55 protein-coding genes (2 of these 55 running past the window's edge) are annotated in these 57457 nt (G+C 68.0%); 20 read left to right on the top strand and 35 right to left on the bottom strand.

All coding sequences use genetic code 11. The features are described from left to right. The 7 genes in view from AB0E63_RS01400 to AB0E63_RS01370 are tightly spaced (at most 37 nt apart) and all read right to left on the bottom strand, a layout consistent with a single transcriptional unit that may run on beyond the window. A protein-coding gene (locus AB0E63_RS01400) for an amidohydrolase family protein (protein ID WP_360359543.1) crosses the window boundary here: on the bottom strand, positions 1-849 show its 5' portion. Its footprint begins 261 nt before the window's first position; 849 of the gene's 1110 nt are visible here — the first part of the coding sequence; the start codon lies at positions 847-849; its stop codon lies beyond the left edge, outside the window. Positions 850-857: 8 nt separating this feature from the next. Next, positions 858-1952, bottom strand: coding sequence for an amidohydrolase family protein (locus AB0E63_RS01395; protein ID WP_360359540.1), 1095 nt, complete (start codon positions 1950-1952; stop codon positions 858-860). 15 nt (positions 1953-1967) lie between these two features. Then, positions 1968-2921, bottom strand: a complete 954-nt coding sequence (locus AB0E63_RS01390; protein WP_360359537.1) for a PDR/VanB family oxidoreductase — start codon at positions 2919-2921, stop codon at positions 1968-1970. A 10-nt stretch (positions 2922-2931) separates the two neighbouring features. Then, positions 2932-3378, bottom strand: coding sequence for a Rieske (2Fe-2S) protein (locus tag AB0E63_RS01385; protein ID WP_360359534.1), 447 nt, complete (start codon positions 3376-3378; stop codon positions 2932-2934). A gap of 37 nt (positions 3379-3415) precedes the next feature. After that, entirely contained in the window at positions 3416-4327 is a 912-nt protein-coding gene (locus tag AB0E63_RS01380) for a carbohydrate ABC transporter permease (RefSeq protein ID WP_360359532.1), read from the bottom strand. Further along, positions 4324-5265, bottom strand: coding sequence for a sugar ABC transporter permease (locus AB0E63_RS01375; RefSeq protein ID WP_360359529.1), 942 nt, complete (start codon positions 5263-5265; stop codon positions 4324-4326). Before AB0E63_RS01375 ends, AB0E63_RS01380 begins: the two co-directional genes overlap by 4 nt. Continuing rightward, positions 5262-6665 carry an extracellular solute-binding protein gene (locus AB0E63_RS01370; RefSeq protein ID WP_360359526.1) on the bottom strand — a complete coding sequence of 468 codons (1404 nt, stop codon included), beginning with the start codon at positions 6663-6665 and terminating at the stop codon, positions 5262-5264. Before AB0E63_RS01370 ends, AB0E63_RS01375 begins: the two co-directional genes overlap by 4 nt. 265 nt (positions 6666-6930) lie before the next feature. Here AB0E63_RS01370 and AB0E63_RS01365 point away from each other — a divergent pair, with 265 nt between their 5' ends. Continuing rightward, positions 6931-7713 carry an IclR family transcriptional regulator gene (locus AB0E63_RS01365; RefSeq protein ID WP_360359524.1) on the top strand — a complete coding sequence of 261 codons (783 nt, stop codon included), beginning with the start codon at positions 6931-6933 and terminating at the stop codon, positions 7711-7713. A 172-nt stretch (positions 7714-7885) separates the two neighbouring features. Here the strand turns inward: AB0E63_RS01365 and AB0E63_RS01360 are convergent, their stop codons facing one another. Next, positions 7886-8758 carry a helix-turn-helix transcriptional regulator gene (locus AB0E63_RS01360; RefSeq protein ID WP_360359521.1) on the bottom strand — a complete coding sequence of 291 codons (873 nt, stop codon included), beginning with the start codon at positions 8756-8758 and terminating at the stop codon, positions 7886-7888. Positions 8759-8893: 135 nt separating this feature from the next. Between AB0E63_RS01360 and AB0E63_RS01355 the strand changes: the two genes are divergently transcribed. From AB0E63_RS01355 to AB0E63_RS01315, 9 genes are all read left to right on the top strand, one after another. After that, positions 8894-9751, top strand: a complete 858-nt coding sequence (locus tag AB0E63_RS01355) for an aldo/keto reductase (protein ID WP_360359518.1) — start codon at positions 8894-8896, stop codon at positions 9749-9751. A 57-nt stretch (positions 9752-9808) separates the two neighbouring features. Then, positions 9809-10639: an oxidoreductase gene (locus AB0E63_RS01350; RefSeq protein ID WP_360359515.1), complete on the top strand. Its 831-nt coding sequence runs from the start codon at positions 9809-9811 to the stop codon at positions 10637-10639. 13 nt (positions 10640-10652) lie between these two features. After that, the gene (locus AB0E63_RS01345) at positions 10653-10973 is read left to right on the top strand and encodes a carboxymuconolactone decarboxylase family protein (RefSeq protein WP_360359512.1); all 321 of its coding nucleotides are present in this window, start codon (positions 10653-10655) and stop codon (positions 10971-10973) included. A gap of 203 nt (positions 10974-11176) precedes the next feature. Continuing rightward, complete coding sequence (locus tag AB0E63_RS01340) at positions 11177-12169, top strand: D-cysteine desulfhydrase family protein (protein WP_360359509.1); 993 nt, start codon at positions 11177-11179, stop codon at positions 12167-12169. Positions 12170-12373: 204 nt separating this feature from the next. Continuing rightward, positions 12374-13228, top strand: coding sequence for an alkaline phosphatase family protein (locus tag AB0E63_RS01335; protein ID WP_360359506.1), 855 nt, complete (start codon positions 12374-12376; stop codon positions 13226-13228). A gap of 64 nt (positions 13229-13292) precedes the next feature. Then, complete coding sequence (locus tag AB0E63_RS01330) at positions 13293-14549, top strand: MFS transporter (RefSeq protein WP_360359504.1); 1257 nt, start codon at positions 13293-13295, stop codon at positions 14547-14549. Then, positions 14546-15529, top strand: a complete 984-nt coding sequence (locus AB0E63_RS01325; protein ID WP_360359501.1) for a hypothetical protein — start codon at positions 14546-14548, stop codon at positions 15527-15529. Before AB0E63_RS01330 ends, AB0E63_RS01325 begins: the two co-directional genes overlap by 4 nt. A gap of 74 nt (positions 15530-15603) precedes the next feature. Beyond that, positions 15604-17127 carry a carboxylesterase family protein gene (locus AB0E63_RS01320; protein WP_360359499.1) on the top strand — a complete coding sequence of 508 codons (1524 nt, stop codon included), beginning with the start codon at positions 15604-15606 and terminating at the stop codon, positions 17125-17127. A 199-nt stretch (positions 17128-17326) separates the two neighbouring features. After that, positions 17327-18163 carry a DeoR/GlpR family DNA-binding transcription regulator gene (locus AB0E63_RS01315; protein ID WP_360359497.1) on the top strand — a complete coding sequence of 279 codons (837 nt, stop codon included), beginning with the start codon at positions 17327-17329 and terminating at the stop codon, positions 18161-18163. A 5-nt stretch (positions 18164-18168) separates the two neighbouring features. On the opposite strand, the gene AB0E63_RS01310 is transcribed toward AB0E63_RS01315, so the two are convergent. From AB0E63_RS01310 to AB0E63_RS01290, 5 genes are read right to left on the bottom strand one after another with little or no spacing between them, the layout of a single operon-like run. After that, the gene (locus tag AB0E63_RS01310; RefSeq protein ID WP_360359495.1) at positions 18169-19026 is read right to left on the bottom strand and encodes a carbohydrate ABC transporter permease; all 858 of its coding nucleotides are present in this window, start codon (positions 19024-19026) and stop codon (positions 18169-18171) included. Beyond that, positions 19019-19993 carry a sugar ABC transporter permease gene (locus AB0E63_RS01305; protein ID WP_360359492.1) on the bottom strand — a complete coding sequence of 325 codons (975 nt, stop codon included), beginning with the start codon at positions 19991-19993 and terminating at the stop codon, positions 19019-19021. The genes AB0E63_RS01310 and AB0E63_RS01305 overlap by 8 nt, the downstream gene beginning before the upstream one ends. Continuing rightward, entirely contained in the window at positions 19990-21279 is a 1290-nt protein-coding gene (locus AB0E63_RS01300) for a sugar ABC transporter substrate-binding protein (RefSeq protein WP_360359489.1), read from the bottom strand. Before AB0E63_RS01300 ends, AB0E63_RS01305 begins: the two co-directional genes overlap by 4 nt. Beyond that, positions 21276-22451, bottom strand: a complete 1176-nt coding sequence (locus AB0E63_RS01295) for an FAD-dependent oxidoreductase (RefSeq protein WP_360359486.1) — start codon at positions 22449-22451, stop codon at positions 21276-21278. Before AB0E63_RS01295 ends, AB0E63_RS01300 begins: the two co-directional genes overlap by 4 nt. After that, positions 22438-23523 carry an amidohydrolase family protein gene (locus AB0E63_RS01290; protein ID WP_360359484.1) on the bottom strand — a complete coding sequence of 362 codons (1086 nt, stop codon included), beginning with the start codon at positions 23521-23523 and terminating at the stop codon, positions 22438-22440. The genes AB0E63_RS01295 and AB0E63_RS01290 overlap by 14 nt, the downstream gene beginning before the upstream one ends. Positions 23524-23704: 181 nt before the next feature. On the opposite strand from AB0E63_RS01290, the gene AB0E63_RS01285 reads away from it, so the two are divergent. Next, positions 23705-24472, top strand: a complete 768-nt coding sequence (locus AB0E63_RS01285) for an SDR family oxidoreductase (protein ID WP_360359481.1) — start codon at positions 23705-23707, stop codon at positions 24470-24472. Positions 24473-24494: 22 nt separating this feature from the next. Further along, positions 24495-25508, top strand: coding sequence for a Gfo/Idh/MocA family oxidoreductase (locus tag AB0E63_RS01280; RefSeq protein WP_360359478.1), 1014 nt, complete (start codon positions 24495-24497; stop codon positions 25506-25508). Between the two features lie 2 nt (positions 25509-25510). Here AB0E63_RS01280 and AB0E63_RS01275 read toward each other — a convergent pair whose 3' ends face one another. After that, entirely contained in the window at positions 25511-26098 is a 588-nt protein-coding gene (locus AB0E63_RS01275) for an ABATE domain-containing protein (RefSeq protein ID WP_360359475.1), read from the bottom strand. A 98-nt stretch (positions 26099-26196) separates the two neighbouring features. Between AB0E63_RS01275 and AB0E63_RS01270 the strand changes: the two genes are divergently transcribed. Continuing rightward, entirely contained in the window at positions 26197-27126 is a 930-nt protein-coding gene (locus tag AB0E63_RS01270) for a pyridoxamine 5'-phosphate oxidase family protein (RefSeq protein WP_360359472.1), read from the top strand. Here AB0E63_RS01270 and AB0E63_RS01265 read toward each other — a convergent pair. Continuing rightward, positions 27123-27734 (bottom strand): hypothetical protein, encoded by a 612-nt coding sequence (locus tag AB0E63_RS01265; protein ID WP_360359470.1) that lies wholly within the window; start codon positions 27732-27734, stop codon positions 27123-27125. The two genes, AB0E63_RS01270 and AB0E63_RS01265, sit on opposite strands and share 4 nt — an antisense overlap. Before the next feature lie 3 nt (positions 27735-27737). Next, positions 27738-28772, bottom strand: coding sequence for a PASTA domain-containing protein (locus tag AB0E63_RS01260; RefSeq protein WP_360359467.1), 1035 nt, complete (start codon positions 28770-28772; stop codon positions 27738-27740). A 235-nt stretch (positions 28773-29007) separates the two neighbouring features. On the opposite strand from AB0E63_RS01260, the gene AB0E63_RS01255 reads away from it, so the two are divergent. Then, positions 29008-30489, top strand: a complete 1482-nt coding sequence (locus tag AB0E63_RS01255) for an alpha/beta fold hydrolase (protein WP_360359464.1) — start codon at positions 29008-29010, stop codon at positions 30487-30489. Between the two features lie 13 nt (positions 30490-30502). On the opposite strand, the gene AB0E63_RS01250 is transcribed toward AB0E63_RS01255, so the two are convergent. Further along, complete coding sequence (locus AB0E63_RS01250) at positions 30503-30853, bottom strand: hypothetical protein (RefSeq protein WP_360359462.1); 351 nt, start codon at positions 30851-30853, stop codon at positions 30503-30505. After that, entirely contained in the window at positions 30850-32763 is a 1914-nt protein-coding gene (locus tag AB0E63_RS01245) for a C1 family peptidase (RefSeq protein ID WP_360359459.1), read from the bottom strand. Before AB0E63_RS01245 ends, AB0E63_RS01250 begins: the two co-directional genes overlap by 4 nt. A 92-nt stretch (positions 32764-32855) precedes the next feature. Here AB0E63_RS01245 and AB0E63_RS01240 point away from each other — a divergent pair, with 92 nt between their 5' ends. The 4 genes from AB0E63_RS01240 to AB0E63_RS01225 all read left to right on the top strand — a co-directional run bounded on the left by AB0E63_RS01240 (position 32856) and on the right by AB0E63_RS01225 (position 37639). Next, complete coding sequence (locus AB0E63_RS01240; protein WP_360359456.1) at positions 32856-33725, top strand: LLM class flavin-dependent oxidoreductase; 870 nt, start codon at positions 32856-32858, stop codon at positions 33723-33725. A 118-nt stretch (positions 33726-33843) separates the two neighbouring features. Further along, the gene (locus AB0E63_RS01235; protein ID WP_360359454.1) at positions 33844-34239 is read left to right on the top strand and encodes a hypothetical protein; all 396 of its coding nucleotides are present in this window, start codon (positions 33844-33846) and stop codon (positions 34237-34239) included. A 9-nt stretch (positions 34240-34248) separates the two neighbouring features. After that, positions 34249-36213, top strand: coding sequence for a LamG-like jellyroll fold domain-containing protein (locus AB0E63_RS01230; RefSeq protein ID WP_360359451.1), 1965 nt, complete (start codon positions 34249-34251; stop codon positions 36211-36213). Between the two features lie 13 nt (positions 36214-36226). Beyond that, positions 36227-37639, top strand: coding sequence for an amidase (locus AB0E63_RS01225; protein ID WP_360359448.1), 1413 nt, complete (start codon positions 36227-36229; stop codon positions 37637-37639). On the opposite strand, the gene AB0E63_RS01220 is transcribed toward AB0E63_RS01225, so the two are convergent. The 3 genes from AB0E63_RS01220 to AB0E63_RS01210 form a co-directional block, all read right to left on the bottom strand. Continuing rightward, the gene (locus AB0E63_RS01220; RefSeq protein ID WP_360359445.1) at positions 37636-38448 is read right to left on the bottom strand and encodes an aldo/keto reductase; all 813 of its coding nucleotides are present in this window, start codon (positions 38446-38448) and stop codon (positions 37636-37638) included. The two genes, AB0E63_RS01225 and AB0E63_RS01220, sit on opposite strands and share 4 nt — an antisense overlap. A 105-nt stretch (positions 38449-38553) precedes the next feature. Then, positions 38554-39513 carry a hypothetical protein gene (locus AB0E63_RS01215; RefSeq protein WP_360359442.1) on the bottom strand — a complete coding sequence of 320 codons (960 nt, stop codon included), beginning with the start codon at positions 39511-39513 and terminating at the stop codon, positions 38554-38556. A gap of 112 nt (positions 39514-39625) precedes the next feature. Further along, the gene (locus AB0E63_RS01210) at positions 39626-39988 is read right to left on the bottom strand and encodes a helix-turn-helix domain-containing protein (protein ID WP_360359439.1); all 363 of its coding nucleotides are present in this window, start codon (positions 39986-39988) and stop codon (positions 39626-39628) included. 79 nt (positions 39989-40067) lie between these two features. On the opposite strand from AB0E63_RS01210, the gene AB0E63_RS01205 reads away from it, so the two are divergent. Next, on the top strand, positions 40068-40772 hold the full coding sequence (locus tag AB0E63_RS01205) for an SDR family oxidoreductase (protein WP_360359436.1): 705 nt from the start codon (positions 40068-40070) through the stop codon (positions 40770-40772). A gap of 18 nt (positions 40773-40790) precedes the next feature. Here AB0E63_RS01205 and AB0E63_RS01200 read toward each other — a convergent pair whose 3' ends face one another. From AB0E63_RS01200 to AB0E63_RS01135, 14 genes are read right to left on the bottom strand one after another with little or no spacing between them, the layout of a single operon-like run. Continuing rightward, positions 40791-42248, bottom strand: a complete 1458-nt coding sequence (locus AB0E63_RS01200; RefSeq protein ID WP_360359434.1) for an NAD-dependent succinate-semialdehyde dehydrogenase — start codon at positions 42246-42248, stop codon at positions 40791-40793. Continuing rightward, positions 42245-43105, bottom strand: coding sequence for a 2-oxo acid dehydrogenase subunit E2 (locus tag AB0E63_RS01195; protein ID WP_360359431.1), 861 nt, complete (start codon positions 43103-43105; stop codon positions 42245-42247). Before AB0E63_RS01195 ends, AB0E63_RS01200 begins: the two co-directional genes overlap by 4 nt. Then, positions 43102-44079, bottom strand: coding sequence for an alpha-ketoacid dehydrogenase subunit beta (locus AB0E63_RS01190; protein ID WP_360359429.1), 978 nt, complete (start codon positions 44077-44079; stop codon positions 43102-43104). Before AB0E63_RS01190 ends, AB0E63_RS01195 begins: the two co-directional genes overlap by 4 nt. Then, positions 44067-45131 (bottom strand): thiamine pyrophosphate-dependent dehydrogenase E1 component subunit alpha, encoded by a 1065-nt coding sequence (locus AB0E63_RS01185; protein ID WP_360359427.1) that lies wholly within the window; start codon positions 45129-45131, stop codon positions 44067-44069. The genes AB0E63_RS01190 and AB0E63_RS01185 overlap by 13 nt, the downstream gene beginning before the upstream one ends. Beyond that, the gene (locus AB0E63_RS01180; protein ID WP_360359424.1) at positions 45128-46504 is read right to left on the bottom strand and encodes a Xaa-Pro peptidase family protein; all 1377 of its coding nucleotides are present in this window, start codon (positions 46502-46504) and stop codon (positions 45128-45130) included. The genes AB0E63_RS01185 and AB0E63_RS01180 overlap by 4 nt, the downstream gene beginning before the upstream one ends. 1 nt (position 46505) lies before the next feature. Further along, positions 46506-47399, bottom strand: a complete 894-nt coding sequence (locus tag AB0E63_RS01175; RefSeq protein WP_360359421.1) for an NAD(P)-dependent oxidoreductase — start codon at positions 47397-47399, stop codon at positions 46506-46508. Continuing rightward, a complete protein-coding gene (locus AB0E63_RS01170) occupies positions 47396-48454 on the bottom strand; it encodes an alcohol dehydrogenase catalytic domain-containing protein (protein WP_360359418.1) in 1059 nt (352 codons plus the stop codon). Before AB0E63_RS01170 ends, AB0E63_RS01175 begins: the two co-directional genes overlap by 4 nt. Further along, a complete protein-coding gene (locus AB0E63_RS01165) occupies positions 48451-49431 on the bottom strand; it encodes a zinc-binding dehydrogenase (RefSeq protein WP_360359416.1) in 981 nt (326 codons plus the stop codon). Before AB0E63_RS01165 ends, AB0E63_RS01170 begins: the two co-directional genes overlap by 4 nt. Next, positions 49428-50504, bottom strand: a complete 1077-nt coding sequence (locus AB0E63_RS01160) for an SDR family oxidoreductase (RefSeq protein WP_360359413.1) — start codon at positions 50502-50504, stop codon at positions 49428-49430. The genes AB0E63_RS01165 and AB0E63_RS01160 overlap by 4 nt, the downstream gene beginning before the upstream one ends. 23 nt (positions 50505-50527) lie before the next feature. Further along, positions 50528-50980 (bottom strand): VOC family protein, encoded by a 453-nt coding sequence (locus AB0E63_RS01155; RefSeq protein ID WP_360359411.1) that lies wholly within the window; start codon positions 50978-50980, stop codon positions 50528-50530. Positions 50981-50999: 19 nt separating this feature from the next. Continuing rightward, a complete protein-coding gene (locus tag AB0E63_RS01150) occupies positions 51000-52064 on the bottom strand; it encodes an alcohol dehydrogenase catalytic domain-containing protein (RefSeq protein WP_360359408.1) in 1065 nt (354 codons plus the stop codon). Between the two features lie 42 nt (positions 52065-52106). Next, entirely contained in the window at positions 52107-54644 is a 2538-nt protein-coding gene (locus tag AB0E63_RS01145) for an ATP-binding cassette domain-containing protein (RefSeq protein ID WP_360359406.1), read from the bottom strand. Positions 54645-54678: 34 nt separating this feature from the next. After that, complete coding sequence (locus tag AB0E63_RS01140; protein WP_360359403.1) at positions 54679-55785, bottom strand: substrate-binding domain-containing protein; 1107 nt, start codon at positions 55783-55785, stop codon at positions 54679-54681. Beyond that, on the bottom strand, positions 55782-56777 hold the full coding sequence (locus tag AB0E63_RS01135; RefSeq protein ID WP_360359401.1) for an ABC transporter permease: 996 nt from the start codon (positions 56775-56777) through the stop codon (positions 55782-55784). Before AB0E63_RS01135 ends, AB0E63_RS01140 begins: the two co-directional genes overlap by 4 nt. Before the next feature lie 154 nt (positions 56778-56931). Here AB0E63_RS01135 and eboE point away from each other — a divergent pair, with 154 nt between their 5' ends. Next, a protein-coding gene (gene eboE, locus AB0E63_RS01130; protein ID WP_360359398.1) for a metabolite traffic protein EboE crosses the window boundary here: on the top strand, positions 56932-57457 show its beginning. 698 nt of this gene lie beyond the right edge of the window; 526 of the gene's 1224 nt are visible here — the first part of the coding sequence; it begins with the start codon at positions 56932-56934; its stop codon lies off the right edge, out of view.

The following is a 57457-nucleotide window of genomic DNA, read 5'->3' as shown; positions in this document are numbered from 1 at the left end:
CCTACGACGTACCTCCGGAATCTCCGCGCGGAAGCGCTCCCAGTGCGTATCCATCCGCCAGGCCAGGGACGGCAGCCAGGCGAACCCGCCCTCGATCAGCGCGATGCGCAGGTTCGGAAGCCGCTCGAAGATTCCGCCGAAGATCAGGCTCGCCACATGCGCCTGGAACGCGGCGGACATCCCCGCGTGATCCTCCAGGTAGTACGACGGCCATCCCGCACTGCTGATCGGTACGCCGCGAACGCCACCACCGTAGTGAATGCCGACGGGCAGGTCGTGCCGGGCGGCAGCCTCGTACATCTTCCAGTACCGGCGGTCGCCGAGCGGTGCGGCACTGCGGGCCACCAGGAGCACCTGCACGAAACCCGGATGGCCCGCGAGCCGCTCGATCTCGGCGACCGCCTGCTCGCTGTGTTCCGCCGGCACGATCATGCCCGCGCGCAGCCGCGGTTCCGGCTCCAGCCACTCTTTGATCTGCCAGTCGTTGGTTGCCGCCGACAACGCCGCGGAGAACTCCGGATCGAGCTGGCTGCCGGAGCCACTGAGCGGACCGAGGATCCCGAACTCGACGTTCAGTCCGTCGAGATGTTGTTTCTGCATGAACCCCAGATCGGCACCCGCGGGCAGTCCGGACGGCGGAAAGGCGTCGTAGCGGGCCGGCGATCCCTTGGGATACACGTTCCCCGAGTGCTGGCGCGAGCCGAAGGTCTTCAGATGGCTGAGCCAGCGGTTCGAGAGGTAGGGCTCCAGGGCTCCGGGTGCCATCACGTTGTGGATGTCGCAGTCGATGATCATCTGCTTCGCAGCGGTACGGCGTGCGGTCCGCGGCTGCGTCTGTGTTTCGGTCATGTCTCTCCTCATCCCAGCCGGTACGTCGCCTGCGCGTTGCCGGACATGATCTTCGTCCGTAGATCGCCGGAGATCCCCTCGGGCAGCGCGTCGGCGGAGTTCGCGAAATGCGCATGCGGGTAGTCGGTGGAGAACATCAGCATGTCGTCACAGAGAAGCTGATCGATGACCTCGACCAGGAACTCCGGGGTGTCGGGCCGGTCGAGCGGCGCGATCGTCATCCGGACGTGATCGCGGATCACCTCCGACGGAGGACGTTCCACCCACGGAACCTCGCGTCGCAAGCCTTTCCAGTCCTTGTCGAACCGCCACATCAGCGGCGGTAGCCAGGCGAAGCCGCCCTCGATGGTCGCGACAGTCAACTCGGGGAACTCGACGAAGACACCTTCGGTGACGAAGCTCATCAGCTGTGTCTGGAACGCCAGCGGAACATTCACGTAGTCCTCGACGAAGTACGTCGGCCAGCCGACAGGCGTCACCGGATTGCCGCTCAGACCGCCGGCCTGGAGGCCGACGACCAGGCCGGCGCTTTGCGCGGCCTCGTAGATCGGCCAGAACCCGCGCCGGCCGAGCGGCTCACGGCTGCGCGACGGGACGGTCACCTGGACGAATTGACTGTGCTGCGCGGCCCATTCGACCTCTTTGGCCGCGAACGCCGGATTCTGCAGCGGCAGTACGGCCGATCCGCGCAGCCGAGGATCCTGCTCCAGCCACTCGCGCAACTGCCAGCGATTCAGCGCCCGGGCGAGCGTAGCCGCCAGGTCGTCGTTGTGGATGGAGTCGATGGCGTAGGTGCAGTTGAGGATCGCGTACTGCAGCTGCCACGGATCGAGTAACTGACTCCGGAGCAGCTCGAGCTTGGATCCGGGCGGTCCCTGCTCCGGACGCGAGCCCTCGAGGAAGAGGTTCGGCGCGTTGGACGGATAGAGGTTCGATGCCAGCCCGCCCATACCGGACTCGGTGATGTAGTCGCGCCACCGCGCCTCGAGATAAGGGAAGAGGCTCTTCAGGCCGTCCAGATTGATATGCACGTCGGTGTCGACCAGCTCGAGTCCGGCCCAGTGCCGGGGACGTGCGTAATTCTCAAGTTGTTGTACAGCCACTTGTGATCTCACCTTTCACAGGTCGAGGACCAATCGGGACGACAGCGCGCGCGAAACGCAGATCATCATCGTGTCGTTGGCAGCGCGCTCGTCCTCGTCGAGGACGGAGTCCCGGTGGTCCGGAACGCCTTCCAGTACGGTCGTCTGGCAGGTCCCACAGGTGCCTTCTTCGCAGTTGGACAAGACATAGATGCCCGCCTCGTCCACGACTTCGAGGATGGACTTGCCGGGCGGCACGACGAGTACTTCGTCACTGTCGACCAGTTCGATCTCGAAGGAGGTGTTGGGGGCGACCTCGGTGAGAGATCTCGGCGCGAACCGCTCGACCTGGAGTGTCCGGTGCGGCCAGTGCGCGCTCCTCGCCTCGACGGCCGCGATCAGAGGTTCCGGACCGCAGCAGTAGATCAACGTCCCCGGCTGTGGTTCGTCCAGGAGTTGATCGAGTTCGATCAGGCCGCGACGGTCCTGCGGCCACTCGAGAACGCGCCCTGGATCGAAGCTCCCGACCTCGTCCCGGTAGGCCATCGACGCCTCGCTGCGACCGCCGTACACCAGGCGCCAGTCGGCACCCGCCGCGTGCGCGGCGGCGATCATCGGGATGATCGGGGTGATTCCGATCCCACCGGCGATGAAGAGGTACCGCGGGGACTCGTGGAGCGGGAAGTGGTTGCGCGGCGCGGTGGCCGTGAGTACGTCGCCGGACTGGATGCGCTCGCACAACGCGATGGAGCCACCTCGGCTCTCGGGCTCACGCAGTACGGCGATGCGCCACTGGCTGCGATCCTCGGGATCGCCACACAGCGAGTACTGCCGAACGAGCCCGGGGCGAACCTGCACGTCGATGTGACTCCCCGGGGCCCACGACGGCAGCTCCGAGGCGTCGTCAGCGACGAGCAGGAGTTCCGTCACGCCGACCGAGACCTGCCTGGTCGACTTCACCCGCAACGGAATGGTCGTCTCGGCCACCATCCCGGGGGCGTCAGATATTGACAATGACATAGTCGCGATCGACCTCGACCTCGTACGTCTCCCCGGAGTACGGGCCGGGCTGGAACCCGGCCGCGGACAGTTCCGGGTTCTTGGCCAGCGCCGCACCGGACTCCACCCCGGTGGGATACGCCTTGACCTTGGTCTTCGCGGGGTCGAACCAGGATTGCCCGGTGGCGATCTCGAACTCCCAGCCGTGCCAGGGACAGCGGATGATCTCCCCACGCATGATGTAGTCGTAGTTCCCGGGCTTGTCCGAACGGACCAGTCCGGACGTCACGCCCTCACACATCGGTCCGCCGCCGTGCGGGCACTGGTTGCGGATCGCGTAGTAGTTGCCCTTGACGTTGAAGACGCCGATCGACCGGTTGGCAATCTCGACCACCTTCCGCCGGCCGGGTGGAATCTCGTCGACCGTCGCCACCACGTACTTCGTCACGTTGTCTCCCTTGCGCAGAAGGCATTGTCAGAAGGCATCATTTGATTCCGGTCATCGAGATTCCGCGGGTGAAGTACTTCTGCGCGAAGACGAAGACCAGGACGGTCGGGATGATGGCCAGCGTCGCTCCGGCCATCAGCGGGCCGTACTGGGTACTGTCCTGCGTCTGGAAGAACGCCAGCCCGACCGGGACGGTGAACTTGTTGACATCACTGAGGTAGACCAACGGGCCGAAGAAGTCGTTCCACACGTTGACGAAGGTCAGCACCGCCAGGGTGGCCAGGGCCGGCTTCGACAGCGGCAGGATGATGCTCACGAAGATCCGGAAATGGCTCGCACCGTCGACGAGGGCGGCTTCGTCGTACTCCTTGGGGATGGTCAGGAAGAACTGCCGGAGCAGGAAGGTGCCGAACGTGTTGGCGACGATCGGCGGGATGATCAACGGGAAGTGGGTGTCGATCAGACCGGCCTTGACGTACGCCGAGTACAGCGGCAGCACCATCAGCATGTCCGGGATCATCAGCGACGCGAGCAACAGCCCGAACGCGGCGTCCCGGCCGCGGAACTGCAGTCTCGCGAAGCCGTAGGCGCCCAGTGCACAGACCAGCAACCGGCCGATGATCACCAGCACCGTGATGTAGGCACTGTTCCCGAGGAACCGGATGAAGGGTAGTACGCCGTTGTTGATCAGGTAGGCGTAGTTCTCGCCGGTGAACGGGTGTGGGAACAGGCGCGGTGTCAGGCTGATCACGTCGCCCGGCTCCTTGAACGAGCTCGACAGCATCCACAGGAACGGGCCGATGGCAACCAACGCCACGACCACGCAGACGACGTACGTCGCCGTCGGTGCCACGATCCGGCGCGGCCGGCGTCGCCGTACGACGCCGGGATCGTCCTGCGGCTCCGGCGGTGCGAGTTTTTGAGGAGCACGAGTGTCTTCGAGGGTCATTGGTAGAACACCCACCTCTTCGAAAGCCGGTTCTGGATCCAGGTGACCGCGAGAAGCACAGCGAAGAGCACGATCGCCAGGGCCGAGGCGTAGCCCATCCGTCGCAGCGTGAACGCCTCGTACCAGAGGTGGTAGATGTAGACGTACGTGCCGTCGCCCGGTCCGCCGCCCGTCATCACCAGGATGAGCGCGAAGACCTGGAACGAGCCGATCGTCTGCAGGATCAGCAACAGGAAGATCGTCGGTGTGAGGAACGGGAGCGTCACGTGGACGAAGCGTGAGAGCCGGCCGGCCCCGTCGAGGGTGGCCGCCTCGATCAGCGTCTCCGGGACCCCTTGCAGGCCGGCCAGGACGATGATCATGTTGAAGCCCATGTTCGCCCAGATCGCTGTCGCGATCACCGCGGCCATGGCCGATCCGGGTTCACCCAGCCAGTGCGGTCCGGTGATGCCGAACGACGCCAGTACCGCGTTGATGACGCCGTACTGATCGCTGAACACCCACCGGCTGACGACGCCGACGGCGACCAGGGACGTCACGTACGGCAGGAAGATCAGCGCCCGGATGACGGCCATGCCCCGAAGCCGGTTGTTGACCAGCAGGGCCAGGGCGATCCCGATGATGATCCCGACCGGGACGTACCCGACCGTGTAGATGGCCGTGTTGATCAGGCTCTTGCCGAACAGCGGATCCTGCCCCGAGAACATCTCCTTGTAGTTGGCCACGCCCGTGAACTTCGGCGCGGCCAGGCCGTCCCAGTCCGTGAAGCTCGTCACCAGCGTCGGCAGGACCGGGATGACGTTGAAGAGCAGTGTCCCGAGGACGACCGGACCGATGAACATCCAGCCGCGGAGGTTGCGGCGCCTCGCTCCGCGGCGCCGTACCTGCCGGTGGGCCGCCCCGCTGTCCGGAGCCTGGATGGTCTGTGCGGCCGTCACTTCGCCGCGACCTTCAGGTCGGGATCGGTGAGCGCTCCTCCCTTCTCGAGCAACTCCTTGCCCTTGTTCCCGTTCCAGCCGCGTTTCTTGATCTCGGCGTTGACCGCGGCCCGTCCACGACTGATGTAGTCGGCCGTCGCGAGCTTGCCGCTCATCAGATTGTTGGCATTGGTGCCTTCGACGAAGGAGTCGGCGAGCGCCGTCCCGATCGGCCCCCGCGGGAACGGCACGTCGACCGGGTGGCCCGCGGCGGTGCCCAGCGCTTCGGCCCAGACGTTCGCGGTCTTCGGTCGCTCATGGTCGGTGAACGCGGCGCTCTTGGCGACCTCGGTCAGTGCCGGTACGGCGAACTGCGCCTTGGCCATGACCTCCGAGGCCGCCTTGCCGCACAGCGACTTCATCGCCAGGAAGGCGGCCTGCGGATCCTTCGCGGTCTTCGGGATGACCCAGGTACGGGCGTAGTTCTTGGTCATCGCGTAGAGCGGTGTCTTGGGCCAGGGCATCACGTCCCAGTCGACGCTCTTGCTGATCTGCGCGCTGATGTCCATGGCCTGCCACGTCATCGCGAGCTTTCCCGCGTTGAACAACGGCAGGTACTCCACGTCGACGGTGGGGGCGTACCCGTCGCGGATGTAGGAGACCTGCTTGTCGATCGCGTCCGCGGTCTCCGGCTTGCCGTAACCGCATTCGGTCTGGTTGTTGTAGAGCGCGGTGTCACCAGCACCGTACGCCGTGGCCTGGACCGTGTTGACGGCGTACTGCAGACCGTAGGTATCGGTCCGGCTGCCGTTCTTCTTCGTCAACTGCTTGACCGCCGCGTCGAACTCGTCCCAGCTCCACGGCTCGGCCCACGACGTGGGTGCCGTGAGTCCGGCATCGGCGAACAACTTCTTGTTGTAATACAGCGCGTTGGCGCTCATGCCGGGCGTGATGGAGAACTGGTACCCCTCGACAGCGACCTTGGTCGTGAACGTCGGGCTGTACCTGGTCAGGTCGAACCCGGTGCCGGCGTCCTGCATCATCTTGTCCAGCTGCAGGATCTTGCCGTTCGTCGCCAGGTCGTACACCCGGTCGTCGTCGATGCGCTGTAGATCGGCCGCCGTACCGGAGGCGAACTGCAGCATGACGCTCGCCCAGTCGTCTCCGGGGGCGGGCTTCCAGACGATCTTGATCTTGTGCTCGTCGAGGCTCTCCTGCTGAGCAGCCGCGATCATGTCCTTGAACATCTTCTGGGTCGTGGGATCGCCGACGGAACTGAAGGTCACCTCGGTCCAGTCCGACGGCGTCCCGGATGACGACGAGCCGCACGCGGCCAGCGAGGTGCCGGCGACGCCGGCGGCAGCCAGGCCAAGGCCCCCTTGGAGCAATCGGCGGCGGGTGAGCAACGAGCCGGAGGTCATGGTGATGGTCTCCCTTGACAGGCGGTGCGCCCGGCACAGGCCCCCCAGAAGTCTGCGCAACGACAGCTCTCTACACCGATGTACAACCACGGCGACCGATAGCTGCGGGCTGTTGATCTTGGGTGTGTCCCAAGTGTTCGCCTACCGAACCAGGGGTGTCAACACTATGCGGAAGATCGATTCCAGTATCCGGAAGCTCTAGCAGTCACCCCGGCCGCGGTCCAGGGCCAATTCGCCTTGGGAGGACCACTTATGCTTGGGGTCCGTGGTGGCAACGACAGAGAGCAGGACGGTGGAGAACAGAACGTCGGGGAGTGTCCAGTCAGTCGAACGGGCGTTCCACCTTCTCGAGCTACTCGCCGACAGCGGCGATTCGTCGCTGACCGACCTCTCGGCCGCGATCGAGGTGCCGGCCCCGACGACGCACCGGTTCCTGAAGACGCTGGTCTCACTCGGGTACGTACGCCAGCTGCCGAACCGCCATTACGGGCTCGGGCTCAGGCTGGCGATGCTGGCGGACCGGGTCGACGCGCAGTTCGGCCCGATCGTGAAGCCGCACCTGGACACGCTCGCCCGCGAGATCGGCGAATCGGCGAACCTGGCTGTGCTGGAAGGCGACATGGTCGTCTACACCGCCCAGTCCCCCTCCCCGCACGCGATGCGGATGTTCACCGAGGTCGGGCACCGCGCGCACACCCATTCGACGGGGGTCGGCAAGGCGATCCTCGCCGGACTGCCCGACGACCAGGTAGCCCGCATCATCAGCAGGACCGGCATGCCGGCCGCGACCAAGCACAGCATCACCGACCCGGCCAAGCTCCGCACCGAACTGAACCGCATCCGCCGCACGGGCTACGCGAGGGACAACGGCGAACAGGAGATCGGTGTCGTCTGCTACGCCGTCCGGATCCCCGATGTCCCGGTCTCGATGGCGATCTCGGTCTCCGGGCCGGCATTCCGGATGACGCAGGAACTCGGCAAGGCGGCGGTCCCGCTGCTGCTCAGCGAGGCACAAGCGATCTCAGACGAATTGCTCGGCGCCCTGTGATCCTCTGGGTGGGTGGTCCGGCGGCGGCGGGCAAGACCACGGTGAGCCGTCTACTCGCGCGAAAGCATGGATTTTTCTGGTACAGCGTCGATGCCTATGCATTCGCTCACGAGGAGCGCGCAGCCGCGGCCGGGCTTCACTTCATGGGCACCGGTCCAGGAGAGCATGCCCCTCAGAGCTCGCTTTGGTGTCTGGCCAGGTCGTCCGCGTGTTGGGTGGCCCAGCTGGCCAGGAACCGCAGTGCTTGGGTGGCGGGGCTGTCGGGTTGTGCGGTGTAGGTGATGATGACCAGGCCGTCGCCGGGCAGTTCCATGGCTTCGCCGGTGAGGTCGATGTCGCCGACAAGCGAGTTATGGAGCCGTTTGGCCGCGGTGCGGTGGTACTTGACGTTGTGATGTGCCCACCGCGTGCGGAACTCGTCGCTTCTGGTCGCGAGTTCGCCGACGAGGTCGCTGAGGCTCCGGTCGTGCGGGCTGCGCCCTGCCTCTGCGCGCAGCGCGGCGACGGAGTCGTCGGCGACGGTCTCCCAGTCGAGGAAAAATGCGGGCGCGCGCTGGTCGAGGAAGAGGAATCTGGCCAGGTTCAGCGGCAGGTGGTCGCGGGCGAGGATGCCGTCGTACAGAGCAAAGGCGAGGTCGTTGGCAGCGAGGATGTCGGTGCGGGCGTTGCGGACATAGGCCGGTGTGGTGAGTGAGTCCAGGATCAGCTGTACGCCGGGCCGGACCTTGGAGACCGCCGTACGACGTGAGCCGCGCACCGGGCCGGTCGAGGCGCGCGCGAGGTCGAGCAGGTGGGATCGCTCTGCGTCGTCGAGGCGTAGTGCTCGTGCGAGCGCTTCGAGGACCTGTTCGGAGACGCCGGACAGGTTGCCGCGTTCGAGGCGGGTGTAGTAGTCGGCGCTGACGCCCGCGAGCAGGGCGACCTCCTCACGACGGAGCCCGGTGACGCGGCGCTTGTCGCCGAACGTCGGGAGGCCGGCCTGCTCAGGCGTCACTTTCGCGCGCCGGCTGGTCAGGAACTCCCGTACGTCGTCCTTGATGCTCACAGCCTTCACGGTACGAGCCGGTGCGTTCGCGGTGGGAGGGTCTGCTGGTACCTGTTACACCGGAAACTCCCACCTGTGACACGAATGAGTGTTCGCTGGGCTCATGACCTCCCAGGCTTGAAAGGTGGACAACTCATGAAGACGGTCAGGTTGAACAACGGCGTCACGATGCCCATCATCGGTTTCGGCGTCTTCCAGATCCCGCTGGAGGAGACCCAGGCCGCCGTCGAAGCCGCGCTCGAGGCCGGCTACCGCCACCTCGACACCGCCGCGTCGTACGGCAACGAGGAAGCCGTCGGCGCCGCGATCGCCGCCAGCGGCCTGCCCCGCGACGACCTGTTCGTCACCACCAAGCTGTGGATCCAGCACGCCCCGACCGGCAGCGTCGAGGACGACACCAAACGCGCCTTCGACACCTCACTACGGCGCCTCGGCCTCGACCACCTCGACCTGTATCTGATCCACCAACCACTCGGCGACTACTACAGCGAGTGGCGCGCGATGCAGCAGCTCCACACCGAAGGCCGGATCCGGGCCATCGGCGTGTCGAACTTCCACTCCGACCGGCTCGTCGACCTCATCGACCACAACGAGATCCCGCCCGCGGTGAACCAGATCGAGACTCATCCCTTCCACCAGCGCGTCGCCGACCATGAACTGATGCGCGAACGCGGCGTTCAGATCGAATCCTGGGGGCCTTTCGCCGAAGGCCGCAACGACCTGTTCACCGACCCCGTCCTCAGCGCCATCGCCGAGGCACACGCCACATCGGTCGCTCAGGTCGTGCTCCGCTGGCTCATCCAGCGCGACGTCGTCGTCATCCCCAAATCCGTGCGCCCCGACCGGATGGCCCAGAACCTGGACATCTTCGACTTCGCCCTCACCGACGACCAGATGAAGCAGATCGCCTCCCTCGACACCGGCGCCAGCCTCTTCTTCGACCACCGCGACCCCGCCATGGTCTCCCGTCTCGGCGGCCGGCGAACCGACTGAACTGCCCATGTCACGGCCCTCGCACCCACGCCCGAGCTGCACCCTGGAAGGAACGTCATGACCACCTGGTTGATCACCGGTTGCTCCACCGGCCTCGGCCGCGCTCTCGCCGAGGCCGTCCTCGCTCACGGACACAAGGCGGTCGTCACCGGCCGCGATGTCTCGAAGGTGCAGGACATCGCCGACAAGTACCCCGGCACCGCGTTGGCCCTTCCGCTCGACGTCACCAACGACGACCACGTCACCGCGGCGGTCCGCGCGGCCGAGGACCGGTTCGGCGCTGTCGACGTCCTGGTCAACAACGCCGGCTACGGATACCGAGCGGCCATCGAGGAAGGCGAGGACTCCGCCGTTCACCAACTGTTCGACACCCACGTGTTCGGCAGTGTGCGGACCATCAAGGCCGTCCTGCCCGGCATGCGCGCCCGTCGCTCCGGAACGATCGTGAACCTCTCCTCCATCGGTGCACGCATCTGCCCCGAGGGCTCTGGCTACTACTCGGCCGTCAAGGCCGCGATCGAGGCGCTCACCTTGTCGCTGCGCAAGGAGGTTGCGCCGCTCGGCGTCACGGCCATGGTCGTCGAGCCGGGCGGGTTCCGCACCGACTTCGCGGGCCGGTCGCTGACGCAGTCCGCCGTACCGATCGCCGACTACGCCGACACCGCGGGCAAGCGCCGCAAGGAGCACGACACCGGGCACGGGAAGCAGCCGGGCGACCCGGCCAAGGCCGCCACCGCACTGATCCAGGCCGTCGAATCCGACTCCCCGCCGTACATGCTGCTGCTCGGCAACGACACCTCCGACGGATTCCGCGCCGCCCTCGACGCCCTCCGCGCCGAGGTCGACGCATGGGAAACCCTGAGCCGCAGCACCGACTTCGACGCCTGACCGAGGAACCACCATGCCCGAACCAACCCCAGCCCAACGAGCCATCGGCGACTTCGCCCCCAAACTCGTCCAGCTCACCGACGACGTCCTGTTCGGCGATGTCTGGAAGCGCACCGAACTACCCGCGCGTGACCGCAGCCTCATCACCGTCGCGAGCCTGATCACCTCGAGCAGCTTCGAACAACTCCCCAACCACCTACGCCTCGCGCGACAGAACGGCCTCACCGAAACCGAACTCAAAGAGGCGATCATCCACCTCGCGTTCTACGCCGGCTGGCCGAAGGCAATGTCCGCCATACAGGTCGCCAAGACCATCTTCGCCGAAGACCAGTAACCCCCGTCTTCGTTGCTTGGACGCGCAGGTACTCCGCTTGCCCACCAGGCACTTGCCCGTACAGCTTGGTGTAACCGAACAATGCCGCGCCCATCATCCGTGACGGCGTGACGTTGATGGATTGTTGCTGGACGGGGAACGGGATCGATGTTCGGGCGGGGCATCATGAAACCGGCCATTGCCGGCGCGGTGAGGGAGTATCAGTGACAGATGATGTGCGCTCGAGTCCGCGTGTGCCGCTGGGAACCTGGCCCACGCCGCTGGAGCCGGTTCCGCGGCTGGCGGAGGCGCTTGGTCTCCAGCCGGAGGATCTGTGGATCAAGCGTGATGACCTGATGGGCATCGGGGGTGGCGGCAACAAACTGCGCAAGCTCGAGTGGACCTGCGGTGCCGCGCAGTCCGAGGGCGCCACCACGTTGATCACCACCGGCGCCGCTCAGAGCAATCACGCCCGGCTGACCGCCGCCGCAGGGGCACGGCTCGGTCTCGACGTCGTGCTGGTGCTGGCAGGCACGCCTGGATCCTCGACCTCAGGCAACCTCGCGCTGGATGGTCTGTTCGGTGCGACGATCGTCTGGGCAGGGGCCGCCGGGGACCAAGAGCTGGCCATTGCCGCTGAAGAGGTCGCCGCCGACCTGCGACGCCGGGGCGCTGTTCCGGTCGTCATCCCGTTCGGTGGCTCGAGCGTGACCGGCGCCCGAGGCTATGTCGAGTGCGCGAAGGAGCTGCTGGAGCAGGCGCCGGATCTGGGGACCGTCGTCTGCGCAGTTGGTTCGGGCGGCACGATGGCAGGCCTGGTCGCGACCCTCGGGCCTTCTCGCGTGCTCGGTGTCGACTGCGGTGCCATCGCGGATCCGGCAACGACCATCGCGACCCTCGTCTCCGGTCTCTCCGACGAGCCCGTCAGCCCTGACTCCTTGCGGCTGGACAGAAACCAGGTCGGAGCGGGCTACAGCACGCTGACGGAACCGGTGAAGTCCGCGCTCGCCTTGACCGCCCGCACCGCCGGCATCATTCTCGACCCGATCTACACCGGGCGTGCGATGGCCGGACTGATCGCGGCGGCAGGCACGGGGACGCTGAGCCCGGGCCATCGGACCATCTTTCTTCACTCCGGCGGACTACCCGGCTTCTTCGGACACCCAGCGACGGTCGCCTGGGCCCAGCAGCAGTCAGAAGGCTCAGCCGAAGGCTGAAGATCGAACCTCCCGTGCAACCGGCTCGCCGTCCTCGGCGGGTGTCACGGTGTGTGGCGGGATGGGTTGTTTGGGTGATTTTGGTGTTCATCTTATGCACATCTGGGGGGCTTGCGGGGTTCGGGTCTGGGGGGTGGGCGGGGGCAGAGGATGTGCGGCGGCCCTGGCGGTGGTCGGGGTCGGCCCATCCTGTGAGGAGGATTCGTGATACGTAAGCGCATTGCGGCCGCGGTCGTGGTGGCGGCGGCTCTCATCGGTTCGGCGACGGCTATCAGTACCGCCACCTCGACGACCGCGCAGGCGGCGGCGAGCGTGCCGGTGTTCGATCACATCGTGCTGGTGATGTTCGAGAACCACGCGTACTCGCAGATCAACGGCAGTTCGAGTGCCCCCACCTTCAACACCTTGGCCGCCCAGGGTGCGAAGTTCACCCAGGCGTACGGCGTCACCCACCCGAGCGAACCCAACTACCTGGCGATCTTCTCCGGGGCGACCCAAGGCGTCACCGACGACAGCTGCCCGCACACCTACAGCGGCAACAACCTCGGCAAGCAGTTGATCACCGCGGGCAAGACCTTCAAGGGCTACTCCGAGAGCATGCCCTCCGACGGCTACACCGGCTGCTCGAGCGGCCAGTACAAGCGCAAGCACAACGGCTGGGTCAACTTCTCCAGCGTGCCCGCGGCCAGCAACCTCCAGTTCAGCGACTTCCCGAGCTCGGCGAACTACGCCAGCCTCCCGACCGTCTCGTTCGTCACCCCGAACATGTGCAACGACATGCACGACTGCTCGGTCGGCACGGGTGACACCTGGCTGAAGAACAACCTGAACGCGTACGCGCAGTGGGCCAAGACGCACAACAGCCTGCTGATCGTCACGTTCGACGAGGACAACGGCGGTTCGTCGAACCACATCTTCACCGCGTTCGTCGGCGCCCACACCCAGGTCGGCTCGTTCTCCAACCAGATCAACCACTACAACGTGCTGAGCACCATCGAGAGCGCGTACGGGCTCTCCCACCTCAACTCGGCTTCAGAGATCACCAACGTCTGGAACTGACCCCGTCCCGCTCGCGGGCGTACGCCGTACGTCCGCGAGCGGACTCACGCCCGGAGGTGGCCCCATGTACCTGTCTACGATCGACCAGCCGCACGCGGGCAAACCGCTCCGCGGGCGCGCGATGCTGCTGGTGAGCGGCAACGTCTTCGCCCTCGGCACGGTCAGCCTGATCACTGACATCTCGTCAGAGATGGTCACCGCGGTGCTGCCGGTATACCTCGTGCTCGGCCTGCACCTGAGCCCAGCCCTGTACGGCGTGATCGACGGCACGTACACCGGCGCGACCGCTCTGCTACGGCTGGTCGGTGGGTACATCGCCGACCGGGCCAGCCGCCGCAAGTTCATCGCCGGGCTCGGCTACGGGCTGTCGGCGGTGGCCAAACTGGGATTGCTTGCCGCAGGCAACGCTGTCGGCGCGCTCGGCGCGGTGATCGCGATCGACCGTACCGGCAAGGGTCTGCGTACGGCGCCCCGCGACGCACTGATCACCTTGTCCACTCCACCGCAGCTGTACGGCCGCGCGTTCGGCGTCCACCGGATGATGGACACCATAGGGGCCTTCACCGGGCCGCTGGTCGCCCTCGGCATCCTGGCTGCGACCGGGCAGGCGTACGACGCGGTCTTCGTCGCCAGCTTCTGCATCGCCGCCTTCGGAGTTCTGGTGCTCGTCCTGTTCGTGCGAGACCACCGCGACGAACAGCCCGCCAAGGGCACGGTGGCGCCGTCCGCTCTTCGTGGCTTGCTGCGGATGGCGCCTGTACGGCGACTGGTGCTGGCCGCCGGCCTGGCTGGGATGGTGACCATCGGCGATGGCTTCGTCTACCTGCTGCTGCAGCGGCGGGAGGAGCTGAGCATCGGCTGGTTCCCATTGCTTGCCGTTGGCACCAATCTGTCCTACCTGCTGCTGGCCACGCCGCTGGGTGTGCTGGCCGACAAGATCGGCCGGCTGAAGGTCGTACTCGGCGGCTACACCGCACTCCTTTTGGTATACCTCCTGCTGTTCGAACCGTTCGGCGGCTGGCCGCTGCTCGTGGTGGTGCTCGCGCTGTACGGCGTCTTCTACGCATCCACCGACGGTGTGCTGATCGCCCTGGCCGGACCGGTGCTCCCCACAGCCTTACGTACGACGGGAATCGCGTTGATTCAAACGGGTCAAGCGTTGGCGTACCTGGTTTCCTCGGTGCTGTTCGGACTGGCCTGGACCGTGTGGGGACCGGCGAGCGCGACCCGGATCGCCGCGGCTTTGGTCGCGGTGGCAGTGCTCGTAGTGGGTCTGCTTCTCCGTGGTATACCAGCCACTTCCGCGGAGCAGCCGGCATGACGCGCCGCGTGCTGGTCGCCGTCCTCGGGGCGCTGTTGCTGAGCGCGGTCGCGGTCGGGTACGGCGCGTTCACGGTGACGCGAGAACACACGCCGACGGCCGCCGCGGCCAGGGGGCTGAGCCTCGCGACCGGGCCGCGGATCCTGTTCCGCAGTACTGCGGCGGACAGCAAGGGTCACCTGGCGATGGTGGCCAACGACCGGCCGGACGGGCCACGCTCGGTGTCCGCGCTGACCTGTCTGCGGGTGTACGCCGCCGGAGGCACCGGCGCGTGTCTGCGCCAGGACGGCGCGCTCAGCACCTTCCAAGTCGCAATCCTCGACCAGAATCTCACCGTGGAGAAGGCGATTCCGCTCGTCGGCGTCCCCAACCGTACGCGCGTCTCCGCGGACGGCCGCATGGTGGCATGGACAGTCTTCGTCGCCGGCGACTCCTACAACCACGGACGGTTCTCCACCCGCGCCGGACTGATCGACCTCGAGAACGAGGAGACGCTCGACTCGCTCGAGTTCCTGTCGGTCACGCTGGACGGCCATCCCTACACCGCCGCCGACCTCAACTTCTGGGGCATCACCTTCGCCGCCGACGACAACCACTTCTACGCCACGATGTCCACCGCCGGACACCGCTACCTCGTGCAAGGCGACATCGCCGCCAAGACCGTCCGCACGATCGCGCAGAACGTGGAATGCCCATCGCTGTCCCCCGACGGCAAACGCATCGCCTTCAAATCCGCGATCAACGGGGACCCCACCAAGGGCTGGCACCTGTCCGTCCTCGACCTGGCGTCCGGCACGCGCACCCCGCTAGCCGAAACCCGCAGCGTAGACGACCAGCCCGCCTGGCTGGACCCAAACACCATCGCCTACGCCATCCCCTCGAACCCCACCGACTCCGACGTCTGGACAGTTCCAGCCAACGGCACAGGCACCCCACACCTCCTCATCCCGCACGCCGAATCCCCAGCCCCACTCAACTGACTGCAACGCTAAATGGCTTGCCTGCAGATCGCGTGCGTTGCGATGCTCGGCCGGGTAGGGAGAGGAACCGCGACGTGGCCGACACCGCATCCAGCAAGCACTCCGAGCCGGAAGTCCGTACGGCCCCCGGCGTCCTCCGCGGTAGCCGCGAGGCAGGCTTGGCAGTCTTCCGCGGCATCCCGTACGCCGAGGCGCCGGTCGGCGCCCTCCGTTTCGCCGCACCGGAGCCGGTGCGCGGCTGGGACGGCGTACGCCCGGCGCTCGCGTACGGCCCGCCACCCCCGCAGTCCGGTCTGCTCGGCGTGTCCGAAGACACCCCCGGCGACGACTGGTTGACGCTCAACGTCTGGACACCGGACCCCGATCCGGCGGCCGGGCTCCCGGTGATGGTGTGGATCCCCGGTGGCGGTTACGCCATCGGCAACTCCAGCCTCCCGGAATACGACGGCGGACACCTGGCCAGGAACGGAGCCGTGGTCCTGACCCTCAACTACCGCCTAGGTATCGAGGGCTTCGGGCAGCTCGACGGAGCCCCCGCCAACCGGGGACTGCTCGACCAGGTCGCGGCCTTGCACTGGGTGCAGGACAACATCCGCATGTTCGGCGGCGAGCCCGACCGGGTCACGATCTTCGGGGAGTCGGCCGGCGGCGGATCGGTCGCCGCGCTGCTCGCCATGCCGCGCGCCGCCGGGCTCTTCCGCCGAGCGATCGCACAGAGCGTGCCGGGGACGTACTTCTCCGCCGAACTGGCCGCCGACATCGCCGCCGCCTGCGCCGCCGAACTGGGAGTACCTCCCACCGTGTCCGGCCTGTCAACGGTGGCCCCGGCCCGGCTACCCGCCGCGGGCGACGCGGTCTCCGCCAAGATCATCCAATGGCGGGAGCGCTGGGGGCAGATCACCCACCGGCCGATCCCGTACGCCCCGGTTGTCGACGGTGACGTCCTGCCGGCAACCCCTTGGCAGGCGCTGGCCGACGGCGCCGCCCGGGACGTCGTACTCGTCGTCGGCCACACCCGTGACGAGCACCGGTTGTTCAGCCTGATCGACGGCGTACTCGGCCAGGTCACGCACGAGCAGACCGAGACAGCACTGCACATGCTCGCCCCCGATCCGGACGGCGTACGCCGGTACCGCGAGGTATTCCCAGTCCTGGCCGATGAAGACCTGTACGAACTCGTCAACGCAGACTGGCTGTTCCGGATGCCAAGCCTCCACCTGGCCGACGCCCAGATCGCCGGCGGCGGCCAGGCCTACCTCTACGAACTGACCTGGCCCGCCCCCGGGTTGGGCGGCGGCCTGGGCGCCTGCCACGGCCTGGACGTGCCGCTCGTCTTCGGCAACCTGACCAGCGGACAGCCCGCCGTGCTGATCGGCGACCCGCCGTCCCCGGCGGCCGAAGAGCTGTCCGCGCAGATGCGCACGGCGTGGACGGCGTTCGCCACTCACGGCGACCCGGGCTGGCCGCCGTACGACGCCGACCACCGCCGCACCCAACTCTTCGACACGCCATCGACCGTCACCGCCTACCCAGAGGAAGCCTCCCGACTCCTGTGGCAGGACCACTCCTTCCCAGCACTCCCGCTACTCAAGCCGTAGCCGTCAGCGCGAGCAACCGGGACCCGGGCCGCGTGTACACCGTCCCCCACGAGCTGGTCATCCGCGAGTCGAGTCGCCCAACGACAACGCCGTCCGATCCCTAACGCTCAGGTTGGTTGCGCGGAACCTCGACGGCACGACCGCGGTGCCTAGACTGAGGCGATCCACTCGCCGCGCAGGTCGGAACGAGGTGATCGTCATGAGCACGACAGCCCTCCCGACGGTGCGCTCCTGGCAGCCGTCAGCTCCATCCCCGCGCCGCACCCAGCGACTGGTCGAGATCCTCGACCTGCTGACCGCGCGCGGCGCGATGTCGGTCGGCGTGCTGTGCTGCGAGCTCCGGGTGTCTCCGGCGACGCTCCGCCGGGACATGACCCACCTGGAGGATCAAGGCCTGGTCACCCGTACTCGCGGCGGCGCCCGAGCCAACACGGGGCCGGAGCTCCCGGTCCGCCTCCGGGACACGAAGTCCCCGCTGGCCAAACACGCGATCGCCGTCACGGCCGCTGCCCTGCTACCGGCCGACAGACCGCTGGCGGTGGCGATCGGCGGTGGATCGACGGCCGCCGAGGTTGCCCGGGAACTCGGTCAGCGCCGGCGGCTGACCATCGTGACGAATGCGCTCACCACCGCGGCGGCGGTGGCGGCCCGGCCGAACCTGCAGGTGATCATGACCGGCGGGGTGATCCGGGCGAGCTCGTTCGAGCTGGTCGGCAGCCTGGCCGAGAGCGCCTTCAACGGGATCAGCGTCAACCTGGCCATCCTCGGCGCCGACGGTATCAGTGCGGCCAACGGTGTCACCACCCACGACCACACCGAAGCCCGCACCAATCACGCCATGGTGTCCCACGCGCACCGGCTGATGGTGGTTGCCGACGGCTCCAAGATCGGTCAGGCGACCGTGGCCAAGGTCGCCGACGCATCGGCCATCGACATCCTGGTCACCGATGCGTCGGCGGATCCGGACCAGCTCGCCGAACTGGCCGAGCTCGGCGTCACGGTGCATGTCGCCCGGATCTCCCCCAGGCGCGGTTGAGCTCGTCAACCCTTCACGCCGGAGAACGCGATACCGCTCATCAGGTGACGCTGGAAGACGATGAACACGATGATCACCGGCAGGCTCGCCAGCAGCGATCCCGCCATCAGCACCGGGAAGTTCGTCGTGTACTGACCCTGCAGGCTGGCCAGTCCCGCGGAGACCGGCATCTGCCGGGGATCCGAGTTCACCACCAGCGGCCAGAGCAGGTCGTTCCAGGACCAGATGATCACCAGTACGCCGAGCGCGATCATGCCGGGTGCCGCCATCGGCAACATGATCCGCCAGAAGATCTGCAGGATGTTCGCACCGTCGATCCGGGCGGCCTCTTCGATCTCGATAGGGAGCTGCCGGAAGAACTGACGCATCAGGAAGGTGCCGAAGGCACTGAACATGCCGGGCAGGAACAGTGCCACCAGAGTGTTCAGCAGCCCCAGCTTCTGCATGATCTGGAACTGCGGCAGCAGGAACACCTGATAGGGAACCATCGTCACCGAGAGAAAGATCGCGAACAGTACGCCGCGACCGCGGAACTGCATCCGGGCGAAGGCGAAGCCGGCCAGCGCACTGAACAGCACCTGACCGACGGTCCGCGCGATCGTCATCAGAGTGGTGTTGAGCAGTTGATGGCCGAACGGCAGGGCGCTGAAGACGGTCGTCACGTTCGACCACTGCGGTGAGTGCGGCAGGAAGGTCGGCGGCACGCTCACCGACTCGCCGAAGGTCTGCAGCGAGGTCGAAAGCTGCCACAGGAACGGCCCGACCATGAAGACCGCACCGATACAGAGCACCAGATGTGCGATCGGATGCCGCAGCCGAAAGCGTCGCCGTTGCCGCACGGCAGATTGGACCGACTCAGCCATAGTGCACCCACCTCCTCTGCAGCCGGAACTGAGCCGCGGTCAGGATCAGGGTCGCGAGGAGCAGCAGTACGCCGATCGCCGCCGCGTAGCCGCCGTCGTGCTCGGCGAACCCCCGTTGGTAGAAGAGATAGACCAGGGTCTCGGTCCGCTGGATCGCCGGACTCTGCTGACCGACCATCAGATAGATCAGGTCGAAGGCCTGCAGCGAGTTGATCACCGTGATCACCGTGACGAAGAAGATCGACGGCGTCAGCAGCGGAATCGTGATGTGGAAGAACTGCGCCATCCGGCTCGCGCCGTCCAGCTCGGCGGCCTCGTAGTAGTCGGTCGGGATGCCGCGGATGCCGGACAGGAAGATCACCATGTTGTAGCCGATCGAGCCCCAGACTCCGACGATGCTGATGGCGAAGATCGCTGTGGCGGGATTGGCGAGCCAGTGCGGACCGTCGACGCCGACTTTGGACAGCAGCCAGTTGATCAGTCCGTAGTCGCCGTTGAAGAGGTACTTCCAGGTCAGGGCGACCGCTGCCGGCAGCGTGACCACGGGCAGGAAGTACAGCGTGCGGTAGATGGTGACTCCGCGCATCCCCGGCAGGCTGAGCAGAGCCGCCACGATCGCCGACAGCGGCACTGCGAGCAACGAGATCATGCTGATGATCGCCGTGTTGACGATCGCATGAAAGATGTCGGAGTCGGCGATCAGGGTCCGGTAGTTCTCCAGCCCTGACCAGGTGTGCCCGCCGAACGCGCCCCAGCTCGTGAAGGAGTAGTAGATCGTCTGGAAGGTCGGCCAGATCTCGAAGACGACGAGCCCGGCGGCGGCCGGCAGCAACAGCATGAGCGCCCACCACCCGCTGTCCCGGGTCGGTGGTCGCGGTCGCCGCCCGTTGCGGGTCGTTCCGGCGCGCGGGCCGGTCGCACTGTCGGTCAGCGATTCGGCCGCCGCCGTCGCAGTACCCGGACTCACTTCTTCTCCTTCGACAGCGCAGTGTTCATCTTCTCCGCAACGCTGCGGGAGACCTCGTCGACCGAGGACTTGCCTGTCCAGGCGTCGGCGAACTGCTTCGTCGCGTCGTCTCGCCAGGCAGCGGTGTCGGTGGACGCGGGGAAGGGCTGCGCGTACTTCAGATGATCGACGAAGACCTGCAGGTCGAACTCCGGCATCGCCTTGGCGTACGCGGCTGCGTGCCCCTCGTACGCCGGGATCACGGTGCCGGTCTTGGCCTGGATCTCGGCGGCCCGCTCGGAGCCGAGGAACTGCAGGAACTCCCAGGCCTGGTCGCGATGCTCGGTCTTGGCCGACATGCTGTTGGCCAGCCCGTTGCTGTAGTAGTTCCGGTTCCCGTCGGGGCCGGCGGGCAACGGCGCGACGTCGATGTTGGCCTTGCCGTACGGGACGGCGGCGATCTCCTCCGGTTCCCAGGATCCGCAGTACCGCATCGCCACCTTGCCCGACGTGAGCATCGCGAGCGGGTCGGTGTCGGTGGTCTGCTGCAACGTCGGCGAGACGTGGTACTTGGTGATCATGTCGGTCCAGAACTCGATGCCCTTGACCGTCGCCGGCTGGTCGTAGCCGGAGCTCGTGCCGTCGTCCGAGATGACCTTCCCGCCGACCTGCGGCACGGTCAGGTACCAGCTCAGCTCGTCGGCCTCCGGTGCGACGAACCCGTAGACGCCCTTCTTCGGATCGGTCAGCTTCTGGGCCGCGGCGATCACGTTGCTCCATGTCCAGGACTCGTCCGGGTACTTGACCCCGGCGGCGTCGAAGAGCGCCTTGTTGTAACAGAGTCCGAACCCGTTGACGTCCTTCGGTACGCCGTACACCTTGCCGTCGACCGTGTAGGCCTTGGTGACCGCGGGCACGTACGCGCTCATGTCCAGCTTCGAGCTCTTGATCTGATCATCGAGCGGAGCGATGCCGCCGCCGGTGGCGTAGTACTTCGCGTACACCATCGTCATCCAGAAGACGTCGGGGCCGGTGCCCGCGGTGACGCTGGTCTGCAGTTTCGTCCAGTAGCTCTCCCATGGCGTCACCTGAACCTGGACGTCGATGTTCGGGTGCTGGGTGTGGAACTCGCTGATGATCTGCTTCATGGCGGCGCCCTGCGCCTGGTCCCAGATGGCATACGTGAGGGTGACCTGCTTGTTGTTGTCGCCTGAGTCGGAGGATCCCGAGCAGGCGGCCGCGGCGATCAAAGGTGCCACGAGCAACAGGTTCAGTAACCGTCGGCGGATTCGTCGTACCGTGTTCATGCGGACTCCTTCGGGAAAGAGCGGCCTGGGCTGAGAAAGTCGAGGCGTGCTGGTAAGTGGTCGCCGAGTGCGTGCCGTGCGGCCAGCTCGCCGAGCAGGGGCCCGAGCGTCAGCCCCCACGCCCCCAGGCCGGTGGCGACGTGGATCGCTGGTGCCACCGGGCCCACCAGGGGCAGGCCGTCGCTGGTCGCGGGGCGCAAGCCGACCCTGGTCTCCAGGACGGTCGCGGCGGACAGCCCCGGCGCCAGGTTCAATGCGGCGTTCAGGACGGCCTGCTGCCCACCGGCCGTGACCCGGGAGTCGAAACCGACGTCCTCGTGCGTCGCGCCGGCGACGATGCGGTCGTCGAAGCCGAGCAGGTAGCCGGCACCGGGCGTGTTGACCACGGGTCGCAGGCCCGTTTGCTGGCCGTCGAGTCGCAGGTGCACGAGCTGCCCGCGGATCGGCCGGATGTCCACCTCGACGCCGAATCCGGCGAGGTCAGCTCCCGCCCAGGCGCCAGTGGCCAGGAGCACGGACCGGCCGTCGAGCACCCGGTGCCCGACGCGGACCCGCGGGGCTGAGTGCTGCAGGTCCAGGATCCCGGCGCCGGGGATCACCTCGAGTCCGGCGTCGTCGCGCCGGGCCTGAGCGCGCCGGCGCGCCGCTGTCATCAAGCGGTCGTGCAGCCGGGAACCCACGACCCGGCCGACCTCGGCGATGAACAGGCCGCGCAGGTCGCCGCGCAGTTCCGGCCAATAGTCGTGAAGATCGGTGCCATCGACGGTCTCGACGGGTTTGACGATCCCGTGCGCCCGACGCCCCTCCGGGTTCGACAGCCGCTCGGCCACCGCGTCGAGCGCCGCTTGCTCGTGCGGATCGTCGCCGGCCACCACCAGCTCGCCGACCTGCTCGAACGTCGCCGAGCCGGCCCCGGCCGGATCGACGGCATCCAGCTCGGCCAGGAGGCTGTGGTAGTAGCCGACGCACTCGGTGATCAGCGACGTCCAGTCCGGGCGCTGCTCGCCACGATCGAGTGCGACCGGCGACACGATCCCCGCCCCGGCATCGGTCGCGCGACCGGCCAGGCCCGCGTCGACGAGCGCGACCCGGGCCCCCTTCCGCACACCGGCCAGCGCGGCGCTCGCTCCGACGATCCCGCCGCCGATGATGATCAGGTCAAAGTCCGGCATCGCTGTTCCTCGGCGGGGTGGCCGCGAGAGCCGGGATGAACGCGCGGGCGTTGTCTCCTTCAACCTGTGCTGCCAGCGCGTCCGGCAGCCCGAGACCCGAGATCGTCCAGCGTCCGGTCGGCGGTGGTTCTTCCGACGAGTAGGCGAAGGCCTCGTCGGTACTGGCCAGGAAGCGCAGGTACATCCGGTAGTCGTCGATCTCCGGTGGCGCGCAGTCGGTACCGAGCAACACCCGATCGGGATGGCGCTCGATCAGTGCGCGGGTTCGCCTCGGCTGGCGGCCGAGCTCCGCGATCCGCGCGGCGATGTCGATGCGATAGTTCGGGTAGCGATCGAGCATCCCCTCCACCCAGTCGAGGTTCTCCGCCAGGCAGCCGACGTGGGCGCCGATGAAGCGCACCTGCGGGTGCGCGGCAACAACCGCCTCGAACGCGTCCAACAGCCGCTCGAGTGGCGGGAACTCAGGTCCATGGAAGTGCCAGTCGGGATGCCGCAGCAGCTCCTCGAGTCTTTCGTTGCGATGGTCGAGCGGCTGGAAGAACGCCGCCGGATCCGCGGTATGGATCAGGGCCGGCACACCCGATTCGGCCAACGCGACCCACAACGGTTCGAGCCGATCGTCATCGAGGAAGACCAGCTCCGAGTTCTCATCGCGGATCCGGAGCCCGATGTCCTTCCAGAGCTTGACACCTGCCGCGCCACGGCGTACCGAATCCGTCAGCGAGGCCGCCATCCGGTCGCCCCAGCCCGGCGTCGAGGTATCGGACCAGTCGACGCGCGCGAAGGTCACGAACCGTCCTGGATAGCGGCGGTCGTAGCGATCGAGGTTCGCCTCGAGCTCATCGGTCCACTCACCGTCGAGATTGACGATGGTCGCCACGCCCGCCGCGTCCATCGTCTCGATCAGGGCGGCCGGGTCGGGCGCCCGCCAGACGCCGGTGGTGCGGCGCCCGAGATGGTTGTGTACGTCGACGATCGGCGCGGCCGGATCGGTCACGGTGGTGGTGGCGGTGGTCAGCATCGAGACCGGAGCGAAGTCGCGCAGCCGGATCTCAGCCAGTGGCTCGGGCATTCATCCTCGATTCGCAGTTCAGGAAGGGAACCAGCGAGTTTCGGGATGACGGTAGGACCGGCGATCGACCGTCGCCGAGGATCTGATCAGTCCGACTGAGCGCTCCACCGAGTTTGGTCCCGGTGCATGCACACTTGATCAAGATCCTCGGTGTCGGGTGACATCCCACGGAAAGGACACAATGAACGCACTGCAGAAGTTTTCGCTCGAGGGCAAGGTCGCCCTTGTTACCGGTGGGAGCCGGGGGCTTGGGCGCGCGATGGCTGAAGCGCTTGGCGATGCGGGTGCGGCGGTCGCGGTGACGGCCCGAACGCTTGCTTCGGCCGAGGCCGCCGCCGCGGAGCTGAGTGCGCTCGGCATTCGCGCGTACGGCGTCCAGCTCGAGGTGTCCGATGTCGAGGACGTCGAACGTGCGGTCGAGCAGGTGAGCACCGAGTTCGGTGAGATCGATGTGCTGCTCAACAACGCCGGCATCGGTGTCGCCGGCCGGGCCTTCGAGACGCCCGATACCGCGTGGCATGAGGTGTTCTCCGTCAACGTCGACGGCGTCTGGTACTGCAGTCGTGCGGTCGCACGCCGGATGGCCGAGCGGGGTGGCGGCACGATCGTCAACGTCGGTTCGATGTCGGCCGAGATCGTCAACCAGCCCCGGTGGCAGGCGTCGTACCTGTCATCCAAGGCCGCCGTCCATCAGTTGACCAAGGCGCTGGCGGCCGAGTGGGCGCCGCACGGAATCCGCGTGAACGCGATGGCGCCGGGGTATTTCCTCACCGAGATGTCGCCCGTCGACCAGCCGGAGTTCAAGGAGTGGTGCGTGGATCCGGCTGCCATGAAGCGTTACGGGTTGCCGCCGGAGCTGGGACCGGTGGCGATCTTCCTGGCGAGTGAGGCGTCCAGCTTCATGACCGGCTCGATCGTCAAGGTCGACGGCGGCTTCACCCTGTTCTGATCATCTTCCTGAAGGGTTTTGCATGGTAACCATCGGCATTGTCGGCGCCGGCCTGCGCGGAAGGCTGTTCGCCGAGGCTCTCCAGGCCCAGCCGGACGTCACCGTCGTCGGCCTCGCGGAACCCTCGGCCAAGGTGGCCGAGGAGGCGCGGGACGCCACGGGTCTGCCCGTCACCGCGTCGCACCCCGAGTTGCTCGAGGCATTCGATCCGGACGCTGTGATCGTGGCGACCCCTGACTTCGCCCACCGCCAGATCGCCGTCGACGTCGCCGAGGCCGGTAAGCATCTGCTGATCGAGAAACCGGTCGCCACCACCCTGGACGACGCCCAGGCCATTGCCGAGGCGGTTCACCGCTCGGGCGTTCGATGCCTCGTCGGCTTCGAGAACCGGTGGAACCCGCACGTGGTGCAAGCCAAGGCGGCGATGGCGTCACTTGGCGAGCCGATCACGGCATCAGCCACCCTGAGCAACTCGTTCTTCGTGCCGACCACCATGCTGTCGTGGGCGGCTCAATCGTCGCCGGCCTGGTTTCTCATGCCGCACACCGTCGACCTCGTCTTGTGGCTCACCGGCAGAAGGCCCGTGTCGGTCAGCGCGGTGGGATCTCGTGGTGTCCTCGCCCAGCGCGGCATCGACACCTGGGACGTGGTGCACGCCCTGCTCACCTTCGACGACGGATCGACCGCGACGCTCTCCTCCGCGTGGACCCTCCCCGACGCCGGCGACGGCATCGTCGACTTCCGCTTCCAGGTCATCGGCACCGAGGGCTCGGTAACCGCGGACCTCTCACACCAGGGCCTCACCGTAGTGACCGACAAGCACCGATCGACCTGGCCGCTCTCCGGCCGAATCGGCCGCTCCCAGGTCGGCCCTGCCGTCTGGATGGTCCAAGACTTCGCCGCAAGCCTCGTCGACGGAGGCGACCTCGGCCCAGGTATCGATCACGGCGTACTGGTCACCGAGATCATCTGCGCCATCGAAGACTCAATCACCACCGGCCAAACCAAGCACATCACCGAGCGCCGTACGACGTAGCGTCAGTGCGCGCTCTTGCGGGTGGAGTGGTAGTGGCGGGCGGCTCGGGTGCGGTTGCCGCAGGTGATGGAGCACCACTCGCGGCGGGGGTGGGTTTTGGAGAAGTAGAGGACGCAGCCGGGGGCGTAGCAGGCGCGGAGATTTGTGCCGTTGCCGGTCAGGAGGTGTTGGGTCTCGCGGGCGAGCTGGGCGAGGGCTGTGGTGATCGGGGATGCGGTGGGAGTGGCGGCCAGCTGCAGGCCGTGCTTGGTGAGCTCAAGTTGGGTACGCGGCAGTTTGGTCGCTGCGGTGTTGATCGTGTCGACTGCCTGCTCGACGGTCATCGAGGTGACTGCGGGGCGTTCGTCGTCGGTGACGTGGGCGACCAGGCGGCGTACGGCGTCGCGAAGGTGTACAGCGCGGCGGAACTCGGCCGGCGTGGTTTCGGCGCCGTGACGGTCGAGGCCTACTGCGTCCAACCACGCGTCGACGTCGGACGGGTTTGTGAAGTCGTCGTGGAGGCCTGTGGTGTCGGCCCAGATCGTCGCCGTCAGGCGGATCGGGGCCGGCTCCTCGGGGAGCGGCCAGGCGCGTGCTGTGACTCGGGGCACGGAACTAGATTATCACGGATAAACCGGCTTGCATCCGTGAGAAGAATCGGCTACAACTTCTAACGGATAGATAGTTCGTCATCCGTGAGGGAGAGCGCATGACCGACGTAGGCTTTCATGCCGGGGAGCTGGCGGTGCAGCGCAAGGCCGGCACGGGGCAGGAGGCGGCCCGGTTGTCGCCGATGCTCGAGCCGGTGCAGCTGTCGCGCGGGATCACCGGGTTCCTGGCCGAGCGGACGTTCCTCGTCATCACTGGTCGCGACGGTGACGGCCGGCTGTGGACGTCACCGGTGACGGGGCCGGCCGGGTTCATCGAGGTGCGATCGGCGACCGAGCTCGCCGCACGAGCGTCGCCGCCTGAGGGCGACCCGCTGCACGGGATCGCGGCCGGTCAGAAGGTCGGCATGACGGCGATCGAGTTCGCCGCGAGACGGCGCGTGCGGCTCAACGGCACGCTGACCGCGGCCGACGATGGGGCGCTTGTCGTCGAGATCGAGCAGGCGTTCGGCAACTGTCCGCAGTACATCCAGCAGCGTCTCCTCACGCCCGACACCGTCCGTGCGGGCGAGGCCGACGTACGACGTGACACGACGCTCGCACCGGAGGACGTCGAGCTGATCCGCCACGCGGACACGTTCTTCCTGGGGACGATCAACCCCGAGCGCGGCGCCGACACCTCACACCGCGGCGGCCCGCCCGGCTTCGTCCGCGTGGACGACGGTGGCCTGTGGTGGCCGGACTACCAGGGCAACAACCTCTTCAACAGCTTCGGAAACCTCGAGGTCAACCCCGAGGCGGCGCTGCTCTTCTTCGACTTCCCTACCGGCCGCACCCTTCACCTGTCCGGCACGACCAGGATCGAGTGGGGTCCCAAGGGCCGCCCCGGCGACGATGCCCAGACTGGCCGCATCGCCCGCTTCACACCAGAGCGCCTGGTCGCCGGCCGCCTCCTGCCCGCGCACGAGATCGCCCACGTCCCGTATCCCCGCAATCCCGTGCTCACTCCCCACACTCAGCGTCTTCGTTAGGCGGCTGCGGAGCTTTTGGTGAGGGGGCGTGGTGGGTTCAGGGGGACGACGAGGTTGAGGCCGGCGGGGTGGCGGGCGGTTGCCAGGCGGGCGCCGTCGAGGGTCAGGGTTGCTGTGATCGTGCACTCGCCGGTGCGGATCGCCAGCTTGCCGGAGCGGACGATCGCGTCCAGGGCGGTGAGCTCGGCGACGATTTCGAGGACGAACTTGAAGCAGTGGACCAGGGTCTTCTTCACTGCCAGGTCTACGTGGGGCGAGTAGGTCGCGTGAATGGTGTGCGACGCCAAGGGGACGATCTCCTCGGCGTCGGTGATGGCGAGAGTGCGGCGAGCGGCGTCGATCAGCTTCGGGTGCTGCTGCCAGGCGGCGGTCAGGACGTCGCCGAGATCCAGTTCCAGGAGGCCGTCGATCGCGGCGGCGACCTCGCGGTCGACCTGGCCGGCTGTCGACTTGGACAGTCGGCGGATCGGCCGCAGGGCGGTGCGGGTGGCGTGGCGCTCGCGGATCGCCTGGACGAGCGCCTCGGCCGATCCGGCTCCGAACAGGAGTGCGTTGGCCGTCAGCGCCTTGGGTGCAGGTTGATCGTCGACAATCGGCGTACTGGTCATCGGTCAGTCCCCCTTGTGAATGTGGATGCCTGCGTCAGCGAGCGGCGTCGGTGGCGCTGTTTCGTACTCGGTGATCTTTGGATCGACCGCTGGCGCCGGGGGCACGACGACCTTGAGTTTGTTGCGAGCCCATCGCTCGTCAAGGCGTCGCCGCGCCACGCGGTAAGTGACAGCGCCGAACGCCAGTACGACGAGCGCGAGTAGGCCCGCGCGCAACCAGGGGAACGGTTCGGCCGAGCGAGCGGGAGTTGCCTGCTCAACGACCGGTTGGGAGACGCCGACCGGTTTGGAGACAGGGATCGGCGGAAGAGCCACAACCGCCGGCTTGGTGGTGATGCGTACGGCGTGGCCGACGCCGACCATCGAACCGGCTGTTGGGGACTGGCTGGCGATGATGTCTCCCTTACCGGGCGTCACCCGCAGCACCAGCCCGAGGGCGGACACCTTCGCGGTGGCTTCGGCGACCTTCAAGCCGAGCACCCTGGGAACGCGGACCAATCGCGGCGCCGCTGTTGCCGGTGTCACCTTCTCCGACGGAACAACGCTCGACGGGGTGACCGACGGTGGTGAGGCCGTCCCCGGCGTGGCCGTCGGCGGGATCACGGCCGGCTTCTCCGAGCCGGTCACCACGAACAGGTCGTCGTCCGTCAGCTTCGAGTCGGTCGTGCACCGGGCCACGATCGAGTACTTCTGCGCCGATGCGTCCGCGGGAACGGTGAACGGCACCTCGACCACCCCGCTCGCGGGGACCACGGCCGACCCGACTTCCTCGTCCAGGCCCTCCCAGAAGATCTGGACCACGCCGCCGCCGGCCCCTGAGCGCGTCGCGCCGGGCGCATGGCAGTCGTCATACCCCCAGGCTGTGGCGATCACCTTGGTGCCAGGCGGGCCGTCGGACGGATCGAGCCAGAGCGTCACCGTGGCGTCACTTGTCGCGCTGGCAGACCCGGCCGCAGTCGGAGCGACGACAAGCACGAGGGCACCCGCCAAGGCGCCAACGAACCAGCGGGCCCCCGTGGCCGCGCGTGAACCGACCATCTTCGTACCTTCTTCGCTCCCGCAACCGTTCGCCGGAACGGTTCCACCCGAGGTGCGGACTCACCAGTACGGAGACACAGCCCACCCACTTGATACGGCCGAACGGGAAGTTCGATGGCAGGAGGCCGCCGACCAACACGGTGCGTGACCGGTGTGCCCAGTTCTTGACACTGTCTGGGAGGGCGAGGAGGGTCGGAGGAGGCCGAGGGGTGGCTCACGCGATGGGGGTGTCGCGATGAAGGTTCGACGTGTTCGCACTTTGCTGATGGTGGCCGTGCTCGGGGTCGGGTCGCTGGGGTCGACGGCGTTCGTGTCGGCCGCGGAGTCGGAGACCGCGGCAGCACCGGCGTACAAGATCGACTTTTCGCCATGTCCGGGATCGGCGAACGTGCAGTGCGGCACTCTGCGGGTGCCCGCGGACTGGGCGGCTCCGAAGGGGCCGAAGATCACCGTGGCCGTGGCTCGCCGACCTGCCGACGACCCGGCGCACCGGATCGGCACGCTGTTCTACAACCCGGGCGGCCCGGGAGATCCCGCCACGGACAACGTCATCGCGGCCGACACCTTCTTCTCCGCCACACTGCGAGCTCGCTTCGACATCGTCGGTGTCGATCCGCGAGGCGTCGGCGGGAGTACGCCGATCACTTGCGGCGTGCCGCCGCTGACCCCCGAATACACGTTCTTCCCGCGAACGCAGGCAGCGTTCGACGCGATGGTCGCCCACAATCGCGCGGTCGCGAGGAGTTGCCTGCAACAGACCGGACCGCTGTTCCTGCACGCGGACACCGTGAGCGTTGCCCGCGATCACGAGGCCGTGCGCATCGCCCTCGGCGTCTCGAAGGTGAACTGGCTGGGGCTGTCGTACGGCACGCAGGTCGGAGCGCAGTACGCCGCGCTGTATCCGAAGCGCACCCGGGCCATCGTCCTGGACGCGGCCCTCGACCACAGCAGCCCGGAAGTGCAACTGACCGCCGATGCGACCAAGACCGTCGAGGAGGCCTTCGACCGGTTCGCCGATTGGTGTGACACCGCCGCCGACTGCGTCCTGCGGGGCCAGGATGTCCGCGCTGTCTACGACAAGCTCGTCCGGGACGCCGACGCGAATCCGATCCCCGTCGAAGGAGCCCTGCGCCCCGTCAGCGGTGACGACATCCGGATGAACACCCCGAACTGGCTCGCTGCGAAGACGCCCAACGTCCTGGCGGGCGAGCTGTCGTGGCCGGTGTTCTCGGAGGTCCTGCGGCGAGCCGTTGCCGGCGACGCCCAGTTCTTCGCCTTCCCAGCGCCTGGGGGTCCTGTCGACGTCATTCTCGCCTCCCGGATAGCGAATCACTGCGGTGACTACGTGGCCGACATCCACACGTTCGCCGAGATGCAGCAGCGGATCGAGATGGGCCGGCAGTTGGCGCCGCACCTGCAAGGAGGTTCGGAGTTCTGGCAGGGCGGCTTCTGCATCGGCTGGCCCTTCAAGGTCGCCAATCCGCAGCGCAGCCTGGACGTGAAGGGCGTGCCCACGCTGATCGTCCACTCGACGCACGACCCGTCCGTCTCCTACCAGTGGGCCTTCGGCCTGGCCGCCCAGATCCGCGGCAGCAGCGTGCTGTCCCGCATCGGTGACGGACACACGTCGTACTACACCTCGGACTGCGCGCGGGACGCGACAGACCAGTTCCTCCTCACCACGCGCTCCACGCCGGCCCCCGTCTGCGCTACCTAACGGTTGAAGCTGCTCAGGGGAGGACCGTGACGCGTATGTCGTGTTGTGCGGCCGGCGGGCCTGGGTCGAAGGGGCGGCGCAGGGTCAGACGGTAGAGCGTGGACCCGGCGGAGCGGCCGGTGATCGTCAGCCTCTCCGGGACGAGGACCAGGTCCGGGGGTTCGGTGACGCCAGGCTCCTGCGGGGGTGGTCCCGCAGGAGCGCTGCCGAGCGACCGGAGCACCGCGCCGGCGATCTCCGTGCCGGTTGGAGCTTCGACGGACCACGAGTAGCCGCCACCGGCGTACGACGGCAGTTCGAGGTCTACCGAGTGACCTGTCCGCACGGTGATCTCGTCCGGCAGGTCTGGCGAGGGGAAGCTCATGCCGGACCGATCACCGGCCCCTCGTGCCAGCCCGCGCCATCGCGCCAGTAATGCTGCAACTGCCCGTCGAAGCGCAGCACGATGACCTCGAGATTCATCCCCCACGAACCCTCACAGAGCCCGGCGACGGCCGCGACATCGTGACCGAAGTCGGCGCTGTGCCGCCACTGCAGGTCGCCGCCCGCATTCCAGCGCCACCAGTGCTGGACGACGCCGTTGACCGCGACGCAGAGCTCGAAGTTGCCGTTCGGCCCCTGCTCGTCGGCCATCCCGTACTGGCCCTGGATCATCACCGGCGGGCTGCTGACGCCCGCGCCGAAGATCCCGTCCTCGTACCAGGTGAACGTCGGCTCGTAGCGCCAGAAGTGCTGCATGGTGCCGTCGTTTCGGACCGCGACGCACTCCAGGTTGCCGTGCGGAGCGCCGTACGTCCCTTGGACGAGGGTCGATCCGGAGGTCCTGATGTTGGAGCCGAACAACGGACCGTCGTGCCAGCCACCGCCGTCACGCCACAGGTGCCTGAGCTGCCCGCCTTGCGACACGACCACTTCGAAGTTGCCTGGAGCGTTGTAGTCGCCTTGAACAAATCCGGGTACGCCGTTGCAGCCGGACGGCCCGAACACACCACCGTCGTTCCAAGGCCCGCCACCACCGCCGCCGGTCCACCAGTGGTGCAGGCGCCCGCCGGTGGTCAGGTACACGACCTCCAGGTTGCGGTTGTAGGTCGTCCCGATCAGCGTCGGGCAGACGGCGGCGTCGTTCGCGAACGATGCCGCGGTGCCCCATTTCCAGCCGGGTCCACCCTCACGCCACACGTGCTTGACCCGGGAGCCGTTCGAGCCGACGACCTCCAGGTTGCGATGCAGGGCGCCGTTGCCGCTCTCGTACAGGTTGCCGTTGTGCAGCCGGCGCTTCGTCCACGGATCGGGGTTGAGGTTACGGACGCCGTACCGGCCGAAGTCGTCGATCCGGCACTCGCCGTACGCGATCCAGCCGATCCCGTTCATGCCCCAGTTCGGGCCCCAGGAGTTCTTGCACAACCACGCGCCGAGGCTGTCGTCGTACCCGATGATGAGGAACAGGTGGCCGCCGCGGTACACGTTCGACGGATCGGTCGAACGCCGGTACACGCCCGTGCCGACCCCGCTGAAGTCGGCGTAGACATCGATGAACGTGACCAGCGGCCCGACGGTGTCGAGCCAGTTCTTCGAGTCGGCCACCGACACTACGTCGAACGCGGGACCGCGGACCGATCTGCCATTGCGGTCAGGAGTCGGGGTGTACGGCGGTGAGTCGGTGCGCCACGGCCAGGAGCCCGGGTCGCAGAACCCGTTGCCGGCGAAGAAGGTCGAGACCTCGCCCTCGTTGCCCAGGTCCGGACAGGTCTTGCCCACGCCGCGGTGTGGATCGCCCTCCGACAACCGCGTCCACATCGCGTGCTCGATCCGCACCATCGACTCGACCAACGCAACACCCGCGAATGCCCAGCAGGCGTTGCACCCGTTCTGGTCCCTGGTACTGGTGATCCAGTTCTGGCCCCACCGAGACCGCCAGTCCACGCTGCTCGGGACCCCGGCATCGGGCGGCGTCGCCCCAGCCTCGCCCGCCTCGTCCAGCCCGAGCCTGCGCAGCAGCCCCTCGGAGAACAGCTCCGTGAGCTCGTACCGCGAGATGATCCCCCGCTCGACCTGGCGGACGGCGAGGTACGGGTTCGGCGAAACCCCCAGCGACGCGAGCTCCAGCTCCGCCACATCTGAAGTCGGTACGACGCTCTCCGGATCGGCACCGAGGCCGTGGTGCTCCACCACCTCGTCGTCGGCTCGATCGTGCGGTGGCAGCCATCCCAGCTGTTCCGCCGCGATCATCGACCGCAAGCGGCCGAACGTCAATGCACCCTCGTTTTCCGGCATGGCTCTTCTCCCCCGGTCGGTTGGCACCAGGCAGTGGTTGTGCCTAACTTGTCGGACAGCAGGAGCAGTTCGAGAAATACAAGGAGCGTCAGATGAAGATCGGCATCGGACTTCCGTCGACCATCCCCGGCGTGCGAGGCCAGGTGATCCTGGACTGGGCCAGAGGCGCCGAGCAGGCCGGCTTCTCGACCCTGGGGACGCTCGATCGTCTCGTGTACGGCAACCTGGAGACCGTGCCGACGCTGGCGGCCGCGGCAGCGGTGACCGAACGGATCGGGCTGACGACCGCGATCATGATCGGCCCGTACCGGGGTAACGGCGCGCTGCTGGCCAAGCAACTGGCCACCGTGGACGTGATCTCCGGCGGACGGCTGACGGTCGGTATCGCGGTCGGCGGCCGGCCGGACGACTTCGAAGCGACGGCATCGCCGTACGACCGGCGCGGGAAGGCGTTCGACGCCCAGCTGGCCGAAATGCGCGCGGTGTGGGCCGGTGAGCCGCGAGGGTACGCCGGTCCGATCGGACCCACCCCTGTCCAACCAGGTGGTCCCCCACTGTTGATCGGCGGCGGCTCGCCCGCCGCCTACCGCCGGATGACCGAGTACGGCGCGGGCTGGATCCTGGGCGCGGGCGGGCCAGATGTTTTCGCGGCCGCGGCAACGAAGGCGCGCGAGTCCTGGCGTACGGCGGGACGCGAAGGCGAGCCGCGCCTGGTCTCCATCGGCTACGTCAGCCTCGGCGAGGACGCCACCCAGCATGCCGAGCAATACCTCGGCAATTACTACGCCTTCGCCGGCGACTACGTCAGCCGCATCATGGCCGGCGCCCTCACCACCCCACAACAGGTCTCCGACACCGTCGCCGGCTTCACCGCGGCAGGCTGCGACGAGCTGATCCTCTTCCCCTGCAACCCCGATCTCCAGCAGATCACCCTGATCGCAACCGCCGCCGGCCTGAACTAAAGCCGACCAGATGGGGATGCTGCTCTTTCGCGGTGGGGGTTTTGCGTCGTAGGGTCGGGCGCTAACCGGGTGTCGTGGGGGCGGCCGGACCTCTCGCTGCAGTGCTGGGGGATCACCAATGCAGATTCAGGGCAGTCTGACAATTGACGGCGTACTGGTAGTACCTGTCGAGGCGTACACGTTCTCGGTGACCGGGACCGTCGCGGTCGCGACCGGGAAGTCGCGGATCTATCTGGAAGGCGACTACGTCGTCGAGACGGTGCGGGCCGCGGTGCACACGGCACCGGCCGGGGCGGCGCTCGTCGTGGACGTGAACAAGAACGGCACCTCCATCTACACCACCCAGGCGAACCGGCCGAGTATCGCCGCCGGCACGAACAGTGCCACCGGCAACAATCCGGCCGTGACCACGTTTGCGGCCGGTGACTACCTCACCGTCGATGTCGACCAGGTCGGGTCGTCGGCCGCCGGTGCCGATCTGACGGTGACCGTCCGGGTCCGCCGGGCCAGTTAGGGGGCGGCCGTGGCGCAGTCAGCGGGGTACACCTTCAATGCGGACACGGTCAGCGGTACGACGGTACGGGACGTCGCGGGGTACTTCCTGCACGGCTCGATCGTCGGATCGGCGACCCTCGTCGCGGGCAAGTACGGCAATGGCCTGAACTGCACGGGTGGCGCGATGCACGTCGTCGTCCGTCCGCCGAAGGCCGGAGACTCCTTCTACCCGCTCAACACCGACGGCGGCCTGTCGATCGCCGCCTGGGTCGAGCTCAACGACAACACCGCGGCGGCCCGCTGTATCGCGTCCGCGAGCAGCGGCAGCACGCTGAACTGGGCCGTGTACGCCTCGAACGCCAGCGGCACCGTGGAGGCGAAGATCGCCGGGGCGACGTACAGCACGACCACGAGCATCCGTGACGGGGAACAGCATCACGTCCTCGTCGTGTACGACGCCACGCCGTCGACCGACACCGTGAAGATCGCCGTGGACGGTGTCCAGGTGTTGTCCGTCAACGCCTCCGCCGCCCTCGCGTACTCCGGCACCGAGGTCACCATGGAGGCCGGGCGAAACACCCTCACCGGTTCCGAGGCGCTCAACGGGATCGTCGACGACCTGCGCTGGTGGAACGACCCGGTCGAGGCGGCGTACTGGCCGACCCTGGTCACCGCCGAGCAGATCGATCACCAACTGGCGATCTACCCGTTCGACCTGGACACCGCCGAGGATTTCGGCACCTACAATCGCGGCCTCACGCTCGCTCCCTCCGCGAGCTTCACCACCGGCATCTACGGACGCGCACTGGTTTCCGGTACGGCGGCAGCCGGGGTGAGCGGCGTGGTCGACTTCCCGGACTGCGACCGGCTCGCCATCTGCGGCTGGCTCCGGCTCGACACCGCACCGGTCGGCTCGGCCGCCCCGATCCTCGCGATCGACAACAGCTCGAACAGCGCGCGGGTCCGGGTCGTGGTGAACACCAACCGGACTGTCACCACGACCTGGACCACCATCGACGACGGGACCGTCTCGGTGACGAGTACGGCGACGCTGACCGTCGGCCAGTGGACCCGATTCCAGTTCGCGATCAACCCGACGTACGTGCAAGTCCGGCTCGACGACAGCCAGGTGACCGAGAACATCGGCGACGGCGTCCCGCACGTGACGCCGGCCATCGACGGCCTGTTCCGGCTGCACATCGGCGGTGACGCGAGCGGCGGCGGCCAGGTCTCGTACGACTACGTGACCTTGACGAAGAACTTCCTCGCCGAGGTGACGTCCGGCTACTGGAGTGGCGCGCCGGTCGTCACGCCGTACCGGCCGGTCACTGTGGCGCGCGGCGTGTACCACTTCAACGAGAACACCGGGACCGTCGTCGACGACAAGTCGCCGTCAGCGAACGACCTGACCCTGACAGCGGCCGGTACCTGGGTCGCCGGCATCGAAGCGTCCGCGCTCGGCGCCAGCGGGACGGGTCCGGGCGCATCGAGGACCTCCCTGACGTGGCCGGCGTCGCCACCGGGTTGGTCGTTCTCGGCGTGGGTGAAGTGCCGCTCGAGCAGCAGTGGTGCGCGGTTCCTCGTGCTGCGCAACAGCACGGACGAGGTCGCGCACGCGGGCCGGCTGGACGGGCTGTTCTGGGTCCGGCTGTTCGGCACCGGAGGCACCACCGGCATCGTCAGCTCGTCGCGTACGCCGATCTCCGCCGAGACCTGGACCCACGTGGCGGCGTCGTGCGATCAGAAGACGATGCAGCTCTTCCTCAACGGGGAAGTGTTCTCCGTCGAGCCGTACGGCGCGGGCGCACCCTTGCAGCCGAACGAGTTGAACGTGGGCGGCGATAACCCGGATTCGTCGGTCGCCGATGTCGACGACCTGTGCCTGTTCGACGCTCCGATCAGCGCGGCCAACGTCCGCTGGATCTACGAGAACCCCGGCCAGTTCTACGAGCCCACGCCGCCCGCTTTCGCCGCCTGGGGAGTGCCGCTCTAGCAAGATGTATGCCATGACCTCTGAGCTGTGCGACCTCAGTGCCACCGAACAGCTCGACGCCCTGCGAAGCCGCGCTGTGTCGGCTCGCGAGCTCCTGGGCGTACACCTCGAGCGGATCGAACAGACCAACCCCGATGTCAACGCGATCGTCACTCTGGTTCCCGAGCAGGCCATGGCGGCCGCGGCGGCGGCCGACGACCTCGCCGCCGCGGGCGGCTCGCTCGGTCCGCTGCACGGGCTCCCAGTCGCGCACAAAGACACCCACTCGACCGCCGGCATCCGCACCACCTTCGGCTCTCGCATCCACGCCAGGAACGTGCCGGACACCGACGATCTGATCATCGCCCGGATGAAAGCCGCCGGTGTCATCACGATCGGCAAGACGAACACTCCGGAGTTCGCCGCCGGATCGCATACCTTCAACGAGATCTTCGGCGTCACCCGCAACCCGTACGACCTGACCCGCTCCGCCGGAGGCAGCAGTGGCGGCGCGGCCGCGGCGCTCGCGTGCGGGATGCATCCGATCGCCGACGGCAGCGACATGGGCGGCTCGCTCCGCAACCCGGCGGCCTGGTGCAACGTTGTCGGCTTCCGCCCCTCCCCCGGGCGAGTCCCCACCTTTCCGGCCGCGCTGCCTTGGGGAACGCTGGGTGTTCAGGGACCGATGGCGCGTACCGTCGCGGACGCCGCCCTCTTGCTGTCGGTCATCGCCGGTCCCGACCGCCGCAGCCCGCTCTCCCTGCAGGATCCGGGCAGCGACTTCGCGGTCCCCCTCGACCGCGACCTCACCGGACTGCGAGTCGCCTGGTCGCCGGATCTTGGTGGCGCGGTCCCGGTCGACACCGAGATCACCGACGTACTCACCGAGCAGGTCGGCGTCTTCGAGGACCTCGGCTGCACGGTCGAGGAGGCGTGCCCGGACTTCACCGGCGCGGAGGAAGTGTTCCGTACCCTGCGCGCCTGGCAGTTCGAGGCAATGCTCGGCGAGGCGCAGGCCGCGCATCCCGATCTGTTCAAATCGTCGCTCGCGTGGAACATCGACGAGGGACGCCGGCTCACCGGCCCCGACATCGGCCGCGCCGAACGCCTCCACGCCGGGCTGTTCCACCGGGTCCGCGAGTTCTTCGAGCAGTACGACGTACTCCTGCTGCCGGTCACCCAGGTCTCGCCGTTCCCCGTCGAGCAGGAATACCCGACCGAGATCGCCGGAGTTCCCCAGACCACCTACCTGGACTGGATGCGCTCCGTGTACTTCGTCTCCACCACCGGCGCCCCGGCCTTGTCGGTGCCGGCGGGATTCACCCCCGCAGGCCTCCCCGTCGGCCTCCAGTTTGTCGGCCGCCACCGCGACGACCTGGGCGTGCTCCAGGTCGGCCACGCCTTCGAGCAGGCAACAAACGTCTGGCGCGTCCGCCCCACCCTCTAGGCGCCAGAGAGGTCTGCGGCGTAGGCGGCGTCGAGGTCTTCGGTCCAGGGTTCGGATTCTGCGGCGAGGGAGTCGAGGACTGTTTCGGGGCGGGTTGCGCCGGAGACGACCGAGAGCACGGGTGAGGATGCCAGGAGGGCTCGGAGTTGCAGGCGTTGTAGGGAAACGCCTCGCGTCTCCGCGATGGCTGCGAGGTGTGGAGCTGCGGCCGAGTGGCGGAGGGGTGAGTAGGCGAAGAAGGGCACGTTGTTGGCTTCGCACCACGCTAGTACGTCGATCGACTCGCGTCCCATCGCACTGTGCTGGTTCTGCACGGCGTCGATCCGCGCGACTGCGGCCGCCCGCTCGAGCGCGGCTACGCTGACGTTCGACAGGCCGATCCGGGCCACGCTCCCCTCGTCGCGCAGGGACGCGAGAGCGGAAACGCCTTCCTCCACGGGCTGTTCGGCGAGGTCGACCCGGTGCAGGTAGTAGAGATCGAGACGCTCGCCACCGAACACGCGCAGGCTCGTCTCGACGTCCGATCGAATCCGGGACGCGCTGATGTCCGCATCCCAGGTCGCCGCGCCGGTTCGCGAGTGACCGCCCTTGGTTCCCACCACGACGCCCGTGCCACGGGCAGCCTCCGCCGCCAGCTCCTCGCCGTACAGAGGTGCGTCGACGTGCGCGTACGCACGCGCGGTGTCGAGAATCGTCGTGCCCGCGGCGATACCGGCTCGGATCGTTGCGAGATCGGCGGAGCGGTCACGGGGTGCGAAAGAGAGGGCCGCAACGCCAAGAGCGACCCGTCCGACAAGTTCCGTCACCATGCTCCCTGGCGCCGAGATGTGGTGACGGCCTAGATGTCACCTGGGGACGCCGCGGTCGCGGCGCCCCCAGGTTACTGCTTCAGCAGATGGCTCGAACCCCTCGGTTCACTCGCCGAACAGCTGGTCGAAGTACGTCGTGAAGGACACGTGGTTCGTGCCGTTGAAGACCGCCGGCACCTTGCCGTACGACGTGATCTGGGTCGCGGCCCCGTTCGCGTGGCTGAAGGCGTACTGGTACCCGGAGTCGGTGTCGTGGTCGACACCGACGACGAGCGTCCCGCCGCGAGTACCGCAGCTTTGGGTCGCCAGCGATTCGTAGGCCCCCCAGCCGGAGGAACGGATCAGCTTGACGACCGGCTTGGCCGCCGCGGTGACCGGGATCCGGATGGTGTAGAGCGCACCGGCCTTGGTGGTCATCAGCAACGTGTCGTACGTCGCCGTCTCACTGATCACCGTCATCGCCTTGAAGCTCCGGAACCCGGCGAACGAGCCGAGCGCCTTGAAGCCGCCGTTGACCTGCGACCAGCGGTAGAGGCTGCCGTTGGCGTTCAGGCCGTACAGGTACGCGTGCCGGGGCTGCGCGACGCTGTAGTTGGACGTGGCAATGGAGTTGAAGCTCGACCAGCCGGTCCCGACCTTCTTGAAGGTGGCATCGATGCTGGCCTCCCGGATGTAGGTCGTGTGCCGGTACAGATTCGAGCCCTGCAGGAACAGACCGGAGAACCAGGTCTGGGTGCCCGAGGCGTTCCACGCCATGTACCAGGTCGCGGAGGTACGAGTGGCGACGAAGTTGATCGGTTCGTACGCCTCCGCCGTCGGCGGCTTGGCCGGAAAAATGTCGACCGACTCCACGACGTTCGTGGCGGTCGGCCATCCGACCGTCTGGCCGCAGGCCGCAGCGGCCGCTTTGGCCGTCAGCGTCTGCCCCTTCAGCTGGGCGGCCTTGGCCGCCCAGGACGGCGCCGGGTCGGCCTGCCCACCAGCCACGGCCGGCCCTGACGCCGCGGTCGCGGCGAGCATTCCCAGCCCGGCCGCAGCCAGCGCAAGGCGCTGTAATTTCAGCATTGGAATCCCCCTCAAGGTCAAAATCTCTGTCGATCCCCCGAGATTCCCGGCGACTATAGCCGCATCCAGGGCCACAACGCCCCGCTTTGCCACAACTTGCAACCTCAATGCGCTACTGGTGGCTGTGCGGACGGGCTCGGGCTGCCTCGATGTCGGGGACGTGCTGCTCGGCCCACAGCCGCACGGCGCGGAGCGGGATGAGCAGGGAGCGGCCCAGCGGCGTCAGGGCGTACTCGACGCGAGGCGGATTCTCGTCGTACTCGTGCCGGCTGATCAGGCCGTCGGCTTCCAGGGAACGCAGGGTTTCGGTCAGGACCTTCGGGGTGATGCCCTGGATGTGCGCCTTCAGTTCGGTGAAGCGCCGAGGTCCGTCGTCCAGGGCGTTGACGACGAACACGGTCCAGCGGGCTCCGATGCGGTGCAGCACGGTGCGGCTCGGGCAGGTCGCTGCCATCACGTTGTACGCCTTGCCCATGGGTGCTCCCAGTTCCGTTGAAGATACCGGTATCAAATCCATACCGTTACTCCCGATCCTACGAGAGGGAGTGACACACATGGAGCGGATCCTGGTCATCGGCGGTGCACGGGCGCTCGGCGCGGCCGTGGCGAGGCGTGCGGTGAAGGACGGGTACGACGTCGTTGTCGGTGCGCGTGATCTGGCGGCGGCCGACGTACTGGCGCGCGAGATCGGCGCCACCGCGGTGCGGATCGATCTGCAAGACGAGTCGACGATCGCGGCCGCGGCGGAGCGGCTGAAGGATGGAATCGATCACCTCGTGACGACCGGTTCGGCGCCACACGACGTACGCGCGACCGAGCTGGATCGTGACAAGCTGCTGGCTGCGTTCACGGCCAAGGTGGTCGGGCCCCTGCTGGTCGCCAAGCACTTCGCCCCGCTACTGCGGCCGACCGGGTCGATGGTGATGTTCTCCGGCGTCGTCGGCTGGCGGCCCGGGCCGGGCTCACTGGTCAAGGGCATCACGAACGGTGCCGTCGAGTACGCCGCGCGCCACCTGGCGGCGGATCTCGCTCCGGTGCGGGTCAATGCCGTCTCGCCTGGTGTCGTGGACTCGGGCGCCTGGGATCGCCTTGGTGACAACAAGGCCGGGTTGCTGAGCACGAGTGCAGCCGGCACCTTCGTCGGACGCCACGGCGAGACCGAGGACGTCGTCGACACGGTGATGTGGCTCCTCCGCGCGGGCTTCGTCTCCGGCGAGACGATCCACATCGAGGGCGGCGCCCGCCACAAGTCCGCCTGATGACCAGCCAGGTGTAGGTCAGGTCTCGAGGCCTACGTACTTGGTTTCGAGGAACTCCTCGATTCCTTCGTGGCCTCCTTCGCGGCCGAAGCCGGAGTGCTTCACGCCGCCGAACGGGGCGGCGGCGTTCGAGATCACGCCTCGGTTCAGGCCGACCATGCCGGTGTCCAGTTCCTCGGCGAGGCGCAGGGCGGTGGAAAGGTCGCGGGTGTAGGCGTAGGCAACCAGGCCGTACTCCGTGTCGTTGGCCAGGCTGATCGCTTCGTCGATGGTGGCGAAGCGGGTGATGGGAGCGACCGGGCCGAAGATCTCCTCCCGGAGGCACGCCGCGTCGGGTGCGACGTCGGTGAGCACGGTCGGTTCGAAGAACCAGCCGGGCGGGCTGGCCGGCTTGCCGCCGGTGAGGACCTTCGCGCCGCCGTCCAGGGCGTCCTGCACGAGCTCGGAGACCTTGTCCTGCGCGGGTTCGTCGATGAGCGGCCCGACCTGGACACCCGGTTCGGTGCCGCGGCCGACCCGGAGCGCGGCCATCCGGTTCGCCAACCGTCCGGCGAACTCGTCGGCGACGGACTCGTGGACGAGGAACCGGTTGGCGGCAGTACAGGCCTCGCCCATGTTGCGCATCTTCGCCACCATCGCTCCCTCGACGGCGGCGTCGAGATCGGCGTCGGCGAGCACCAGGAACGGCGCATTGCCACCGAGTTCCATCGAGACCCGCAGCAGTTGGGTGGCCGACTGCTCGACGAGCCGGCGGCCGACGCCGGTGGATCCGGTGAAGGTGAGCTTACGGAGCCGGGGATCGCGGATGAGCGGTTCCATCACCTCGCCACTGCGGGACGTGGTGACCACGTTCAGTACGCCGTCCGGGAGGCCTGCCTCCTGCAGCAGCGCGGCGAAGGCGTACATGGACAACGGCGTCTGCGCGGCCGGCTTGACCACCATCGTGCAGCCGGCGGCGACCGCGGGCCCGACCTTGCGCGTGCCCATGGCCAACGGGAAGTTCCACGGCGTGATCATCAGGCTCGGCCCGACCGGCTGCTTCATGGTCAGGAGCCGGCTGTTCCCATCCGGTGCCACCGACCAGCGGCCGGAGATCCGCACCGCCTCCTCGCCGTACCAGCGCAGGAACTCGGCGGCGTACGCAACCTCGGCTCGCGCGTCGGCCAGCGGCTTGCCCATTTCCAGCGTCATCAACAGGGCAAGGGAATCCGCCCGCGCGGTCATCAACTCGTATGCCCGTCGCAGGATCTCGCCGCGCTCACGCGGAGCGGTCCGAGCCCAGTCGGTCCTGGCGGCGACCGCAACGTCGAGCGCGACCATGGCATCGGCGGCGTCCGCATCGGCGACCTCCGTGAGTACGTCGCCCGTCGCCGGATCGTGGACCGCCAGCGTGCCGCGGGAACCCGGTACGACGTCACCGCCGATCCACAACCCGGTCGGTACGGCGGAAACCACGGTCCGTTCGTGCGTGCTCATCGTGCAACCTCCTGAATGCCCGGGCCGGGGTTCTCGAGCCGGGACTTGACCGACGTCAGGTAGCGTGCGGCATCGGCGCCGTCCACGAGCCGGTGGTCGTAGGTGAGGGACAGGTAGGCCATCGAGCGGATCCCGATCAGGTCGTCGCCGTTCCCGCTGGGGAGAACCACAGGACGCCGTACGACGGCGCCGAGGCCGAGGATGGCCGATTGGGGCGCGTTGAGGATCGGGGTGTCGAACAGCGCACCACGGCTGCCGGTGTTGGTGATCGTGAACGACTCACCGGCGAAGTCGTCGGCGGTCGCCGTCCCGTTCCGGGCGCGGGCCGCGAGCTCGGCGATCCGGCGGGCGAGCGCGCCGACAGTCAGGTCGCCGGCATCCCGGATCACCGGGACGACGAGCCCCTCGTCGGTGTCCACCGCGATGCCCAGACCGACGGAGGCCGGGTAGGTGATCGTTCCCGCGGCCAGATCCAGCTCGGCGTTGATCACCGGATGGTTGCCGAGAGCCCGTACCGCGGCCTCGGCGACGAACGCGAGGACGGACAAGGAGGCGCCGTACCGGGCCTGGAACTGGTCCTTCGTCGCCTCGCGCACGGTCACGACGTGAGTGAGGTCGACCTCGACGACCGTGGTGAGCTGCGCGGACTCCTGCAGCGACCGATGCATCCGCTCCGCGATCACCTTCCGCCGCCGCGACAGCCGCTCGACCCGCCCCAGCGCTCTGGCGGGGGTCGCGACCGCAGTTGTGGTGAAGGTTGTGGCGGGAGTTGCGGCCGCGGTTGTGGCGGGGGCTGCCTCCCGGGCGAGGCGGCGGGCCCGTGGGCTGTCCCAGTGGCGGCGGGTGGTGACACTCACGTCTGCATCGCCTTCTCGATCTCGGTGGCGATCCGATCGACCGACGGGATCACGAGATCCTCCAGTGAATCCGCCGATGGCAGCGGCACATGCGGGCTGGTGATCCGGACCACCGGCCCGTCGAGATTCCAGAAGCCCTCGTCGCTGACGATCGACGCGATCTCGGCACCCCAGCCGAGCGCCCGCGGGTTCTCCTCGACGGTGAACAATCGCCCGGTCCGGCCGACCGACTCCAAGATGGTCCGGGCGTCGAGCGGGATCAGCGACCGTACGTCGATGACCTCGCAGCTGATCCCCCGCTCCGCGAGTCGCTCGGCGGCCTCGAGAGCCCTGGGCACCATCAGCCCGAGTGCGGCAACGGTCGCGTCGGTGCCGGGCCGGCGTACCTTCGCCATGCCGAGAACGTCCTCGATGACCCCGTCGGGCACCTCCCCCTTGCTGGCGTAGAGGCCTTTGTGCTCGAAGAACAACACCGGATCGTCGCTGCGTACCGCGGCCGCCATCAGGCCGACCACATCCTCCGGGCACGACGGCGTGACCACCTTGATCCCGGGCACCGCCATCGCCCAGTTCTCGATCGACTGCGAGTGCTGTGCACCGAAGCGGAGCGCTCCCCCGTTCCCGCTCTTCACCACCAGCGGGATGGTGACCTGCCCGTTGGTCATGTAGCGGGTCTTCGCCATCTGGTTCACCACCAGGTCCCAGCAGACCGCGAAGAAGTCGGAGAACATGATCTCCGCGATCGGCCGCAGCCCGGTCATCGCGGCGCCCATCGCCGCGCCGAGGATGGCCTGCTCGGAGATCGGGGTGTCGATCACCCGGCGCGGCCCGAACTGGTCGAGCAGTCCGGCGGTGGTCTTGAAGACGCCGCCGGAGCCGGCCACGTCCTCGCCGACGAGGACCACGCGCTCGTCGCGTCGCATCTCCTGGGCGATGCCGCGGGCCACCGCCTCCCGATAGGTCAGTTGCGCCACGAGTGTCCTCCGTCTGCCCATACGTCGGTGTACGCCGAAGCCGGGTCCGGCAACGGTCCGTTCTTGGCCGCCTCGGTCGCCGCGTTCACGGCCTCGCCGACCTGCCGATCGATCTCGTCCAGTTCCGCGTCGACGTACCCGAGCCGGCCGAGCCGGCCGCGGTAGACCTTGAGCGGGTCGTGGTCCAGCCAGGCTTCGAGCTCCCCGGATGGCTTGTACTTTCCGGGATCGGCCCGCGAATGGCCGCCATGCCGGTAGGTCAGGGCCTCGATGAGCACCGGCCCCTGCCCGGAACGAGCCTGCGCGAAGGCATCGCGCGCCGCGAGGTAGCAGGCATCCGCATCGTTGCCATCAACAACGATCGGACCGAGACCGTACGCGCCGGCCCGGTCCGCCGCCGGACGTCGTACGGCGGTGATGTCGGCGATCGCGGTGTACTCCATGTACTGGTTGTTCTCACACACGAAGACGACCGGCAGGCTGAAGACCGCCGCGTAGTTCAGCGCCTCGTGGAACGCGCCGATGTTGGTGGTGCCGTCGCCGAAGAAGCAGACCGCGACCTGACCGCTGTCCCGGTACTGCGCGGACCACGCGGCGCCGTTCGCGATGGTCAGGTGCGCACCGATGATCGCGTACGAACCCATCACGCCATGCTCGACGCTCGTGAGATGCATCGATCCACCCTTGCCGCCGAGCAATCCGTTGGAGCGCCCAAGGAGTTCTGCGAGGACGCCTTCCATCGGGACACCACGGGCGAGGGTGTGCGCGTGGCCGCGGTACGTCGCGAACGTGTAGTCGTCCGCGCGCATCGCCGTACCGAATCCGGTCGCCACTGCCTCCATCCCGAGAGACAGGTGCGTGGTGCCCTTGACCAGGTTCTGCATGAACAGGTCGTACGCACGCTTCTCGAACTGGCGCATCTCCTGCAGCCGCCGGTACATCAGCAGCCGCGTGTCCCGGTCGATCGCCGCGTCGTCGTACCTGGTCTGGTTTCCGGCCGGCAGCACGATGTCGTGCTCGCCGTACGCGTGCCGTTCGAGTGGCAGCGTCATACCAGTTCTCCGTTGAAGGTAGGCGTGTTCAGGTGCGACTGCGACTCACGCCGGGTCGGCAGCATCCCGCCGGTGGTGTAGTACCGCTTGCCGGCCACGAGCAGGTCCTCGGCGGGGAACTTCGTGATCACCTCGCAGCCGTCGGCGGTGACGACGAGCTCCTCCTCGATCCGGGCCGCGGACCAGCCGTCCTTGGCCGGCCAGTAGGTCTCGAGGGCGAAGACCATGCCCTCCTCGAGGACCTCGGGGTGGTCGAGCGAGACCAGCCGGCTGAAGATCGGCTTCTCCCAGATCGACAGCCCGACGCCGTGCCCGTACTGCAGCGCGAACGCGGCCTCCTCGTCGGCGAAGCCGAACTCCTGCGCGGTCGGCCAGACCGAGACGATGTCGGCGGTCGTCGAGCCGGGTTTCACCAACGAGATCGCCTGATCCATGTACTCGCGGCAGATCTTGTACGCGTCGTGCTGGGCCGGGGAGGCACTGCCGACCGCGAAGGTGCGGTAATAGCAGGTCCGGTAGCCCAGGTAGCTGTGCAGGATGTCGAAGAACGCCGGGTCACCCGGCCGGATGATCCGGTCGGAGTACACATGGGGATGCGGCGCACACCGCTCGCCGCTGATCGCGTTCACGCCCTCGACGAACTCCGAACCCATGTCGTAGAGCGCCTTGCTGACAAGCCCAACAGCCTCGTTCTCCCGAACCCCGGGCCGGAGGAACTCGTACAGCTGGTCGTACGCGGCGTCGACCATCGAGGCCGCCTGGGCGAGCAGTCCGATCTCGTCCGGCGTCTTGATCCGCCGCGCCTCGAGGAAGACCTGCTGGCCGTCGACGACCTGGATGCCCGCCTGCTGCAGGGCGGCCAGGATGGGCAGCTCGATGACGTCGACGCCGAGCGGTTCACCGAGCAACCCGTGCTGTTCGAGCTCGGCCTTGATCTTGCGGGCGACCTCCTCGGCGATGCCCGCGCCCGGGTGGAAGGCGCCGCGCAGCGTGGAGATCCCCGCGCGGGCTCCGCCCTGCGGCCTCGTCGCGCCGTGATGCGGCCCGTGGACCGCGTCGGCTGACTGGGGCCCGGCGTGGTCGAGCCAGGGGTTGTAGAGCTGGTGGTGCTTGGCCGCCGACCCGAAGTCCCAGATCACCGGCTCGGCATCCCGCACGAGGAGTGCGAACCGGATCAGCTTGTCGTTCGCCCAGGTGCCGATGTGAGTGGCGGTCATGTAGCGGATATTGGGGAAGTCGAACGCGAGGAGTGCGCCGAGCGAGGAGCGGTTCAGCTCGTCCTGGAGCTTGGCCAGCCGCTCGGTGCGCAGCCGGTCGAGATCCAGCCGCTGCTCCCAGTCGACCCCGTTCGTTCCATAAGTGTGGATACCCACGTCAGTTCCTTTCTGTTCGGCCGGGCGGATCGGCGATGGCCGCGAACCAGGCCGTCATCGCGGCCATGTCCCGGTCACCGAGTCCGTCGTCCAGCGCGTGCCGGTGCAGTTCCAGGGCCCGCCGTACGACGGACTCCCGCAGGCCGGCGTCATCGGCGGCGCGGGCTGCGAGTCCGAGGTCCTTGGTGGCGGTGCGGAGGTCGAAGGCGACCGCCGTCCCCTCGGGATCGCTGAAGGCTGGTCTCTTGTAGTCGAGGAAGCGATTCCAGAGCACGCCGACCGCGAGGACATCGAAGAGCGCGGTGGTCGAGACTCCGGCGGCGCGAGCGGTGACAAGGCACTCGGCCAGGGCTGTGCTGAAGGTGTGCAGCAGTGCGTTGATCGACACCTTGGCGGCGGCGCCGGCGCCGGTCGGCCCGACGTGCACGACCGTGCCGAGGGCATCGAGCACCGGGCGGACCCGGTCGATCGCGGCGGTGTCCCCGCCGGCCATCAGTCCGAGATTGCCTTCGCGGGCGACGACCGTACTGCCGCTCACCGGGCAGTCGACGAAGCCGACGCCCGCGGCCGCGCACAGGTCAGCGGCCTCTCGGGCAGCGCGTACGCCGGTGGTCGAACAGTCCACCACAATCAGCCCCGCCCGGGCGCTGGGCAGGAGCTCAGCGAGAGTCCGGAGTACGGCGTCGCCGTCGGTGAGCATGGTGATCACGACGTCCGCGTCCTTGGCCGCGAGCGCCGGAGTGTCGGCCACCTCGGCGCCGGTCTGGTCTGCGACTGCCAGAGCGCGCACCGCGGTCCGGTTCCAGACGGTCACCGCAAACCCCTGCCGGGCAAGGACAACGACCATCTCGGTACCCATCCGGCCGACGCCGCAGAACCCGACTCGCAGTGTCATGACATCCCCTGAGGATCGACGAGGAGCTTGCCGCGCGCGGTACCGCCGGCCATTGCTGTGAACGCGTCTTCGACCACCCGGTCGAGAGGTACGACGCGTTCGACCAGCAGCGAGGCCAGGTCGCGCTGCGCGAGGAGAGCCAGCGCGGCCGGCAGGTTCCGGTCGCACACGTGGGCCACGGTGGTCATGACGTCGATCTCGCGGAGGATGAGGTCGGTGGCGACGAACGACACCTGGCCCTTGGGCAGGCCGACCAGAAGAACAGTGCCGCCACGCCGGGTGAGCCGCTGCACGCGCGTCAGTCCGTCGCAGACGCCGCTGGCCTCCACGGTCACGTCGGCCAGCGCGGATCCGGTCAGCTCACGGACGACGTCGAGCGGATCCGTCGACGACGCGTCGACCGTGACGTCGGCACCGAGCTTCGCTGCCGTCTTGAGCCTGCCGTCATCGATGTCCACGGCAACGATCACTCCGGCTCCGCCGGCCTTCAGGCCGGCGATGACGAAGGATCCGATCGCGCCCGCGCCGTGCACGACCACCACATCGCCGGGGCGGACCCGGCTGCGATCGACGGCGTGCAGTCCGACCGCCAGCGGCTGGGCCAGTGCGGCGTTGTCGTCGGCAACGTTCGGCGCGATGGGATGCAGCATCGTCTCGGGAACGGTGACGCGCTCGGTGAGCCCGCCATCGGCGGACAGGCCGTAGGTCCAGTAGGACTGGCAGAGGTTGGTCTGGCCGCGCTCGCACCAGGAGCACTGCCCGCACCAGACGCCGGCTCCGGCCGCGACCCGGTCACCGATGGCGAAACGTTCGCCCGCACTCTCGACAACCCCGATGAACTCGTGCCCGAGCACCACCGGCCCGAGCACTCCCGAGTTGGGATGCCGCGTCGTCAGCGGAGTCATCATCGGTCCGGCTGTGTACTCGCTGACATCGGTACCGCATAGTCCGACCCGGGTGACGCGCAGCCGCACCTGACCCCGACCGGGAGTCGGTGGTTCGGGACGTTCCTCGATGCGGACGTCCCCGGCGGCATGCAGGACCACGGCCTTCATGCGGCACCACCGTTCTCGATGTGCACCTTGACGTTCTCCGCGGTGCGGCGGGCAGCGGCGTACGCCTCCGGGGCGCGATCCAGCGGATACCTGCTGGTGATCATCGGAGTGAGGTCGAGTCCTGTCCGGGCCAGGAACCGCAGGGTCTCCGGCCAGACGCCTGGCGACCCGATCGTGCCCCGGATCTGCAACTGCTTGGACTGGATCAGCCCGAGCTTCGCGGTGGCGCTTCGACCGACGTCGATACCGAGGTTGACGAGCCGACCGTTGAACCCGGCAACTTCCAGGGTCGCGGCCATCGCGGCCGGCTGACCGGACGCCTCCATGACGACATCGGCTCCCCGGCCCTCGGTCAACTCGAGCACCTGGTCGGCGAACTCGTCGGACGTCGGGTCGACCACCTCCTCCGCGCCGAGCTGCCGAGCCAGGTCGCCGCGGGTCTTGTCGGGCTCGGCCGCGACGACCCGGGCGCCCAGGGTGGCGGCGACCGCCACGCAGCTCAGCCCGATCGGGCCCGCACCGAAGACCACGACGGTGTCGCTCGCGTTGACGTTGCCGGCCCGCATCGCCGCGAAGTACGCGCAACTGAAGGGCTCCACGAGCGCCGCCTGGCTGTCGGTCAGCTCATCCGGAACCTTGTGCAACCACTCCGGGCGTACGACGAAGTACTCGGCGGCCGCCCCGGAGATCGAGAAGCCGAAGTGCTCCTGGCCGATCACGCACTCGCCCAGCACCCGGTCACCAGGCTTGAACCCGGTCACCTCCCAGCCGACGTCCGCGACCACGCCGGACCACTCGTGCCCGGGGACGATCGGGTAACCGAACGGGATGATGTAGCGCCCCTCGAGCAGCTCGAAGTCGGAGTGACAGATCCCCACCGACCGCAGCGCGACCAGGATCTCGCCGGCGCCGATGGACGGTACGTCGACCTCGGCCAGCGCCAGCGTGTCGACGCCCTGGAACTGGACAGCCTTCATGCCGACACCTCCGGGATGACGCCTTCGGCCCGGAGCCGGTCGAACAGGTCGAGGAACGACCGGCCGCTGTCCTGGGTCCGGGTGAAGCCCGCTTCCCGGCTCTTGGTCATCGCGGCATGGGTCTCGACCGTCCGGCCGAGATCGCTGTCGGTGTGCCACCAGGAGACGAGTCGGTCGATATCAAGCTCGACGAGTCCGTCTCGCTCGGCGATCCGCCGCCAGGTCGCCGCGGCGTCGCCCATCCGGTCGTCGAGAGGAGCCGGGTGTCCCGGGTACGGCGCCGGCTCGACACCGAGCCCGCCCGCGACCACTTCCCACATCTGCCGCCAGTGGAAGGTGTCGCCATTGGTGACGTTGAACGCCTCGTTGGCCGCCTCGGGCGTGGTCGCCGCCCAGACCAGGTGCTCGGCCAGCAGCCGGGCGTCGGTGATGTCTGTCGTGCCGTCGTACTGCTCGGGCGAACCAGGAAACACGAACGGGAGGCCTGTCTCGCGGGCGAGCGTGCCGTAGACCGCCAGGGTCACGCCCATGTTCATGGCGTTGCCGAGGGTGTATCCGATGACGGTGTGCGGCCGGTGCACGGTCCAGCTGAAGCCGAACCGCTCGGCGGCCTCCCAGAGGATGTCCTCCTGGGTGTAGTAGAAGTTCTCGTGCGCCAGCCGCGGCTGGCTCTCGTGGAACGGCGGCTGCGCCGGGTTCTGCGCGTAGGCCTCGAACGGGCCGAGGTAGTGCTTGAGCCCGGTCACCAGGCAGACGTGCTCGAGCGTGTCGGTACGGCCGGCGGTCTCGAGGACGTTGCGCAGCATCGCCCCGTTGACGTCGATGTTCCGGGCCTCGGTCTCCTGCCGCGACCACGTGCAGTAGAAGAGATGCGTGGCCCGTACCTCGCGGGCGACCGCGGCGATCGAGACCGGGTCGGAGATGTCCGCGCTGACGTTGCGCACTCCGTCGGTGTCCATGCCCTGCTTACGGGACACACCGGTAACCTCCCAGCCGGATCGGGCCAGCTGCTCGGCGGCGTTGCGGCCGGTCAGACCGGTGGCACCGACGACCAGCGCTCGTCGTTCACTCATGCGTGCTGCTCCTTGGGGGTCGGTCAGTGCCCGTGGCCGTTGCTCTGGAAGAGCTCGAGCGTCACGCCGTTGGGATCCTTGAAGTAGACGAAGGCACAGCCCTCGAGCGGCCCGTCGTCGATGTGCAGCGGCGGCGCCAGGAATTCCACGCCCTTGCCGCGCAGATCGTCGTACGCCGCCTGCAGGTCGGGCACGTCGATGCAGACGTGGGCGCTGCCGACGTCGGCGTTGGAGCGGTCGAAGGTGTCCTCCCGCTCGTTGTCGTAATGGAGCAGCTCGACCACGCAGCTGCCGAAGCGGAGGAACGCGAACCGCAGCTTGGCGTCCGGTACGCCGACCGCCGCGGACAGCTCCGGACCGGAGCCATGGGCAACGAACTCGGGTCGCAGCCCGAACATCCGCTCGTACCAGGCCAGTGAGGCCTCCAGGTCACGGACCGTGATGCCGACATGGTGCATGTCGCCGAACGAACTCATCGGAGTCTCCTTCGTCAGGTCAGGAAGCCGAGCGGACCAGTACCTTGAGCTGGTCGCCCTGCGGATCGATCAACGGGTCGAAGCCCTTGGTCACGACGTCGGCCAGCCCGATCTCGGCGGTGATCACGCGGCCGACCGGGTAGGTGCCGGAGGCAACCATGCGGATGATCCGCGGCCAGTCGGTCATCCACCAGCACCAGCTGCCATACAGGGTGAGGTCCTTGGCCGACAGCGCCATCGCGTCGAGGGTGGCGGGCTTGGTGTGCAACCCGGTCTGGACGATGGCCGCGCGTTTGCGGGTCTGCTCCACACACGACGTGAGGCCGGGAGTGCTGCCGGAGCACTCGATGGCGAGGTCGACGCCGTCGCCGTCGGTGAGCTGCCCGACCACCTCGTCGAGCTCTCCGGTGGTCGGATCCACCACCGGGCCGATGTCGAGCGAGGCGGCCAGCGCGGAGCGGTTCTTGTTCGGCTCGGAGATGATCACCGTCGACGCCCCGACCGCACTGGCGTACAGGGCGGACAGGATGCCGATCGGTCCCGCTCCGGTGACCAGGACGATGTCGCCACCGGTGACCCCGGCGCGCTCGACGCCGTACGCCGCGACCGCCGCAGGTTCGACGACCGCTCCCTCGAGATCCGAGACCTCGTCGGGGAGCTTGGCGACCTGGTACTCCTTCACCACGGCGTACTCGGCGAGGCCGCCGGTCTCGGCGCTGAGGCCCGTGCAGGCGAACTGCACACACAGGTGTCCCTGACCGCGGCGGCAGTAGCGGCATCGTCCGCACACGATGGCCGGCATGATCGAGACCCGGTCCCCGACGCTGACCCCGCGGACCGCGGCGCCGACCGCGGCTACCCGGGCGGAGAACTCGTGTCCGAGGGTCTGCGGCAGTGTCACGCCGGTCAGCGGATGCGGCGTCGTCGGGGTGACGATCGGTCCCACGGCGTACTCGTGCAGATCGGTTCCGCAGATGCCGCAGTACAAGACCTCGACGAGTACGTCGTCGGCCTCCCGCACCTGGGGCTCGGCGACCTCCTCCACCCGGATGTCCTGTTTTCCGTAGTAACGCGCTGCTCGCACGGCGGTGTCCTTTCGTAGTCGGCGACGGGAGATCCCGTGCGGTCAGTGTGCGACGCCCTCGGCCTTGCGGCCGCTACCTCGCACCTGGCTGTAGACAAGGGCCGCGATCACGATCAGGGCGCCCTGGAAGAGGTACTGCCAGGTCTGGGTGAGGCCGAGGAACGTGGTCGCGTTGAGGAGTTGCACGATCAGGCCGGCGCCCAGCAGGGTGCCGACGAAGGTGCCGCGGCCGCCGAGCAGGCTGGTTCCGCCGAGCACGACGGCGGTGATGCTGGTCAAGGTGTAGCCGACGCCTTGGGCGGGATCGCCGATCCCCAGCTGGGACAGCAGGACGAGCGCACCGAGGAACGTGAAGAGCGACACGACGACGTACCCGGTGACGACCGTCCGCGTGGTCCGTACGCCGAGCCGGCGGGCGGACTCCTCGTCCGAGCCCACCGCCCGGATGTTCAGACCCCAGCGGCGGGTGCGGAGCAGGAACTCCATCGCGAACGTGACGAGGACCAGGACGACGAAGGCCACCGGGACCGGGCCGATCGTCGTGGTGATCAGGTCGGTCGCCGTCCGGCTGATCAGACCGCCGGGCTTGTCGCGCAACAGGAAACTGAAACCCTGCAGAGCGATGTACGTCGCCAGGGTCGCGGCCACCGGGGTGAACTTGCCGAATCTGATCAGCGAACCGTTGACCACCCCGGCGAGTGCGGCGAGCGCGGCCATCAGGGCCAGTCCGAGGACCACCGCCGTACCAGAGTGTCCTTCGGTGAGGAAGAAGGAGCCGACCACGACGAGGAATCCCGCGAGTGGGCCGACGGACAGGTCGATGCCGGCGGTCATCAGGGCGACCGTCTGGCCGAGCGCGATGAACCCGAGCGCACTGACGAGCAGCATCACCGAGGTGACGTTGAAGGGCAGCAGGTAGCGCTCGTTGCGGGAGTAGATGTACGCGCCGAGGCAGAGCATCACGGCCGCCAGGACCAGGACCGGGGCGTAGTCCCCCTCGAGCTTGCGGCGCCAGCGTGGGCTGAGCCTGCGGCCGGCCGCCCGTTCGGTCTCGGTACGGGTGTGCGTGGTCGATTCGACCGCGGCGCGGATCATCCGCTCCTCGGTCACCTCGGCACCGGCCAGCGACGCCACGACATGGCCGCGGGACAGCACGATCACCCGGTCGCAGAGTCCTTCGAGCACCTTGGCGTCCGATGACGCGACGACGACCGGGACCCCGCTGTCGGAGACCTCCCGCAGGATGCGGTAGATCTCGGCGCGGGCGCCGACGTCCACGCCCTGAGTCGGCTCATCGGCCAGCAGGATCGCCGGCTTCGACAGCAGTGACCGAGCCAGCACGACCTTCTGTTGGTTGCCACCGGACAGGCTGGTCACCGGTGACTCGAGACTCGGGGTCTTCACCGCCAGTCCGGCCACCTCGGCGCCGACCAGCTCGACCTCGCGCCGGCGGCTGACGAACCGGGCCGGACCGAGCCGCTCGAGGGCGCTGAGCGCGGCGTTCTCGCGCACCGACAACGACATCATCAGTCCCTCGTGATGCCGGTCGGCCGGCAGGTACGCCGAGGAGCGCAGCAACTGCCGATGGCCGAGCCGCTCCCCGTCGATGACCACGGCACCGCTGTGCGCGTCGAGGCCGGCGAGGGCCCGGAGCAGATCGCTCTGGCCATTGCCGACAACGCCCGCGACGCCGACGATCTCACCGCGCCGCGCGGTGAAGGAGACGTCGGAGAACCGGTCGCCCGACAACCCTTCGACGGTGAGTACCGGCTGCTCGTCGTCGGCACCGAGCTGCTTGGCCGGGAAGGTGTACTCCAGTTGCCGGCCGACGATCATGGCCAGCAACTCCTCGTCGGTGACCTCGCCGACCACGGCGGTCCCGCGGTGCTGCCCGTCCCGGAGAACGGTCACGCGGTCGGCGAGCTCACGGACCTCGGCGAGGCGATGCGTGATGTAGACGACGGCGGTCTCGTCGGCCGCGGCCGAACGGATCAGGTCGAACAGCAGCCCGACCGATTCCTGGCCGAGTGGTGCCGTCGGCTCGTCGAGGATGAGCAACCGCGGCTTCATCGCCATCGCCTTCGCGAGCTCGAGCAGGTGCTTCTGCGCGATGCTCAGGTGGCCGACGCGATCCTCCAGGTGCGCGGTGCATCCGACGCGCTCCAGCAGTGCTCGCATCGCCGTACGTCGATCGGGACCGTCGAGGAAGCGCACGGGCACGGCGACCGCGATGTTCTCCGCGACCGTGAGGTCCGGCAGGACCGCGGGGTGCTGGTGCACGATCGCGATCCCCAGCTCGGTCGCCCGTCCCGGCGTGAGCTCCTCGACGACCTCGCCGAGGACCGCGACGGTGCCGCGGTCGGGAGCAATGGTGCCGGAGGCAACACCCATCAGGGTGGATTTGCCGGCGCCGTTCTCACCGAGCAGTGCGTGCACCTCGCCGGGCCGGACCTCGAGCGACACGTCGGTCAGGGCGGCGACAGCGGCGTACGACTTGGAGATGCCCTGCAGCGCCAGGGTGGGCTGCATCGCCTCGTCCATCGTCCGGGCAGCTCTTGTCTCCTGCGTCACGTTGATCACCACAGCGTCCTTCGGGTCAGGTGTTCTGTCGGACTCACTTGAGGAGCTTCGCCTGCTCCTCGCCGGACATCTCCGCGGACAGGTAGACGTCATCGGGCAGGTTCGACTTGCACTGCACCGGCTTGTCCTTGGAGGTGGAGTCTTCGAACACCACCGACGGGAACGTCGAGGAGGCGGGCACCTGACCGCCGGTGGCGCGTGCGACCGCCTGCTGGATGGCCAGCCGGGAGTGGTCGTTCTGCGTCGAGACCGTGAACAGCTTGAAGTCGGGGTTCTTGGCCTTGTTCTTCTCCCAGAAGCAGGACAGGACGTTGCCGTCGGAAGCGGCGATGGCCGGGATGGACCGGCCGCTCTGCTCGAACACCGGCAGCGCGCCCACCAGGGACGGGCCGAAGTCTGAGACGATCACGTCGATGTCGGAGTTCTGCGAGATCGCCGCCGTCAGCCGCTTCTGCGTCTCGGCGGGATCCCAGTTGGTGACCTCGAACGGCTGCTCACCGATGAACTTGTACTTGCCGGTGGCATCGAGCACCGAGTGCAGGCCTTCGGCTTCCTTGCGGCCCTGGCTGTTCCCGGGCGGGCCGGACAGGAACAGCACGTTGCCGCCGTCCGGCAGGATCTTCTTGATCCAGTCGCCCCAGTTCTTGCCGGCGTCGGCGAAGTTCGTGTCGACGAACACGTCGTAGTCCTCGCCCGCCTTGCCACCCGGGTCGACCCGGTACGGCACGGTCACGACGCCGGCCTTGTAGGCGCTGCGGATCGCCGGCAGCACAGCCTCACCGGCGTCGGGGAAGACGACCAGCGCGTTCACACCCTTCGCGACCATCCCCTGGATGTCGGCGATGGCCTTCTGCGTGTCGCCCTGGCCGTCGGCGTACTCGAAGCTGGTGACGCTGGGGCACTTGGCGGCCTCCGCCTTGGCGGACGCGGTGGTGACCAGGCGCCAGCTGTTGCCGCCGAAGCCGTCGGTCATGCCGAGGACGGCCTTCTTGCCCCCACACCAGGAGGGGACGTCGCCGCCGGCGGCCGCGTTGTTGGAGGTGTTGGCGGAGCCGGAGCCGCCGCAGCCCGCGAGTGCGAGGCCGACGGCTCCGGTGCCGAGCAAGGCGATCAGACGTGCGCGGCGAGCGGATCGGATCATGACAGGGTTCCCTTCCTGGAACTTGCCGTACTGAGGGGCAGTTGAGGGGCGGACGTGAACCGGCGGCGTACGGCGGTCCAGTCGACGCTGTAGAGGGCGACACCCACGGTGAGGGCAGCCGCTTCGACCAGAGTTCGGATGGCGAACGAGACACCGAGCGCGAGCACGAACTGCTCGAGCTGGGAGAGGAAGACCGCGGCGACGGCCGTCGCGACCAGGAAGCCGCGGCCGCCGAGCAGCGAGGTCCCGCCGAGCACTACGGCGGCGACCGATGGCAAAAGGTAGGCGTCGCCTTGGAACGCGGTGGGCTGGGCGATGATCCCGGCCAGCAGGACGCCCGCGAGCCAATAGAGGATCTGGGCCCACACGTAGGCACCGGCGCGATACCAGGTGACCGGGAGTCCGGTGGCGGCCGCGGCGGTCGGGTTCGCGCCGATCGCCTCGAAGCGGCGCCCGCCGACGGTGGTCTTCATGACGATCGTGGCGATCGCGACCACGACGACCGCGATATAGACCGAGTTCGGAATGCCCACGGTGACTCCCCCGGCCACGTCTCGCAACAACGCGGTCGTACGCCGGGGCGAACCACCGGAGATGCCGAGCACCACGGCGTACAACAGGGCGTTGACGCCGAGGGTGGCCACGATGGGGTTCAGCCGGCGCCGACCGATCAGTACTCCGTTGAGGACACCGAAGCCGATCGCGACGACGAGACCGAACAGCAGCGCGCCCGGCAACTTGGCGTCGTCACCGGCCGGCCGGTGTGTGGTGATCACCACCGCCAGCGAGACCGCGCCTGGAACCGACAGGTCGATGCCGCCTTGCTGCACGACCAGCGTCTGGCCGATGCCGACGATCGCGAGGACCGCCGCGAACGGCAGCATGCCCAGCAGCGCACTGTGGTCGACGCTCGTCGGCGCCAGTACCGCGCTGGCGGCGACCAGCAGGATCAGCGCCGCGCTGACGGTGATCAGTCCCCGGGAGACGCGCATGCTTCCACCTCACAGTCACCAGCCGGATGTTTGGTGGGACTGTACATATGGCCTCTGGTGTTCACAAGACCCCAGCTTCTGTGACCTTGAGTGAACACTTACTCAGGATTCTGAGGTATTGCTAGGCGCAAGTGTTCAGTGTTACTAATCATTCATGAAGCTCAGTGACCGGCTCGGCCACCTCACCTACTCGACCCTCGTCCATCCCGGTGACACCTGGGCCGAGATGCGCGACAGCGTCGTACGCCATGTGCCGGAGGTGAAGCGGCGGGTGTCTCCGGACGCACCGATGGGCCTGTCGCTGCGGCTGTCCGGAGCGTCCGTGGCGACGCTGCAGGACGATCCGGCCGAGCGCGCGGACTTCCTCGGCTACCTGCGCGACCAGGATCTCTACGTCTACACCGTCAACGCGTTCCCGCACGGCCCCTTCAAGGGCCGGTCGGTGATGGAGCAGGTGTACGAGCCGGACTGGGCCACCGAGGACCGCACTCTGTACACGATCGGCGTCGCCGAGGTCCTGGCCGACATCACCGAGGCCGACGTCGAACCGTCCATCCAGACCGCCCCGCTGGCGTTCCGTCCGAACGTCGACGGACCGGCGTTCGTCGACCGCTTCACCATGAACCTGCTCCGCGTCGTCGCCCATCTGGTCGACGTGGAACGCCGTACCGGGCGCAAGG

It is taken from the genome of Kribbella sp. NPDC026596, from assembly GCF_040638415.1.
GTDB lineage: Bacteria > Actinomycetota > Actinomycetes > Propionibacteriales > Kribbellaceae > Kribbella.
The sequence above is the reverse complement of the archived record's forward strand: the minus strand, read 5'-3'. Positions and strand labels throughout refer to the sequence as shown.

Coding starts and splice junctions, on each gene's coding strand:
- AB0E63_RS01390 (WP_360359537.1), bottom strand. CDS start 2,921: ATGGTGGCCGAGACGACCATTCCGTTGCGGGTGAAGTCGACCAGGCAG.
- AB0E63_RS01380 (WP_360359532.1), bottom strand. CDS start 4,327: ATGACCCTCGAAGACACTCGTGCTCCTCAAAAACTCGCACCGCCGGAG.
- AB0E63_RS01370 (WP_360359526.1), bottom strand. CDS start 6,665: ATGACCTCCGGCTCGTTGCTCACCCGCCGCCGATTGCTCCAAGGGGGC.
- AB0E63_RS01355 (WP_360359518.1), top strand. CDS start 8,894: ATGAAGACGGTCAGGTTGAACAACGGCGTCACGATGCCCATCATCGGT.
- AB0E63_RS01350 (WP_360359515.1), top strand. CDS start 9,809: ATGACCACCTGGTTGATCACCGGTTGCTCCACCGGCCTCGGCCGCGCT.
- AB0E63_RS01345 (WP_360359512.1), top strand. CDS start 10,653: ATGCCCGAACCAACCCCAGCCCAACGAGCCATCGGCGACTTCGCCCCC.
- AB0E63_RS01330 (WP_360359504.1), top strand. CDS start 13,293: ATGTACCTGTCTACGATCGACCAGCCGCACGCGGGCAAACCGCTCCGC.
- AB0E63_RS01325 (WP_360359501.1), top strand. CDS start 14,546: ATGACGCGCCGCGTGCTGGTCGCCGTCCTCGGGGCGCTGTTGCTGAGC.
- AB0E63_RS01315 (WP_360359497.1), top strand. CDS start 17,327: ATGAGCACGACAGCCCTCCCGACGGTGCGCTCCTGGCAGCCGTCAGCT.
- AB0E63_RS01310 (WP_360359495.1), bottom strand. CDS start 19,026: ATGGCTGAGTCGGTCCAATCTGCCGTGCGGCAACGGCGACGCTTTCGG.
- AB0E63_RS01300 (WP_360359489.1), bottom strand. CDS start 21,279: ATGAACACGGTACGACGAATCCGCCGACGGTTACTGAACCTGTTGCTC.
- AB0E63_RS01295 (WP_360359486.1), bottom strand. CDS start 22,451: ATGCCGGACTTTGACCTGATCATCATCGGCGGCGGGATCGTCGGAGCG.
- AB0E63_RS01290 (WP_360359484.1), bottom strand. CDS start 23,523: ATGCCCGAGCCACTGGCTGAGATCCGGCTGCGCGACTTCGCTCCGGTC.
- AB0E63_RS01285 (WP_360359481.1), top strand. CDS start 23,705: ATGAACGCACTGCAGAAGTTTTCGCTCGAGGGCAAGGTCGCCCTTGTT.
- AB0E63_RS01280 (WP_360359478.1), top strand. CDS start 24,495: ATGGTAACCATCGGCATTGTCGGCGCCGGCCTGCGCGGAAGGCTGTTC.
- AB0E63_RS01270 (WP_360359472.1), top strand. CDS start 26,197: ATGACCGACGTAGGCTTTCATGCCGGGGAGCTGGCGGTGCAGCGCAAG.
- AB0E63_RS01265 (WP_360359470.1), bottom strand. CDS start 27,734: ATGACCAGTACGCCGATTGTCGACGATCAACCTGCACCCAAGGCGCTG.
- AB0E63_RS01260 (WP_360359467.1), bottom strand. CDS start 28,772: ATGGTCGGTTCACGCGCGGCCACGGGGGCCCGCTGGTTCGTTGGCGCC.
- AB0E63_RS01255 (WP_360359464.1), top strand. CDS start 29,008: ATGAAGGTTCGACGTGTTCGCACTTTGCTGATGGTGGCCGTGCTCGGG.
- AB0E63_RS01250 (WP_360359462.1), bottom strand. CDS start 30,853: ATGAGCTTCCCCTCGCCAGACCTGCCGGACGAGATCACCGTGCGGACA.
- AB0E63_RS01245 (WP_360359459.1), bottom strand. CDS start 32,763: ATGCCGGAAAACGAGGGTGCATTGACGTTCGGCCGCTTGCGGTCGATG.
- AB0E63_RS01240 (WP_360359456.1), top strand. CDS start 32,856: ATGAAGATCGGCATCGGACTTCCGTCGACCATCCCCGGCGTGCGAGGC.
- AB0E63_RS01235 (WP_360359454.1), top strand. CDS start 33,844: ATGCAGATTCAGGGCAGTCTGACAATTGACGGCGTACTGGTAGTACCT.
- AB0E63_RS01225 (WP_360359448.1), top strand. CDS start 36,227: ATGACCTCTGAGCTGTGCGACCTCAGTGCCACCGAACAGCTCGACGCC.
- AB0E63_RS01220 (WP_360359445.1), bottom strand. CDS start 38,448: ATGGTGACGGAACTTGTCGGACGGGTCGCTCTTGGCGTTGCGGCCCTC.
- AB0E63_RS01215 (WP_360359442.1), bottom strand. CDS start 39,513: ATGCTGAAATTACAGCGCCTTGCGCTGGCTGCGGCCGGGCTGGGAATG.
- AB0E63_RS01210 (WP_360359439.1), bottom strand. CDS start 39,988: ATGGGCAAGGCGTACAACGTGATGGCAGCGACCTGCCCGAGCCGCACC.
- AB0E63_RS01205 (WP_360359436.1), top strand. CDS start 40,068: ATGGAGCGGATCCTGGTCATCGGCGGTGCACGGGCGCTCGGCGCGGCC.
- AB0E63_RS01200 (WP_360359434.1), bottom strand. CDS start 42,248: ATGAGCACGCACGAACGGACCGTGGTTTCCGCCGTACCGACCGGGTTG.
- AB0E63_RS01185 (WP_360359427.1), bottom strand. CDS start 45,131: ATGACGCTGCCACTCGAACGGCACGCGTACGGCGAGCACGACATCGTG.
- AB0E63_RS01175 (WP_360359421.1), bottom strand. CDS start 47,399: ATGACACTGCGAGTCGGGTTCTGCGGCGTCGGCCGGATGGGTACCGAG.
- AB0E63_RS01170 (WP_360359418.1), bottom strand. CDS start 48,454: ATGAAGGCCGTGGTCCTGCATGCCGCCGGGGACGTCCGCATCGAGGAA.
- AB0E63_RS01165 (WP_360359416.1), bottom strand. CDS start 49,431: ATGAAGGCTGTCCAGTTCCAGGGCGTCGACACGCTGGCGCTGGCCGAG.
- AB0E63_RS01160 (WP_360359413.1), bottom strand. CDS start 50,504: ATGAGTGAACGACGAGCGCTGGTCGTCGGTGCCACCGGTCTGACCGGC.
- AB0E63_RS01155 (WP_360359411.1), bottom strand. CDS start 50,980: ATGAGTTCGTTCGGCGACATGCACCATGTCGGCATCACGGTCCGTGAC.
- AB0E63_RS01140 (WP_360359403.1), bottom strand. CDS start 55,785: ATGATCCGATCCGCTCGCCGCGCACGTCTGATCGCCTTGCTCGGCACC.
- AB0E63_RS01135 (WP_360359401.1), bottom strand. CDS start 56,777: ATGCGCGTCTCCCGGGGACTGATCACCGTCAGCGCGGCGCTGATCCTG.